Below are 55763 nucleotides of genomic sequence, written 5' to 3'. Positions count from 1 at the left end.
CAGGAAGCGTGTCGAAGCCCATGACGTAAATATCCCCCTGCCTCTGCATCATTTCCACCACCTGGGCGATCCCGATGGCATCAAGAGCACTGGTTCCGTAGAAAGCGGTTACATTCGGATGCTCTTTTAAGATTTGATACGCCTTTTCTGCCGCCTTTACTCTGCTGATCTCGGATTCTTCCACATCAATGATGCGGATGTTCTTTTCGCTTCCGACTGCAGCCTTAAAGCCGTTTACCCGCTGGATCTGGTGGTTTGCATAGAAATTGCCGGTGATGATGGCGACTTCAGCCTTTCCGTTCAGATCTTTCACAAGCGCCCTTCCGGCCAGATAGCCGGCATAATAATTATCAGTGCCGATATAGGCAACGCGCTCACTGTTGGCTGCATCTGTATCAATGGTGATAACAGGGGTTTTCCCGACCACTTTATTGATGAGGGGCGTGAACTGCTCATCACTCAGACCCTGTGTGATGATGCCATCAACCTTAGAAGCAGCTGCCTTTTCAATGGTTTCCAGATGTTCGTCAATGCTGGCCTGATTCGGACCGGCATATTCAAGAACAACACCTGCTTCCTCCGCAGCCTTCCTGGCCCCTTTTTCAACAAGCCTCCAGTACTCATTATCCAATTCCTCCGGCACAAGCACAAAGTGATAGCGGTAATCCTCAAGCTTGCCGGGTTCCTGGGGAACATGATGGGCAATTACTTTATATCCATAGAAAACTGCCATCGTACAGCTGATGACAAAAAAGAAGCTTAGAGATGTATAGGCAAACACTGACCATTTGCTCATGGCAGACAACCCTCTTTTTTAAATGGTAGATTGATAGGAACAATGACCGAAGCCAAAGCCATGCTTTAGCGAATAGGAATATTATAACGCCTCTTTTCAAAAGGTGGTATAATTTTCAGAATTCAAGACAGGATTTCTATGAATAAAAGATCTTCTGGAGGAAGTCTGCGCTATAATAGAATTATTCAAATTCTGGGAAAAACGTACAGGTGAGAAGAATGAATAAGCATCCTGCATCAAATTATGTGCTCCAAGCCAGGAGCAATGAATTTTACTGGGAAGGAGGCGGCCAGCTGTCGGTCAAAACCTTTCGGAACGGCCGTGCCCGGTATAAAAAAGGTCCCGGAACTTATGCTGTGGAGGAAGGACGCTATCTGCTTTTGAATGAAGGGGATTATGCCCTTTCGATTGAGGAGGCACACCCGGTCGAGTCATTTTGTGTATTTTTCCGGGACGGGTTCGCAGGGGAGGTGCTGCAGTCGCTCACAGCAGATCCTGACAGGCTTCTCAGCGACCCCTTCCGCCCTGCCTGTGATGAGGGATTCTTTGAGAGGACATACCAGCCCGGAGCGGGTTTGAGCGGCCGGCTAGCGGGATTGCAGGAGGCACATCTGCTTTCGGAAGATCCGGCTGCCTATGAAGAGCTGTTTTACCCGCTTATGCAGGAGATTCTCCTTGAACAGTCATATGCAAGAAGGGAAGCCTCAGCTATCGGAGCCGAGAAGCGTTCAACACGAGAGGAACTCAATAAGCGCCTGATGACAGCCAATGAATATATAAGGGCCTGCTATGCAAGCCCGGTTACATTAGATGAGCTTTCAAGAATCGCCTGCCTTTCGCCTAATCATCTGCTCAGGTCTTATACAGGATTCTTCGGCAGGACGCCTCATCAGCATCTGGCAGAGTTCCGCATCAGAAAGGCGAAGGATATGCTGGAAAAAGAGGAGTGGAATATGACGGATATCAGCTTTCCAGTGGGCTTTCAGACCCCCTCCTCTTTCAGCAAAATGTTCAGGAAGCATACAGGGTTATCCCCCCTCCAGCACCGGAAAAAGGTGAGATTGGACAAGAATGAGACTGGTTTTTCGACTATGCTGGAGAAGAAGAAAAGTTAAGGAGTGATAGACATGCAGGAAATCCAGAAAATCAGCCAGATCGGCATCCCGGTCAAAAATATGGAAAGAGCAGTCCCATTTTACCGGGATGTACTGGGGCTTCCCCTCTTATTCAGCATGGAGACAATGGCATTCTTTGAATGCGGCGGACAGCGCCTGATGCTGAGCCTGCCGGAAAAGGAAGAGTTTGCCCATCCAAGCTCAGTCCTTTATTTCCAGGTGGAGGATATCCGCAAAGCCTGCAGGGAGCTTGCTGAAAAAGGAGCAGGCTTCACAGGCGATCCGCACATGGTCGCCAAAATGGGGGATACCGAGACATGGATGGCGTTTTTCCAGGATACTGAAGGAAATACACATGCCTTGATGAGCGACATTCCGGCCCAGCAATAAACCCGCCTTTTATGGCGGGCTTTTCTTTTTTTAGCGGATCCGGGATTTTCTGAAGGCGTGGTACACCTCTATCGCACCAAAGACAATGATAGAGACAATGCCGCCCCAGAGAACCCAATGTTCAAGGCGGAGCGAAGCATGGAAGAGTTCATCCATATAACCAGTAAAGTCCTTGTTCCAAACAGCGGAATTGCTGAAGATGAGGATAAAAGCTGCTAAGGATATGGCCTGTGAGGCAGCTGTCAAGATCGCCAGCCCCTTCGTCCACTGTCCCTTCATCCATTTAAACAAAATCAATACGAGCTTCAGAAAGACGGCAGCCATTACAATTGGCCAATAGGAATTCAGGATGTCCTGCTGGAATACCGGTATCCTGAATTCCAATCCGGCGCCGCCTTGTTCATACAGTCCGATGATCCTATCGGCATTGAAATACAGGGCGGCGAAAATAATGGTCATGATCAGGCCAGCGATTGGCTCATGCTTCGGAATCCTTTTTTCCCTGCTGATCTGCGGGACATTTTTCAGGTCGTCCGGGGTCCATTTTTGCAGGCTGTCTGTTACAGGCTCCTGATTGTTTCCTTTGTCAGTCCGTTCGATGACGGCAAACACCAGTGTCAGCCAGAATAGCGTTTGGATGCCGGCGCCGAGCATCCCCCAAATGCCCGTTCCAAAAACGGCGAGAATAATATCAAGCGCAGATTCCCCGGTGTTCCGGGCCATGATTTCGACAGCTGCATTTGCTAGGAATGCGATAACTGCCGCGATGGGCAGAATCAGCTTGATGAGATGCACGTATACATCGAAATACCGCGGGCCGATCAGGTGCATTGGCCGGTCCATGTAATTTGCCGCCAGCCGTGCAGGGCTGCCAAGCTTTGCGAGCACCTCCTTTACATCTTTTTCTCCATAATCATCCGGAAGCATATCCTCGATTGTCGAACGAAGCTCCAGTCCGATATCCTCCCGCTTCCCTTCTGGAAGGCGGCGAGCAACCTCTTGAATGTAAAGCTCAATCAGGTTCATCCTTTCCATCTCCTTTCAGCAGGCCGCGAAGGTCCTGTGTGCTCCGCTCCCACTCTTTTTTCAGCTCTTTGTAAACCTCTGTCCCGTAATCGCTCAGCACATAGTAGCGCCGCGGCCTGCTTTCGCTCGTATCCCAGCTGCTTGTGACAAGCTCCTGCTTTTCCAGTCTTCTCAGGAGCGGGTACAGAGTGCTCTGCTCGATCGCAATGCCGCCCTCCTCCAGCCTCTGCACCAGCGAATAGCCGTATTGAGGCGTATCCAGCTGGCTGAGCACCGCAAGCGTCAATGTCCCCCTCCGCAATTCCGTCATTAAACTGTTCAGCAATGAATCCATCAGCTTCACCTCATTGATCTCATGTATTTCTGGGTTGTTTGCTATATGTCATACAGTATACTACATACTATGCGATATACACTATTGTTGATCACATAATATTTGTTTTTTTTAAACTGAAGCACCTGCCCATACCTTTTTTAGCGGAATTGCTATAATCAGGGAGACAGCGGCAAATCATATAACCAGTATAAAGGTATTGAAATGCTGGAAATGGTCCGCGGCACTAAGCGGTTTTCCAATGGCCTTTTGACCTTATCGGAGAGAGTCAAGCCGATTTTTCCAATACAGTCTTCGCTATTTCCCATATAGGGAATATAAAAGATGCAGAGTATTTAAGATCCAGGATTGAGAGCCGGTACCATCGTCAACTATATGTGGGCGCGGTGAAGGGCACCTATGCCGGCAAGGGCGGGATCACCAATTCATTTGTATAAAAATTTTTGGAACGGAGTGAGCATATGAAAATTGGCATCATCGGCCTTGGAGACATTGCTAAAAAGGCATATCTGCCTGTATTGTCGGAACAGGAAAAGATTGAACTTGTGCTTTGTACAAGAAATGCGGAGACGCTCAATCAGCTTGCAGACAAGTACAGAATCAGGGAAACGGCAGGCACTGTTGAGGAGCTGATTGCTGCAGGGGCTGAGGCAGCCATTGTCAGCACCGCGACCGAGGCACATTTTGAAATTGCCCAAAAACTGCTTTTGCATGACATCCATGTATACATAGACAAACCGGTTTCCATGAACTTGGAAGAAACCGAAAGGATTGTCAGTCTGGCAAAAGAAAAAGGCAAAATTGCCATGACAGGCTTTAACCGCCGCTTCATTCCAAGGGTAAGGGAGCTGAAGGAGCATGGCCGGGCAAACCTTATTCTGATGCAGAAGAACCGCTTTTCCTCCCCTGACGCTGTAAGGCGATTCGTGGTGGAAGACTTCATCCATGTTGTTGACACACTGCGCTTCCTCATGGATGAGCCGATCAAGGATGTTACTGTCCAGTCAAAAGGATCAGGCGGCAAACTGGACCACCTCATCGTTCAGCTGATCGGGGAAAGCAGCACGGCGGTCGGCATCATGAACCGCAATGGCGGGGTTACTGAGGAAATCATCGAGTACAGCACCGGCCAGGATAAGTTTGTGGTCAATGCCCTTGTCGAAACGGTCCACTATCATGACAAAAGCATTCAGGTGACCAAATTCGGCGACTGGGAGCCCACCCTCTACAAACGCGGCTTCTACCAGCTGATCGGCCATTTCCTCGACTCGGTCCGGCAGAATAAAACTCCGGATCCCTCCATCGAAGACTCGCTCATCACCCATCAGATCTGCGAGGAGATTGTCAGGCAGATTGATCCGGAGGCTTGAGCAGGATGAAGGGACAGGTTTCTTGTCCCCATATTTGAATGACAATGAATAAAAGGAAAGCCGGAGACATCAGTTTCCGGCTTTTTGTGCCGGCCACGATATAAGCCGCCTGGAGAATTTCTGGTTTGTTCCGGGTGCAGCAAGGGAACGAGCAGTATAGAAACTATAGAGAAAGAGGGGTTTGCAATGAAGCATTACGCAAGATTTGGCCTGATGATCGCCGTTTCAACGATCATTATGTTCGGACTTATGTATTTGAATGTTTTTCAGCTCGATCATATTTTTTACAGCGAGACACGGGTGTATATGGCGCTGATCATGGGATCGGCCATGGCCATTGTCATGCTGCTGTTCATGTGGAAAATGTACAAAAATAAGCAGCTGAATTATATGATTTTAGCGGGAAGCGCCCTCGTATTCGCGGTTTCCCTCTGGCTCGTCCGCAGCCAGGCTACCATCGATGACACCGCATGGATGAAAGCGATGATCCCCCACCACTCCATCGCCATCCTGACGAGTGAACGCGCCGGCATTTCCGATCCGAGGGTCAAGAAGCTCTCTGAGGATATCATTGAAGCGCAGCGCAGGGAAATTGAGGAGATGAAGAAGCTGATTGAGGATTTGGAGGAGAAGGAATAAATGGCAGGCAATTTGCCGCCCGGCCATTGAAACTCTCCCCGGTACAAAAAACTGGCTCCTTCCGCCATGGAAGGAGCCTTTCTGTGTGCTTATGCCAGTACGCCTTCTTTATATTTCTTTTCAAGGGTTGGCCAGTATTCTTTATTAGCTTCAATAAGGTCATCCAGCACTTTTTTCGCCACGAAAGCGGATGGGATGGTTTTATTCAGAGTGAAGGCCTGCAATGCTTTTTCATATGAGCCTTCTGTGATGGCTTCTACCAGGATCTTCTCGGAAGCAAGCTGCTGCTCGATCATCGCTTTGTGGAAGTATGGGATCTCTCCCACATATTCAGCGACCGGTCCTTTATTGGTGATCAGTGCAGGCACTTCGATCATGGCGTCTGCCGGAAGATTTGGGATGGTGCCGTTGTTTTCCACCATAACCAGATAGCGATTAGCGAGGTTTTTCGCGATTGAAACGGTAACGTCGACGATAAAGATGCCATGTACGCCAACGTGGAAGGCATCTTCAAGCACACCGGTTTCCTCAAACTTGCGCACTGTTTCGAACAGTGATTTTTCCCGGCCTTCCATGACCTCATTGGCACGTGTATGCTCCTTGTTGGAGTTCTCAACGATATAGTCAGGCAGCAGATAGTACTGCAGATAAGGATTTGGCAGGTAATCAGGGAACATATCCATGATTGGCTTGATATTCTTGAACGTCTTGATCCATGATGAATCAGCATGTCGGTAGTCAATCTTGGAGATGTCCTCAGTCAGCAGTCCGTACTTGCTGACATGCTCGCGAAGCTCCGGCAGACGGTCAACACCGTCAACTTCTACCTTCGTGAACCACCCGAAATGATTGAGCCCAAAATAATCCACATTCAAGTCTTCCCTGCCGACTCCAAGGATCCCTGCCATATTGCGCATGGTTGCAACAGGCATATCGCAAATATTGACGACCTTTGCATTCGGGCGCAGCTTGCGCACTCCCTCAGCAACGATGGAAGCAGGGTTGGAGTAGTTGACAATCCAGCATGAATCTTTTGCGTATTTTTCAACATAATCAATGAGTTCGACCATCGGGAAAATTGTCCTTAAGCCATATGCCAGTCCGCCTGGCCCGCATGTTTCCTGGCCAACAACGTTATGGGATAATGGAATTTTTTCGTCCAGCTCCCTCATTGCATATTTGCCGACCCTCATTTGGGCAAAAACAAAGTCTGCATCTTCAAAGGCTGTTTCCGGATCGGTTGTATCAATCACCTTAATTTGATCTGTATATTCAGCAATAACCGCTTTGGCTGCCACAACAACCTTTGATTGCCTCTCTCCATCAATATCATAGAAGCGAATTTCCGACAATGGCAGATCTTCCAAACGATCCATCAGGCTTCTGACAATTCCCGGTGTATACGTGCTTCCTCCGCCTGCAATAGCCATTTTATAAGTAGTCATGGTTAAATTCCCCCTAAGTTTTGATCAACAGATTCTCGGACCGTTTTTACATTTAATCCGTACACAACCTGAACGTTATTCCCTGACTTTATGACACCTTTTGAACCTGTTTCCTTCAGCAGGCCTTCATCCACCTTGCCGGGGTCCTTCAGGACAAGTCTTAGACGTGTATAGCAGTTATCAACATTTTCAATATTTTCTGTGCCGCCCAAAGCCGCGATGATCGTTTCACCCATCGCAGATGCATTTCCAGCTGCTGCTTCTCTTTTAGCGTGCACAGGCTGTCCTTCTGCTGCAGTGTCTTCCTCGCGTCCCGGTGTCTTCAGATCCAGCTTTACAATCAGGAAGCGGAAGATGACAAAGTAAGCAGCGAACATGATCAGTCCGACCAGGATAAACATCGGCCAGTTCGATTTTTCTGTGCCAAGAGGCAGGTTGTAAAGCAGGAAGTCAATAACGCCATTGGCACCGATTGCATGGACATCAAATATATGCAAGAGCATGATCCCTACTCCAGCCAGGACGGCATGGATGGCAAACAGGATCGGAGCCGTAAATAAGAATGCAAATTCAATCGGTTCGGTAACACCCAAAAGGAAGGAAGTGAATGCAGCCGGCACAAGGATTGCCTTCGCAACCGCTCTCTTCTTCTTGTCGGCAGCCATGTACATGGCCAGGGCAGCCCCCATCAGGCCGAACATTTTGCTCAAGCCGCGGGCATCCCAGTTAACGGTATCGCTAAGCACCTTTACAGATGAATCAGCCATTTCAGCAAAGTAGATATTCCTTGCACCATGGACAATTTCCCCGGCAATTGACTGTGTGCCGCCAAGCTCTGTATACAGGAATGGAGTGTAGACGAGGTGGTGGAGTCCAGTCGGGATTAGAATCCTTTCCAGGAAGCCGTAGATCAGGAAGCCGAATGCCCCCATGCTCTTGATGCCGTTGGCCAAATTGGTGATTCCATTCTGGACAATCGGCCAGAATTCTGCTGCAAAGGCACCAAGGAGCATCGCAGTCGGGATGGCCAGTATGGCCACAAAGCGGTGTCCGGAATAGATGGACATCACACCCTTGAATTCTGTGCTGGAATATTTATTATGCAGGACACCTACCAGGGCTCCGATGAGGATTCCTGAGAATACCCCCATCTCCAGCACCTGAACGTTCAGCACCATCCCTTGTCCGGCCATTTGCATTTCCTCAGCCGGCACCAGGCGGTCAGATAGCTTCAGCACCTGATTCATAGCGTTGATGAATATAACGAAAGTGACAAGACCGGTTAAGGCCGCATAGCCTTTATCCTTTTTTGCCAGCCCGATTGGAATCCCGACCGCAAAAATCAGCGCCAGGTTCTGCAGGATCGAAACAGCGGAAGAAGAAATGAACTTTCCGATGTTCTGGATCACCGGGTGGTCGAGGAACGGAATATATTGTGCGAGATTTCCGTTTCCAAACACGTTCCCGAACGCAATATATAGGCCAATGATTGGCAGTATTAAAATAGGAGCAAACATGGATTTACCAAAAAGCTGAAGACCATTTACAACCTTTTTCATATGCAACTTCCTTTCCATCGATCAAAAGCTGTCGTTTACAATTCAAAGTATAAGCATGGGCCAAATTTATGAAAAGGCTTTCTCGGGATTCTGTACTATGTGAACAAAAAACGTAACATGTTACATGTTGCGTTCAGGGGATGTTCGGGGTGAAGGCCTGGTCTTGTAAGGGGAAATAGGGAAGTCCGTTTCTTATCAGGCGCGGTCTTTACGATACTTGAAATTGGCATATTATCTCGTATTCCAATGTGGACTTCCCTGTAAAAGAATCTATCAGCATTTGCAGTTCATTCGGTGCCCCCTGCTTCGCTTTTCCTCAATACTCCTTGATGATTCCCTTTTTAATCGCCAGAATGAGGATAATATCAATCATCATGAACATATTGGATTCATAGGAGGTTACCTGAAACTCCTGCTGGGATTCGATCGTCGGGTCAAGGACGGAAAAGACGATATCTGCAAGATTGGCAGTTGTGCTGCGGCTGTTGCCTGTAAAAAGGACGGTCCTGATTCCTTTATCCTTGGCAATCTTCATTTTTTCTATGACCTTGCCAGTCTCGCCTGAACGGGAAAAGACAATCATGACGTCATACTTTTGGATATTGTTGAAAAAGATGGCCCGGCTGTCGCTTGTGGAGGCATTGGATACATAATAGCCAAACAGCTCCAGCTTTTTTGAAAGATAATTGGAAAACAGGGTAGAAAAGCCCGCCCCATAAAAATAAATCTTGCTGCTTTTCTCTATTTCAGCCAGGAATGCCTGGATGCTTTTCTCATCAAGAGCTTCAAAGCTGGAATTAAAATTGCGGACGAATTCCTGCCTTGATTCCTCCAGGGGCGAATGGATCTCAACAACCGACCCGTGGTCGGAATCATGCGCATTCTTGATCTTTAGCCCTAAATTAAAAATAAACTCGCTATAGCCGCTGAAGCCAAGCTTCTTGCAGAGCCTCATGATGGAGGTGGTTGAAACATACAGTTCATCAGCCGCGTTTCGGATGCTCAAAGGCTTGTCCTCAAATTTCCTTTTTATCAGAAAGGAAAGGATGTCCATCTCCGACTGGCTCAAATCACGGTCACTGGCATAATCGAAAAAGATCTTCTCTGATTTCTCCATTCTCACTCTTCCCTCTTGTTGGTTTTCGCACTGTATCTTTGCTTTTATTATCTCACAAAAACAGTTCAGTTATGGCAGTCAGGGTCTGTATTGCTGATATCTGAGTCATCGGCCTTGATAATTACTTTTCAGAAAATTTATAATTAATTATCTTTTACTCTTGTTTCCGGAAGGCTTAGATTATATCCTAGTCTGTATAGCATTTTGCCATGGCTGGTTTTTGTCCTTTTTTTCCCTATACATATTGCAGGGCCGGATTCAGGGGAAGTGCTTGAAGTGAAATCCATTTAGAAGGAGAGATGCCCGTGGATAAGAAAGTGGCGAATAAGGTATTGATTGCAAGTTTGATAGGCAGTTCGATTGAGTGGTTTGATTATTTCCTGTACGGGACGGTGGCGGCGCTTGTTTTTAATCAGGTGATCTTCCACAGTGAAGATCCGGCGGTCGGCCTGCTGCTGGCGTATGCTTCATTTGCGCTGGCATTCTTCATTCGTCCGCTGGGCGGTGTGATTTTTGCCCATATCGGCGACAGGATCGGCAGGAAGAAAACGCTTGTCCTGACATTGTCGCTGATGGGGGGATCAACCGTTTTAATGGGGCTTTTGCCTACTTATGCTTCCATCGGGGTGGCAGCGCCAATCCTTTTGATTATCCTTCGCCTGATCCAGGGCATCGGGCTTGGCGGCGAGTGGGGCGGAGCGCTCCTGCTTGCAGTGGAGTATGCGCCTAAAGAGAAGCGCGGCCTGTTCGGCAGCGTCCCGCAGATGGGCGTGACGATCGGAATGCTGCTCGGCACACTGGCATTATCCATCATGTCGCTGCTCCCGGAAGCGGCCTTCATGTCATGGGGCTGGCGCGTCCCTTTCATCCTTAGCGCCCTGCTCGTTATTTTCGGGCTGTGGATCCGCAAAGGGATCGATGAGACACCTTCTTTTAAGAAAGCCCAGGAAAAGGGTGAAATCGCAAAGGTTCCGTTCGTCGAAACACTGCGCACCCATTGGAAGGAAGTGCTGATTGCGGTTGGCGCCAAGGTAGTCGAAACCGCACCCTTTTATATTTTTTCAACCTTCATTGTTTCCTATGCGACCACCCAGCTCGGCTTTTCCAGGACAGTGACGCTCAACGCGGTCACCATTGCCACGATTGTCACAACCATCCTGATTCCGATCATGGGCGGCCTTTCTGATAAGATTGGCCGAAAGAAGCTGTATGTCGGAGGCACAATCTTAATGATGCTCTATGCTTTCCCTTATTTCTGGATGCTTCAGCAGGGATCTTCCCTGATGCTGATCGTTGCGACAGTCCTCGGCCTCGGTATCATTTGGGCCCCTATAACGGCTGTGCTCGGGACTATGTTCTCTGAGATTTTTAAATCGAATGTCCGCTATACCGGCATTTCCCTGGGCTACCAGATCGGGGCTGCCCTTGCCGGGGGAACCGCGCCGCTGATTGCGACCGCCCTGCTCCAGGCATATGACAACTCCTATGTCCCGGTTGCCCTTTATATTATGCTGACTGCTGCCATCTCTCTGGTTGCCGTGGCAAGCATCAAGGACCGGAACAACCAGGACTTGGACACCAGCACAGTGATCTCAGAAACCCCAAAGACAAACGCTACGCTTTAAAAAATGAAAAAGGAATTGCTGCGGCAGTTCCTTTTTTTCAGAAAGAGAGGAATTATGAATGCTTATTTTATCCGAAAAAGACATACGATCCTTTTATTCTATGAAAAATGCCCTCCAGGATATGAGGGAAGGCCTGATCCGGCAAACAGAAGCTGAAATCCTCAATCCGCACCGGACAGTCCTCGATATCCCCGAGCATGAAGCATCTGCCCTTTATATGCCGTGCGCCATGCCATCGGCTGGAAAATCCGTTGTCAAAGCTGTTACCATTTTCCCGCACAACCCTTCCATCGGCAAGAAAACGACCCAGGGGGTGATTTTATTAAGTGATGCCAGGAATGGCGATCACCTTGCCCTTTTGAACGCCTCCTATCTGACAAGCCTGCGGACCGGGGCGATCAGCGGGGTGGCAACTGCGCATCTGGCGCGGGAGGATGCCCGGACTGTTGCTGTCATCGGCTGCGGGGCAATGGCAGAGGAACAGCTGCAGGCCGTCCTTGAAGTCAGGGAGATTTCCAGTGTTATCCTTTATAACCGCACGACAGATAAGGCCCATCGGTTTGCCGGGAAAATTAAAGATCTCTGCCCGGACTTTGACGGGACAATCACAATCTCCGGCGATGCTGACAGTGCCGCTGCCGAAGCGGATATCATTATCTGCGCCACCCGCTCTTCCACTCCTGTTTTTTCAGAGGAAGCGCTCAAACCCGGCACCCATATCAACGGTGTCGGCTCTTATCAGCCTCATATGCAGGAAGTCGGAGAGGAGACGCTGCTGAAATGCTCTAAAATTGTGGCTGATACGATTGAGGGCGTAAAAGAAGAGGCTGGCGATTTGATCATTCCGGCAAATTCGGGGACCTGGAGCTTTGATCAGCTGCACGGTGAACTCGGGGAGCTCGCAGCAGGGCAGATTTCCGGCAGGGAAAATGACCAGGAAATCACCTTTTTCAAATCGGTTGGCACAGCCTATTTCGACCTGGCCATTGCCAGTGCTGTCTATCAGAAAGCACTCGAACTCGGAGCAGGTACCGAGGTGGAAATATAGCAAAGAGAGGGACAGGCTTACTGTCCCTCTTTCGGCTGAGCCACGGGGTCTGTCCCCTTGGCTCCCTGCCGCAGCACCGAGTGGATGGCCTGCTGGATTTCTTTGTATCCGGTGCATCTGCAGATATTGGATTGGAGCCATTCTGTTATGGTTTCTTCGTCTGCATGCGGGTCTGTCCGGGCGAGGGCGTGGGCATTCATGATGAAGCCTGATGTGCAATAGCCGCATTGGAATGCGAAGTGTTCGACGAATGCTTTCTGGATCGGGGCATTCTTCATCCCCTCAATTGTCTGGATTCTTTTACCCTCTCCTTCAACCGCCAGCATCAGGCAGGATTTGATCGGGATATCATCAGCCAGTATGGTGCATGCCCCGCAGTCGCCGTTCAGGCAGCCCGGCTTTGAACCAGTCAGGCCCAGGCGCACCCGCAGCACATATAATAGAGTGTCTGCAGGCCTCGCGGTCAGCTCCATTTCCTCTCCGTTCACAATAAGCATCAGCCGCTTAGAGCTGGTCATTGCCTCTCACCCTCTAACTGTTGAATGCAATCGGTTATGGTGTTCCTTAATACAAATAATCTGTACTCTTTCGACCCCTCTACATCATCCAGGACGGGCTGCGGCAGATAGGCGAGAGCTCTTTCAGCCCGTTCGGCGGCTGTCAGCGCCCTGTCATTCAGTATCATTTCCACTTCCCGGGAACGGAACGGGAAAGGACAGACACCGCTGAAGGCCATCCGGATTTCTCCTTCCTTCAGAAGTGCGGCTGCCGTTACGAGCGGGTAGCCTGTGTCCCACTGTTTTCTCCTTTTGATGCTCACGTACGGCAGATCCCTGTACTTTTTTTCAACCAGTATGGAAAAGAGGAATTCTCCTTCTTTAAGCCTGATTTCCTGGTCAAACACCTGATGGATTGGTTGGAAAGCAAACCCCTCACTCCCGGCGATCCCGAGCAGGCAGTCTGAGAGCAGCAGCGGCAGGACGGCTTCCCGGTAAAAAAACTGGCCGCAGATATTGCCGGCGAGTGTAATTTTATTGCGTGACGTCCTGTCGGCGATTTCGCCTGCCGTCTTTGCAAGCAGCGGGAATAAGCCCGATTCCGCAATGGCTGTCAGGGTTGCCCCTCCCCCAAAAATCAGATAATGCTCATCCTCTCCCAAGCCCTGATATCCTTCAATTCCTTTCAGATCAATGACGGCATTCGTATAAACAAGATTGAGCCTTCCCAATGTAATCAGCTCTGTAAGCCCGGAAAAATAAGAAGGCTTTTTCCCGCTGCTTCTATTTTCATAGTATTGCCTGACTGCCTCCTCAATGGACTGCGGCTTGCTGTATTGGAAGTCAAAAGGAATCATCGCTTTACCCCGCTGACTTTTCTCCACAATGTTTCAGGCAGGAGAGGAAGAGTATCAAGCTGGACACCGATGGCGAGGGATAGGGCATTCCCAAGCGCGGCAGGCATGCCGATGAGTCCGTGCTCGCCGGCTCCTCTGGCTCCATAAGGACCCGCAAGGTGAGGCGTTTCCACAAATTCAGTGATATATTCCGGCTCTTCTCCATAATGGAGCGGGCGGTAGGTTCGAAGCTGCGGATTCAAGATTCTTCCCTCCCGATCAAACACAAAAGATTCCCTGGCAGCAAAAGCGATTCCCATATTCATCGCCCCCATCACCTGGCCAAGGGCCCCTTTTTCATTTAAGACCTTTCCGATATCCATGACCGTATAGGCTTTCAGAATCCTGTATGTCAGGTCCCTTTTATCAAGCTCCACCTCAACCCCCTGGGCGGCCACCGTCCATTCCGGCCCAGGGTCCCCGGCACCTGTTTCAGGGTCAAGATAGGATACGAGAGGTGGTGTGTAATACCCGGCAGCAATGATCTGGCCCCCTATCGTATGGCCATTCGGATATGTGTAGCCATAGGCCAGCTCCCTTATGTCCAGCCCAATATGGGGACGGTCCGTTATGAATACTCTTCCGCCGGCAGTCTCAAGATCAACTGAAGGAACCTGCAATACGCAGGATGCCAGGTCCTTCAATTGCCTGATGGCATCATCCGCGGCTGCCAGGACTGCCTTGCCTGCCATATGGACTCCCTGGCTCCCGACCGTTTTCCAATGCTCAGGCACGGTCTGGGTATCAACAGCCATTTTTACATGAATCTGATCGACATTCATTTTCAGCCGGTCAGCCAGCATCTGGGCAAGCACGGTTTTCGTCCCGGTCCCGATCTCCACCACGCCTGACATCAGGTTGATGCTCCCATCCGGATTGAAAGTCAGGATCACTCCTGAAGTGGCATCCGTATCAAAGGTCGATGTTTTCCACACACAGCAGACGCCTTTTGCGCGGATGGTCCTGTCTCCCGTTTCAGACAGCTGCCCTTCATCCCATTTCATCAAGTACTTTAACCGTTCGATGCACAGAGGCAGATTCCCGATCCGGCTCGGGCTGAGGACTACCTGTGTCGGTGTGGCATCGCCTGCCTTGATGCTATTTTTCAAGCGCAGCTCCAGCGGGTCCATGGCCAGTTTTTCAGCCAGCACATCCATTGTCCGTTCAAAGGCGAAGTGGACCTCGCTGTGGCTGTAGCCCCTGTAAGCGCCAGGATACGGATGATTGGTATAGATGCAGTAGGAGTTGCAGTAGATGTGATTGATCTTGTACGGCCCGGTGCAGTCGACCACAGCTGCGCGTGTGATATCAACCGATTTATCGGAATAGGCGCCGCCGTCAAAGAAGAATTCGATTTCAGCCGCTTTGAGGATGCCGTCCCTTGTGGCCCCGATCCTTACGGTTGCTTCAAGCCCAATATGGACCGGAGAGGTGATCATATCCTCTTCTCTTGTATTGAGCAGTTTGACGGGCCTGCCGCCGACTGCAAGGGAAGCCAGATAGGCGATGACCTCCAGCTGCACCGAGGCTTTCCCCCCGTATGCCCCGCCTACAAGCGGTGTGTGGACGATCACTCTTCCGGCAGGGATGCCGAAATACCATTCCATCAGTTTTTTTATCGCAAAAGGAGCCTGGCTGGAGGCTGTGAAAATCACCTCGCCATCTCCACGGATTTCAGCTGTGGCACAGCGGGTCTCCATGGCCGCATGGTCAGAGGGCGGGAAGGAGATTGAAAACTCTGCCTCCACTTCGCTCTCCCTGAAGCCCTGCTCAATATTTCCTTTGCGGATTTTGTCCATGGTGGCGATATTGGTGCCTGGCACCGGATAGACCCGCTCCCTTTTCTCATAGCTTCCTAGGTTCTCATGGACGAGCGGGGCATCGCTTCTAAGGGCTTCCCTTGGTGAGTGGACGGCAGGAAGCGGCCTGTACTCAGCCTTGATCGCGTCCACCCCCTTTTTTGCGTTCAGCGGTGTATCTGCCACAACGACCGCTACAGGCTCCCCATGGTATCTCACCCTTTTATAGGCGATCGGCGGCCTGTCTTTGATTTCTTCCCCGGCAAGCGGAAAGGGTTCATCGCCTAATACTGCTTTTACACCAGGAATCTTCTTTGCTTCCGAGAAGTCGATGGAGACGATATCGGCATGGGCATGCGGACTGATGAGCATCTTGGCATGCAGCGTCCCTGTCTGCTGATAATCATTGGTATACTTCGCTTTGCCGGTCACTTTATCATAGGCTTCCTTGCGTATGACACTTTTTCCGATATAGTCCAACTCACTCCCCCCTCAGCTCTTTCAGTACTTCGTAATCCTCCGGTGTGTCGACATCATAGAAAAGCAGCGGCTTTTGGAAATCGATGATTTTCCCCTGCTGAAAAAGTTCCCCCCGGATGATGGACCGTGCCCCCTGATCTCCTTTTAGTGCTTGCAGAAGAGGAAAACAGGCGCTGGAAAAGAGGACGGGCGGCATCGGGACCTTCTGGCTTGCGGGGGCGACAAACAGGCACTCTTCTTCCTTATAGCAATCTATTAATCTGTTAATCTGTTCAGCTCCAACGAAAGGCTGGTCTGCGAGAAGAATGACTGCCGCATCTGCTTTGCTGCGTACCGCCTCCCGGATGCCGCATGAGATTGAATGGCCCTGGCCCCTGGCCGCTTCCCTGCAGACGGCGCGGCTCCATTTGTGTGAGTAGGGCAGTATTAAAAAAGAAGGCTGAAGCCATTTCAATGAATCTTCCTTTTCAGTGACAATCACAATCTGATCCAGCCTGGAAACCAGTGCTTCCCCTAGGGCGGCTGAACCGAGCGGCATACCATGGTAAGAGAGGAAACGCTTATCCTTCCCCATCCGCCTGCTTCTGCCGGCAGCCAGATAGATGCCGATGATCATGGACGGCTCCTCAATTTCCGGATCATTTCGCCTACAATGCTGACAGCGATCTCCTCGGGGCCCTTCGCTCCGATCGGGAGGCCGGCAGGAGAATGGACTGCCTCCGGGGCAGTTCGGCCGCCCAGGAGGCGTTCTGTCCTTCTGGCGGGACCCAGCACACCTATGTAGGACAGGGGGGCATCCTTCATGCGCGCCAGAATCATCCGGTCCTTCTCGAATTGGTGGGTCATAATGACAGCAAAGTCCCTTTTTGAAAAAATGATTTTATCCAGCACTTCTTCTGCTTTTCCAACAATCCATCCGGCAGCTTCAGGGAAATGTTCAGGAGAGCATAGAGCAGGCCGCCAATCTACTATTAAAACCTTGAATCCGGTTCTTGCTGCCAGGGAAACGAGAGGCCTCGCATCCTCCCCTGCCCCGAAGACATACAGGCGCGGCACTGGAAAGATGGGATGGACGAAAAATAAATCAGGACCTCCCTCCGTTTCATTTAGAAGAATAGGATCCTTTCTATCCACTTCCAGTGTAAATGGAAAATTGCTGCTTCCAAATTTCGTCCCATCTTCCGCTATATACACTTCTCCCTTCAGGTCGAACGAGTCTGTCAGCCGGATGATTCGTACAACAGCCTTGCCTTTATCCAGGTTCTCTTTTAAAAGGAGCAGATGCTGCCTCAATTCCTTTGTAATCGGCTCTAGCAGGATGGTAATCACACCGTTGCATCCTGCCCCCTGCCCCCAGGACAGATCGTCCTCGCTGCTCAGGTCATATTGGACTGCCGAGGATTTCCCTTCTGCATGGACGGCTTTGGCCCTAATCGCCAGATCCTCCTCCAGGCAGCCCGCTGTCAAAGTCCCTATCCCCTCCCCGTTTGCCATCAGAAGCATGGCAGCTCCCTCTTTCTTATAAGATGACCCTTCGACATGTATGATCACAGCAAGCGCTATTGGAAGTTCCCCGGCAGCCGCGGCGGCTTCCAAGATTCGATGCATATCCTCCATGTACTTCCCTCACTTTTTATAGCCTCTTCTATCCATATTCCTGAGGGCCTATCCTTATTTTGAAAGTGCGGTGATTTTCTTCTCATTGGATTGGCGGCTAACTAAATGCATTTCGTTGCTCGGAGTTATAGATATCAAAAGCAAGCGGCCTTTCATGGAATTTAATATCCGGGCTGAGGCACCTCCGGCCCACTCACGAGCCACGGGGTCTGTCCCCCTGGCCTACTTGAGCCAAGGGGACAGGCACCCTGGCCCACTTGCCCATTTTCCATTATTTCCTTACACTTGAGGTAATTGATTAGAAACGTGTGGTGATGGGTGTGTTTAAGATTTTGCTGGTTGAGGATGACCGGTCTCTTTTTCAGGAGATGGAGGAGCGGCTGGGACAGTGGTCGTATGAGGTGCATGGGATTAAGGATTTCAGCCTGGTGATGGAGGAGTTTGCGGAGATTAGGCCCGATTTGGTAGTCATTGATATTCAGCTGCCCCGCTTTGATGGCTTTCATTGGTGCCGGATGATCCGGTCGGGTTCGAATGTGCCGATCATCTTTTTGTCGTCTCGGGACCATCCGACAGATATGGTGATGTCGATGCAGCTGGGTGCAGATGATTTTGTGCAGAAGCCGTTTCATTTTGAGGTGCTCATTGCCAAGATCCAGGCGATCCTGCGCCGCGTTTACAGCTACAGCACGGATGAAGTGAAGCTGAAGACATGGTGCGGTGCTGCAATCGACTTTGAACGGGGAATCGTGGAAAATGAAACCGGGCGAGTGGAGCTGACCAAGAATGAAATGTTCATTCTAAAGCAGCTGGTTGAGCAGAAGAACAAGATTGTGACGCGTGACCAGCTGATTAGCAGCCTGTGGGATGATAAGCGCTTCATCAGCGACAATACCCTGACGGTTAACATCAATCGCCTGCGCAAAAGGCTTGAGGAAATCGGGCTGGGCAGCTTTATTGAAACAAAGGTTGGAATGGGCTATATGGCAGTGGAGGAGCAGAGCACATGATACGCCGTTTTCTGCGGGAGCGGCTTAGCTGGACTCTGTTCTTCCTGTTCGCCCACGCTTTGCTGCTGTTCATCTCATTCGTCGATTCTGCCATTCCCTTCGATAGCATTCTGTACTTTGCGGGACTGTCTTTCATTTCGTTTCTGATATTCCTGGCAGTCCGCTATCAGCGGGAGGCTCGCTTTTATAAAAACCTGGAGGAACGGTTAGGGGACCTGGATCCAGGCAGTCTCCCCGCCTCCTCCAGCCCGTTTGAAAAGGTTGTGGAAGAAGCCATGTATGAGCAGTCCGCCCTTTTGAAAAAAGAGGCCCAGGATCTCCACCTTGCCCTGGAGACAGAAAAGGACCAGATGCTTGCCTGGATCCATGAGGTTAAAACACCTCTGACCGCTTTGCACCTGATGATTGAAAGGATGGAAGACGGACCGCTCAAATCGAACCTTACCTATGAATGGCTCCGAATCCATCTGCTTCTCGACCAGCAGCTTCACCAGAAGCGGATCCCGTTTATTGAGAATGACCTGTACATACAGAAGATTGATCTGGAGGAAGTCATCCACCATGAGCTGCTGACGATGAAAGCCTGGTGCATCCAGAAAGGGATCGGCTTTGATATCAGCCTTGAGGAGACAGAGGTGCTGACAGACGGCAAATGGCTGGCTTTTATCATCAGGCAGATCCTGACGAACAGCATCAAATACAGCGATGCAGGAGACATTAAGATCAAGAGCTGGAAACAGCAGGGGCAGACAAAGCTTGAAATCCGCGATTTTGGACGGGGAATCGACCCAAGGGACCTGCCCCGTATTTTTGATAAAGGCTTTACCTCTACATTCAAGCATGAAGACCATGCTGCTACAGGGATGGGGCTGTATCTCACAAAAAAAGCGGCCGTTCCGCTTCTCATTGAAATAGAGGTGCAATCCGCTCTTAGAGAAGGCACGGCTTTTACCCTTTCCTTTCCAAAGAGAAATGATTTTTCCCAAGTGATCAGCATGTGACAAGATTGTCACATGCTTTTCCTTTTTGTTCGTCTGCTGCAAGGATTTCCATCAGGGTTCTTTTTATAATAAGACTATCAAGATTAGAGGAGGAAGCTTATATGGCGATTCTAGAAGCAATCAAGCTCCATAAAAGCTACGGCACGAAGCTGAACCGGCAGGAGGTGCTGAAGGGCATTGACCTGGCGATTCACGAAGGCGAGTTCGTCGGCATCATGGGGGCCTCCGGCTCGGGAAAAACAACCTTGCTGAATGTATTATCATCGATCGATAAAGCAACCGGCGGAACGATCCGGATTGAAGATAAGGAAATGACAGTCATGAAGGAAAAAAAACTGGCCGAGTTCAGGAAAAACCACCTTGGCTTTATTTTTCAGGATTATAACCTTCTGGACACACTGACGGTAAAGGAAAATATTCTCCTTCCGCTGTCCATTTCGAAGGTAGCAAAAAAGGAGGCGGACCAGCGCTTCCACACCATCGCAGAAGAGCTTGGCATCATGGACCTGAAAGATAAATACCCGAATGAAATCTCCGGCGGACAGAAGCAGCGGACATCGGCAGCACGGGCTTTTATTCATGAGCCCAGCATTATTTTCGCCGACGAGCCGACGGGGGCGCTCGATTCAAAGGCCGCCGCAGATCTTCTGAACAAGCTTGGCGGATTGAATGAAAGCCGCAGGGCGACAATCGTCATGGTTACCCATGATCCCGCCGCGGCGAGCTACTGCAGCCGCGTGATTTTCATCAAAGACGGGCAGATCTACACGCAGCTGAATAAAGGAGAGCAGACAAGGCAGGCTTTCTTCAAGGATATTATGAAGACGCAGGCTGTGCTGGGCGGTGTGCAGGATGAGCGTTAACCAGCTGATTTGGAAGAACCTGAAGAAGAATGTGAAGAATTATTATCTGTATATCTTCGCGCTTATCTTCAGCGCAGCCTTGTATTTTGCGTTTGTCACCCTGCAGTATGACCCGGCGATGGATGAGATTGAGGGCTCCATCAAGGGCGGGGCCGGGATGAAAGCGGCCTCTGTACTTCTTGTGGCCATTGTGGCAGTCTTTCTTGTTTATGCAAACAGCCTGTTTACGAAAAGGCGCAGCCGGGAGATAGGCTTATTCCAGCTGATCGGCATGACAAAAAGCCGGATTTTCCGTATCCTGACCGCAGAGAATTTCATGCTCTACTACGGCTCACTCCTCATCGGCATGATGGCCGGTTTCCTGGTTTCCAAGCTGATGATGATGATTCTGTTCAAAATCACTGGTGTTGATGAGGTGGCTGAGCTCTATTTTTCCAATAAGGCTCTCGTGCAGACCCTTATCATCTTTACGGCCATCTACCTGCTCATTATGCTGGTAAACTATCTGTTCATTAAAGGACAGAGCATCCTGTCGCTCTTCAGGGTCCAGTCATCCGCTGAAGAAAAGATCCGGAAAATGTCTTTTTTTAATATCATCATCGGCATTCTCGGCATCATCCTGATTGCGGCCGGCTATTATGTGTCAGGCATACTGTTCGAAGGAGATTTCACATCGATGCCGGAACTGTTCGGGGCGATGATCTTCATTTTAGGAGCTGTCATTCTCGGGACCTATTTCTTCTATAAAGGCTCAGTCAGCTTCATCATCTATCTGATTCGCAAGAAAAAGGACGGATATTTGAATGTAAAAGAAGTGCTCTCCCTTTCGTCCATCATGTTCCGGATGAAATCGAATGCGCTGCTGCTTACAATCATCACTACGGTTTCCGCCCTGGCGATCGGATTGCTTTCACTCAGCTATATCTCCTATTATTCGGCTGAAAAGATGGCGCGGGATAATGTGCCAAATGATTTTTCCTTCACGGTCGAAGATAGCGCGGTGCGGTTCAGGCAGGTGCTGGATTCAAAAAACATCGATTACAGGGAAAAACGGATTGAAGTAGTTACAGCCTCTATTGATGTCAAAGACATTCAAGGGAAAAAGCTGGAGGAAATGAATTTCGATACCGATAAGATGGACTTGCCGGTCATCAGTGAAAGCTCGGCCGGGAGAAAAGACCTTGATGAAAATGAGGCCATTTTTACAGGCTACAGCGACGTTCTTCAAAGGTTCATGCCCTTGAAGGATTCCGGAAAGGTTAAGCTTCATACCAAGGAAAAAGAAATTCCGCTCAATTACATTGGCCTGGAAAAGGATTATTTGATTCCGCTTTACTATACAAGAGGCGGCCTCCAGACTGCCATTGTAGATGACGCTGTTTTTGAGCAGCTGAAGGCGGAGAAGGATCCCGGACTGCAGGCTGAAAATAATGTATATATCGGCATTGATATAAAAGATCCGGAACGCCTAAATGACGCCAATGAAGCCTTCCATGCGCTCCAGCTAGGCGAAAGCGGAGAGAACGATTCACAGCTTGATGTCATGATCAGCCAAAAGAGCAATATGGGGCTCATCATGTTTATTGTGGGCTTCCTTGGGCTTTCCTTCCTCGTCACATCCGGCTGTATCCTCTATTTCAAGCAGATGGGCGAAAGCGAGGACGAAAAGCCGAACTTCACGATTCTCCGCAAGCTGGGCTTCACAACAGGAGATCTCATGAAGGGCCTTCAGGCCAAGCAGCTGTTCAGCTTCGGGATCCCGCTTGCGATCGGCCTTGTACACAGCTACTTCGCCGTCCAATCCGGCTGGTTCATGTTCGGAGCCGAAGTATGGACACCCATGATCAGCGTCATGATCCTATACACCATCCTCTACTCCATCTTTGGCATACTATCTGTCCTGTACTCCAAAAAAGTCGTGAAGGATGCGCTATAAGCGAGCCAGGGGGTCTGTCCCCTTGGCTTAAAAGAGAGCCAGGGGGACAGACCCCCTGGCTCAAATCAATTGCCCGACCATGTAGATTGCCATGGCCCAGATGATGAGGGCCGAGATTTTGTTCATCAAGCCAAGGACTTTGCCGTTTTTGTCGATTTGGCCGAGCTTCCTGCCTCCGAAAGCCAGGCCCAGGAACCAGATCCAGGAGACGCCGATGCATCCGGCGGAGAACAGCACTTTCTCATAGCCTTCATATGCCAGGGAGCTTGTACCAATCACACCAATCGTGTCCATAATGGCATGAGGATTCAGCAAGGAGACAGAAGCGGCGAAGGCAATCTGGCGCTTTGCCGTGAAGCTGCCCTGCCCTTCTCCTGCTGCGGGCTCCGGCCTGCTTTTCCACATCTGCCAGCCCATATAAGCAAGAAAGACGGCTCCTGCTGCAAACAGCAGCATCCGCAGCCAGTCAAAGCTTAAAACAACAATAGACACCCCCGCAACCGCGAGCGAAATCAAAATGGTATCGCATATCCCCGCCGTCACCACTGCCGGCAGCGCACCGGTAAACCTTTTATGCAGAGCACCCTGATTAAAGATAAACACATTCTGAACGCCAAGCGGCAGAATCAGGCCGAAGGCGAGTATGATTCCGTGAAGCAATACTTCCACTTCCCATTACCCCCTATCCTTTAATAGAATAGCGGAGGAAAGCGATTCTGTCTTCAGAAAATTGTCCGGTCTGCCCTTTAAGAATCAGCTGCCTCGCTTCCGTGCCAAGGGACCTGACCCCCCGGCCCAAATTATCAACTTTAATAAGGTAAATATGATTAATTGAAAATCGCCTGCTGTCCGGGACAAAAGAAATTAAATTAGTCCCAATCAGGATCCCACTAGGGAGGAAGCTATTTTAAAACAGATTTGCTTGTGCCTATCCCTTGACAAACCACACCCTAATATATAATAATTTATATCTGATTATAATAATTATAGATAAGTAATAGTGACGTCCTGTGGGCATGCTATTATTTTCTAAAAAAAATACTTAGGAGGAATTCAAATGTCTTTAATTGGAAAAGAAGTACTGCCATTCTCAGCAAAAGCTTACTTTAACGGTGATTTCATCGATGTAACAGAAGAAAACTTCAAAGGAAAGTGGAGCGTAGTCTGCTTCTACCCTGCAGATTTCACTTTCGTATGCCCAACTGAGCTTGAAGACCTTCAGAACGAATATGCAACTTTGAAAGATCTTGGAGTTGAAGTGTACTCTGTTTCAACAGACACTCACTTTACACATAAAGCTTGGCATGACCACTCAGAAGCAATCAGCAAGATCGAGTACGTTATGATCGGTGACCCATCACAAAAGATTACTCGCAACTTCGATGTTCTTGACGAAGAGGAAGGCCTTGCAGACCGCGGTACTTTCATCATCGATCCAGACGGCATCATCCAGACAGTTGAAATCAATGCAGGCGGCATCGGCCGTGACGCAAGCACAATCGTCAACAAAATCAAAGCAGCCCAATATGTACGCAACAATCCAGGTGAAGTTTGCCCTGCTAAATGGCAGGAAGGCGGAGAAACACTTAAGCCAAGCCTTGACCTTGTAGGAAAAATCTAAGGAGAGAAATTCAAATGGTACTAGATGCAGATATAAAAGCACAGTTAGCTCAATATCTTCAATTAATGGAAGGCGAGGTCCTGCTCAAGGTCAGCGCAGGCTCTGACGACGTCTCCCGCGATATGCTGGCACTGGTAGACGAATTGGCCTCCATGTCATCCAGCATTAAGGTGGAAAAAGCAGAATTGCATAGGACACCAAGCTTTAGTGTGAATCGGATCGGTGAAGATACAGGAGTAACTTTTGCCGGTATCCCTCTAGGACATGAATTCACTTCACTGGTGCTTGCTTTGCTGCAGGTCAGCGGAAGGGCACCTAAAGCCGACCAGAAGGTTATTGACCAGATTAAAAACATCAAAGGCGAATATCGCTTTGAATCATATATCAGCCTGAGCTGCCATAACTGCCCTGATGTGGTACAGGCACTCAATCTGATGAGCGTTCTCAATCCAAACATCACGCATACGATGATTGACGGCGCCGCTTTCAAGGAAGAAGTCGAAAGCAGAGACATCATGGCTGTTCCGACAGTCTTCCTGAACGGCGAATCATTCGGCAGCGGCCGCATGAGCCTTGAAGAAATTCTTGGCAAAATGGGCAGCGGCCCGGATGCATCCGAGCTGTCTGATAAAGACCCTTACGATGTCCTTGTTGTCGGCGGCGGCCCTGCCGGCGCGAGTGCGGCAATCTATGCGGCACGTAAAGGCATCCGCACCGGCATTGTAGCCGAGCGTTTCGGCGGCCAGGTTATGGATACTCTTGGCATCGAGAACTTCATCAGTGTCAAGCATACGGAAGGCCCTAAGCTTGTTGCAAGCCTTGAGGAGCATGTGAAAGAGTACGGCATTGATGTTATGAACCTTCAGCGCGCGAAGAGCCTGGAAAAGAAAGACCTGATCGAACTTGAACTTGAAAATGGCGCTGTGCTGAAGAGCAAGAGCGTCATCCTTTCAACAGGTGCCCGCTGGCGCAATGTCAACGTCCCTGGTGAAGCTGAGTTCAAGAACAAAGGTGTGGCATACTGCCCTCACTGTGACGGCCCGCTCTTTGAAGGTAAGGATGTTGCCGTTATCGGCGGCGGAAACTCCGGAATTGAAGCGGCAATCGACCTGGCCGGCATTGTCAAGCACGTAACTGTCCTTGAATTCATGCCTGAGCTGAAGGCCGATGCTGTCCTCCAGGACCGCCTGTACAGCCTGCCTAACGTAACTGTCCTGAAGAACGTTCAGACAAAGGAAATCACAGGTACTGATAAAGTGAACGGCATTTCCTATATTGACCGTGAGACAGGAGAAGAGCATCATGTTGAGCTTCAGGGTGTCTTCGTTCAAATCGGTCTTGTGCCAAACACAGACTGGCTCGGCGATTCAATCGAGCGTACACGCTTCGGCGAAATCATCGTGGACAAGCACGGCGCGACCAATGTCCCTGGTGTATTTGCGGCCGGCGACTGCACAGACAGCGCCTATAAGCAAATCATCATTTCCATGGGATCCGGCGCGACCGCTTCCCTCGGTGCGTTTGATTACCTGATCCGCAACTAAAATGAAAGCCGCTCTGCTATTGCAGCAGAGCGGCTTTTTTATATATTTTCTACGGTTACCGCAGCAGCAAGAAAAAAACTGACTGGCATTAAACCAATCAGCTCCCTTTATCACCCGGCAGACAACTTCCCCGCCACTTTTTTCTTCCTTTTCCCTGGTTCCGCCCATAAGAATGAAAGGCCAATCGAAAGGACAATCATAACGGCTGCAAAATAAAAGGGATAGTCAAAATCCACATCAAAAAGCATCCCGCCGATGATCGGTCCCAAAACATTGCCTATGCTTGTAAACATTGAGTTCATGCCTCCGACAAACCCCTGCTCATTCCCTGCTATCTTCGAAAGATAAGTGGTGGCGGCAGGCCTTATCAAATCAAAGCCGACGAAAACCGTCATTGTAACCATCAGAATCGCTGCATAAGAGTTCACCGTCGTCATCAAAAATACCAGCACAGCCGAAAAGATCAGGCAATAGCGGATGAGCCGGATTTCCCCGAGCCAAATCGTGAGCTTGCTAAAGAAGACAATCTGGACGATGGCACCAAGAATGGCTCCCCCTGTAATCATAATAGCGATATCTTTCGGCGAAAATCCGAACTTGCGATCGGCAAATAATGAGAACAGCGACTCAAAGGACGCCAGGCCAAAGGCAGAGATCAGAATGATCACAAACGGGATGAAATAGATTGGTGCGAAGATCCTCTTTAAGCCGGCTTTCTGTGTCCCGGCTTCCTCCGCTTCCTCATTTTCCGGATTCCGCTCCGGCTCTTTCAGCGTCATCAGCGATAATACAGCCGCACCAAGGGCAAATGCCGCGGCAAAAAAGAACGGAAGCCTTGTGTCAACTTCAGCCAAAAATCCGCCGATGGCAGGCCCGATAATGAATCCTGTCGAGATGGCCGCGGACATATAGCCAAGCGCTTTTGGCCTGGATTTAATCGTTGTAATGTCAGCAATAAACGCCGTAACAGCAGGCATGATGAACGCCGCACTCACGCCTCCAAGGATGCGGGAGACAAATAGAGGCATAACAGACTGCCCCAGGCCGAACAAGAGCTCAGAGGCGCTGAAAATGAACAGGCCAATCACAATCATCCTCTTCCTGCCGAACTGGTCTGCCCATCTTCCCGCTATAGGCGACACAATCAGCTGGGCGCCCGCGAAGGCAGCAATCATATAGCCGACAACCGTACCCGATATATTCAATTCATTCATAATGGCAGGTGTAACAGGAATCACTAGGCCGATTCCTAAAAAGGCAATCAGCAGATTCATAAGCAGAATGGCCAAAGCAATATTATTTCTTTTCATACCTTTTCCTCCTGTAAGTATCATGTCCTGCTGCGCTTACTGGATACCCCTCTCCAATAGACACGCCAGGAAAAATCAAGCTTCTCCTGGACCCTTGATGCATCTCCTGTCAACAGCTCGAAAAACAAACCATCCAGCACACCCGTATACGCCACTGCGGCCGGCCTCGCCCCCACCTCGCTGTCAATCCGTCCGTCCTCTTCTCCCTTACTGGCAGCGAGGATAAGCATTTCTTCGAGATGATCGACATATTTCCGGCCGAATTCCTCCGCCTCTTTTGAAAGATGGGCAGGCTGAAAAAAGAGCATCCTTAATAAAAACTTCGTAAAGTCATCGTTTCCATAGCGGTCACGGTATTGTAAAAGAAAATCATAAAGGAAGTCCTCAAGCTGGCTCTCCTTATGGGTTTCTGCATAGTCATCCAAAAACCTCAGTTCTTCCTCCAGCACATCATCCAGCACTTCCAGCAGCAGCTCATCTTTTCCTTTGAAGTGTGTATAAATAGACTGCTTCCTGATACCGACTTCTTCTGCAATATTCGCCATCGAGGCCCCTTCATAGCCGAACTGGGCAAAATGCTTCAGAGCAGTCATTTTGATTCTTTCACTGGTCAGCTCAACAGCCACAGTTAAATCCCCTTCCTAACGTTCGTTAGTCATATTAAACACCGAAACCGCTGGAAAGTCAACCGAATGATTTGAGTTTCTCACCCTCCTGAAAAAAGAAAAGCCGCCAGAGACTGGCAGCTGATTTTCCCCTGTTCAATATTAAGAGCCGGAGATACCCTTTCCTCCCCTGGCTTCCATGGTGCTGATCCGCTCCATCCCGGTAATGATAGGCTTGGCGCGCTTGATTAAGGTCTGGGTTGATTCAAGGGACAAAGAGTTTTGATGGGCAGCCTCATCGCTCCACAACTCGTAAACATAGACAGCATCCGGCTCAGCTTCTGTTGTATGGACAAGATAGATTTCGCATTCATTCAGTTCCTTCATGGATTCCGCTGCTTCAAGAAGGATACTGACCATATGATCACGTTCCCCTTCTTTTACTGTAAACCTGCCGAACAGACTGAATTTATTCATGTAGTGTCCTCCTATTATTTAGACTGCTATAAGAATGCCCAGATCCTTTAATTTGCAAGCACAGCAGCAGGCAGAATTTCTTTCCTTATCCAGCCGGTCATCCCGTCCTTTTTGATCAGTGCAAAGCCTGAGCAGCTGTCATCCAGAACAGACACAGCATCCCCTTTACTCACGGCTATAAGAGAGCAGGAAACATCAGATTTCACCTTGTACCTGCCATTCTCTTCTTGCAAGATGTATTCATTTTTCACATAAAGCAGCTCGTCCTTACCCGGCTGCCTGCATAAGGTAAAATGCTCATCTTCTTCAAAAGGAACGATATCATAATCAGGGTAAAGTATGGCCCCCTTCATATCAAAGGTTTCAGAGAAATCCTTAACGGCCCGGCAAGCAGGGATTCCGTCCACATAGGCATGGGAGAACATATCCTCACCAGCATTCCTCTGGATGATGAAGGCGTTCAATTGCCCTTTATCCTTCACCCTGTTCCCGCCATCGATGCTGATTATTTTTTTCTCCCGATCAATGATTGGATTATCACTCGGAATATCTTTAGAATAATTCACAACAGGCCAATGGCCGACGACTACAAACTTCTCTGCCTGATGGGATTTTTCCAGAAAAGAAGGAATCGAAATAGCCTTATCCCTGTCTGTCTCCCTCCAATTTCCCAAATTCTCCAGCCCTGCGTGGACGAAGATATAATCTTCTGTTTCGATAGCTGTCGGCAGGCTGGACAGCCACTCGATTTCCTCTGAAAAATGCTCTATCAAGACTTCTTTTACCTCACTGATGCTTGTCTGTTCATTCAGCGGGAACCCCGCGTCTGCCAGCCATTCATTGAAAAGGCAATAGCGCCTTGTCAGTAAATAACTGATAAGCAATGGATTTTCTGCAAGCAGCTCCCCAACCAGAGCCTCGCAATTTCCTTCAATCACCTGCACCCGGGGATTGAGCGATGCAAGCTCCATTATGTATTTCACAGTCTCCTTGCTGTTCCTGCCCTTTTCACAAATATCGCCGTTGATAATGAGGTAATCCTCACTGTTAAAATCAACCTTTTCCAAAAGCTCCTTGAAAAGGCCAATTTCTCCGTGGATATCCGAAGTGACGATTATCCTGGCATCCTTTGGTATGTGCAGTTCTTTTATTTTATCCACTAGCGTTCTCCTTCTGTCTCCTTATTTTTACGATAATAACAGGATTCGTTTCTGAAAAAGGAAACCCTTCATATTAGGCATCATCAGAGTCTTCCAATGGCGGCTGCTCTGGCACCCTCTGGTTGCATTTTTGTGATTCAGGGGGTTTTAGTTTCTCTGACTAGCACCCTCTGGTTGCACTTTTGCGATTCAGAGGATCTTAGTTCCTCTGACTAGCACCCTCTGTTTGCACTTTTGTGATTCAGAGGGTCTTAGTTTCTCTGACTAACACCCTCTGGTTTGGTTTTTGCAATTCAGAGGGTCTTAGTTCCTCTGACTAGAACCCTCTGATTGCATTTTTGTGATTCAGAGGGTCTTAGTTTATCTGACTAACACCCTCTGGTTGCAATTTTGCGATTCAGAGGGTCTTAGTTCCTCTGACTAGAACCCTCTGATTGCATTTTTGTGACTCAGAGGGTCTTAGTTTCTCTGATTAACACCCTCTGATTTGGTTTTTATGATTCAGAGGGTCTTAGTTTCTCTGACTAGCACCCTCTGGTTTGATTTCTGTGGTGCAGAGGGTTTTAGTTTCCCTGCCTGGCATCCTTTGGGCCTATTCCTTTCCCCTTTGCTCCAAGGCCTGCTTTTCATTTCCTCTCTTGAAATTGCCAGTTGCCTTCGCCATGATTAATTGTGTTTCCTTTTCGTTTAAAGCTGAATCCATTCTTTTTAAAAACCTCTCAGCCTCTTTTCCTTTGAGAATCTTCACTTGCTTTCCGAAATACTCCAGAGAAACTGTATTCTCTTTATTGATACGATAACTGAAGGGGGTCTCTTCCAGCCGGTTTCTTTTATCGGTATTCATCTTTTCCCTCTATTCATGAAGCGCTGAAATAGCTCTTACGGATAGATTCTCCATTGCTGGGCTTCATCCCTCTTCTGTCATTTAAGATTCTTCCACAATAAAATACTTGCAAGAAGTTTCCCTTCGTCATATTATACGTTTAAACACTTAAACACTTAAACTTTTAAACATTTATATAAAAGATGGAGGTTTTAATGATGAAAAAATCTGTTTTAATTACAGGCGCAACCAGTGGCTTAGGATATGACTTTGTAAAATTGTTTGCTGCAGACGGTTATGACTTGGTATTGGTGGCCAGGAATAAAGCAAAGCTGGAGGAAATTAAAAAAGAGTTCCAAGATCTTTCGGTTTTAACCATCAGTAAGGATTTGAGTATAGCAGGCGCGGCAAAAGAGGTTTATGAGGAAGTCTCAGCGGCTGGAATATCCATTGATGTGTTAGTGAATAATGCAGGCTTCGGGCTTATGGGGCCATTCCATGAGCTGGATATTCGGAAGCAGGCAGAAATGATCCAATTGAATGTCACCGCCCTTACTGAGCTGACCTATCATTTTCTGCCTGGCCTTAAGAGTCAAAAGGATAAGGCCAGAATCCTGAATGTTGCCAGTACTGCTGCCTTCCAGCCTGGCCCTTTAATGGCTGTTTATTATGCGACGAAAGCTTATGTATTATCATTGTCAGAAGCCCTGGCCGAAGAACTGGCAGATACAAATGTCACCGTCACCACCTTATGTCCGGGTGCCACTAAGACCAATTTTGCCTCTGTTGCAAAGGTGGAAAAAACCAAAATGTTCAGCGGAGCCATGGATTCAAGTGAGGTTGCACAGCAGGGATACCGGGCCCTGATGGCTGGAAAGCGTGTGGTCATTACGGGCACCTCGAATAAGCTTGGGGCCTATGCCGCAAAATTTCTTCCAAGAAGCGCGACGGCCAAGATCGCTAAATATGTTGCAAAAGACGCTTAAATAAGCTTTAATTATGGGAGAAAAAGGCTAAAGGAGTTTGTTCGATGGGACAGCAGGCAATTGAAGTATTCCGTTCATGCATACCGCTTTTCACGGCATTAAGCGATCCCGCAAGACAGGATATCATTTTACTCTTGGCCGATCATGAAAGCTTAAGTGTAAATGAAATAGCGGATCAGTCTGCCTTATCCAGGCCGGCTATTTCCCATCATTTAAAAATCCTTCGGGACCAGAAGCTTGTTGCAATGGAACAGCGGGGTACGCAGCGTTATTATTCCCTTACACTGGACCAATCAGTTGAGATGCTGAAGGCCCTGATCCATATCGTTGAGTCGGAGTGTTTGTAATCATTGGCAGGACAGTTTAAAGCCAGCAAATAAAATATACTAATATATCCTTTATAAGATTCTCCTGCAGCCCAGGGGGATCTTATTTTTTTCATCATACTGCTTGTAATCTTTGTAAGCCCCAGCACTTTACAAGTTAATTCAGAAACGATTTCCTTCTGCCTAAGATCAGCTTATACTACTAATAAATTCATGTTCTCAGGGAGAGGGATTTTAGTATGAAAGAGAGATATGAGCGTCTCAGCGGCGGTTTCCACAATGAAGTATTCTACGATAAAAACGATAATAGAATCATAAGGATTTCTGCTAACGGCAAGTCAGCAGAAGAAGTACGGCAGGAGCTTCAGTGGATGGATTTCTTACACAGAAACGGAATTCCTTTATCAAAACCTGCCCAGGAAATTGAATTGGATGGCGGACTGGTAAAGGCTTACTTCGAATATGTCAAAGGGAACCCTGTTGACGTGACCAATCCCACCCATTGGAACGAAAGGAATTTTGAACAGTTCGGCCGGATATTGGGGAGGATGCACGCTTTATCAAAAGAATATAGGATTGAGGGTAATAGGCGGCCTGTTTGGACGAAAGAGAATCCGGATGTGTTTGGCATCAAAGATGATCTTGCTGGCTGGCTAGAGAAGGAATATGACCGTCTGATGGAAGACCTGCAGCCATATAAACTGTCTCTGGACACTTTTGGGCTCATCCACAATGACTTTCATCAAGGGAATTTTATCGTTCGGGAACATGGGGAAATCGTGGTAATCGACTTTGACGAATGCGCCTGTAATTGGTTTGCGCAGGATCTGGCCGTGCTGTTTTACCACGCCTACTGGCAGCAGGACTCGTTCATCGGGGAGGCAGAAGCTTTCTCACGCCGGTTTATGCATCATGTTTTTAGCGGATATCAGTCCGAAACAGAGCTCCATCCCGACACAATTGCCCAGATACCGATTTTTTTAAAATTAAGGGAGATTTTCTTATATCAGTTATTCCGCCGAAAATGGGATAAAGCTCATTTAGAAGATTGGCAGGAATATACACTCGAGGATTTGAAGCGGAAGATTAAGAATCGTGAACCTTATGCGGGAGTAGAGGACTTCTCTGCTTATCTATGAATAGTTGCCCGGAGAGAACCGGAGGCTTTGCTTCAGCAGCCCGAGGGATAGACTGCCAACGTTTAGTCCTGCAAAATGCTAAGCCAGCTGCTCGATTTGAGCCGCCGGCTTTTTTTTTGCGCTGGGGCTTCAAAATCCGCGATTGACCACAAGAAAACCAGCAGCCCATTCAAAAACAGGGCTTTTCCCCCTGGAACGAACAGCCAAGCCGGACAATACAGTGATAATAGCTTAAAGGCACGTTCTGTTGGCCAAATATGTAAAGGGGATTGGGACAATGGGAATTCGGAATGGGAAGGAATTCATTGAACGATTGGATCTGATGGAAAATGAGGTCTGGCTGGACGGGGAAAGGGTCGCGGGGAAAATTTCGGAGCATCCTGCTTTTAAAGGAATTGTGACGGCAAAGGCCTCTCTCTATGATAAGCAATGCGATCCGCCATTGCAGGAAGAGCTGACATTTCGCATACCTGGCACCGCAGAGCTGGCAGGCCTGTCATACCTGAGGCCTCAAACAAAAGAGGATTTGCTGAAGAGAAGAAAAATGACTGAGCATTGGGCAATGAGCACCCACGGCATGATGGGCAGAAGCCCGGATTATATGAATACGGCGGTCATGAGCCTTGCTGCCTCTGCCTCTGTCCTCGCGGGCAGGGAAAACTGTTTTCCCGGGCATGTGCAGGCACTTTATGAACGTGCCATCCATGAGGATCTCTCGTTCACGCACACGCTCATCACCCCCCAGGTCAACCGTTCTGCCTTCTACTTGGGCTCTGACACCCCGATCTCGGCGAAGGTAGTGGAGAAGAACCATAATGGCCTGGTCATCAAGGGCGCCCGCCTTTTGGCGACCCAGGGAGGATTGACCGATGAACTGCTGGTGCTCAGCTCACCCGGCAGGTTTGATACGGAGGAGGCATTTGCTTTTTCCATCCCCTCCAACACGGATGGGCTGCGATTCATCTGCAGGGAATCCTTTGCAGGCGATGGCTCTGCCTTTGATTACCCCCTCAGCTCCCATTACGATGAAATGGATGCTATCGTCGTGTTTGATGATGTCCTGGTCCCTTGGGAAAGGGTATTTCTCTATGACAATGTCGAGGCTGCGCTGGCGTTCAAAAATAAGAGCAGCTTCCATTCCTTTGCCTATCACCAGGCATTGATCAGGCAGATCGTTAAAACGGAATTCATCCTCGGCATTGCCGAATCTATTGTAAAGTGCCTCAATGTCAGTGAATATCAGCATATACAAGCCAAGATGGCCGAAATCATCATAGGCCTTGAATCGATGAAAGCGCTGCTCGAGAAGTCAGAAAACGATGCAATTCCCGATGAGTTTGGATGCATGCGCCCGAGCATTGTCCCTCTCCAGATTGCCAGTAATCTTTTCCCTGAACTATATCCCCGTTTTTGCGAGATTATCCAGGTTATCGGCGCAAGCGGCCTGACTTCACTGCCGACTGAAAAAGATTTTGAATCAGGCATCCGGGCTGACCTTGATCAATATCTTCAAGCGGAAGGCTTGAATGCAAAGGAACGGGTCCAGCTCTTCCGTTTGGCCTGGGATTTGACGATGAGCCCCTTTGGCACAAGGCAGACCCATTACGAAAGATATTTCTCCGGCGATCCGGTCCGGCTTGCGAGCACTTTATATCATACTTATCCAAAGGAAGACTTTGTCCGCAACATCAGTGAATTCCTGCAGCAGCGAAAATCAGATTAGTATTAAACAAAGCCGCATCCCCCTGCAACAAGGATACGGCTTTTTGAAATTAATGGGACTTCCCCTTGACCAGCTTCAGTGTCGCAACAATCAGGAAGCTGACAATCACCAGCAGCAGCCAGGAGCTTACCTTGCCAAGGTGGACAAGGCTCCAGGCATCCTGCTGGTTCGGATATTCCCACGCCCCGAAAAAGGTGGCGATATTTTCTGCTATCCAGATAAAAAATCCGATCAGTACGAATGATAGGGAAATCGGCATACGGTGCTTGATTCCTCCAACCTCATAAATGACCCAGGAACGCCAAAAGACTATGATTACAAGCCCCGAGAGCCACCAGCGGATGTCAATCCAATAATGATGTGTGAAAAAGTTCAGGTAGATGGCAGCAGCCAGCGGGACAACCAGCCAAAACGGCGGCCACTCTACCAGTTCAACCTTCAGCCTCCGCCACGCCTGGCAAAGATAGCTGGCAACGCTCGCATACATGAATCCGCTGTATAACGGTACGCCTCCAACCTTGAAGAAGCCTTCTTCCGGATAAGACCAGGAGCCCATATGGACCTTGAACAGCTCAAGCGCAAGCCCGATCAGGTGAAAAAGTGTGATAACCTTTAATTCATCGCGCGTTTCAAGTCCTGAGCGCAGCATCACCCATTGCATCACAAGGCAGATGAGGAGCAGCCAGTCATACCGCGGCAGGAACGGAAGCGGGATGATCTTCGTCAGGGCCAAGGAAGCAAAGATAACGACAGGGAAAAGGCAGGACAACGCCTGCTCCCAGCCAAAACGGCAGAGCTGCTGTGCTCCTCCAATCACCTGCATCCTTACTTTTCTTTTCTTAACATCATTCTGGATGGCTATGCTCATATGAAACCTCCCCTTATCCGGACAGAATTTGAACTAATTCACCGTTCCGGCTCTTCATCGTCCTTTTGGTATTCCAGGATATCCCCCGGCTGGCAGTCCAGCGCTTTGCAGATGGCTTCCAGAGTCGTCAGCCGGATTGCTTTTGCTTTTCCATTTTTCAATATGGAAAGATTGGCCATGGTGATGCCGACCCTTTCTGACAGCTCTGTCACGCTCATTTTGCGTTTCGCCAGCATCACGTCGATACGAATGATAATTGCCATGTTTTCACCTCAGACCGTCAGATCATTTTCTGACTTGATATCGATCGCATTCTTCAATAATTTTTGGAGGACAGCGGCAAATACAGCAATCACAACGGAACCGAAAATGATGATCAATCCGATCAGGATGATGCCGGGGGCATCGTCGATCTCTGCCGCAAAATAAAAGAGCGGCATAGCTGCTGTATACAGCAGCATAATCGCAGCGGCACAATTTCTTATCGTCCTCAAAGCCCTCACAGCCATTTCTGAGAATGCGTTGTTATGGTCGATATAATTTAAAAGCTTGAATGCCTGAAACAAAGCAGCGAAAAACGGAACGGCCGATATATACATAACAGCCAAAATGCCATACAGCAGATTCCGCCATTCCAAACCGCTTTGGCTTGCATTGATTGCAAGAGAAGGCAGTCCGAATAAACATAATGCCAGTATCGGAGCCCCGATAAGGAAGATGGCTATTTTCAAAAAGAGTGTTTCCCTTTTCATTTCATACACCTCACAGGTTAAGTTATATTGATTTTAAATTATTTTTTATTGATTTTCAATAAACTTTTAATGATTTTTATCATTTTTTTGTTGCGATAAGGATTTCCCCCCTTAGAAACAAGCTTGCATAAAGAGAGCCCGGCTCATGAGAGATCAGCATTCAAAATCCTGTTTTAAAACCAACCTCAAGGGTAAGAAAACTATATGGCTTATAAGTGATATACATCACAAAGCAACTATATGGTGAGAAAGGATTGACTAATCAATGGATAAAGACATGCCAAAACAGATTCCCGGACAAATGCAGGAACGCCAGCCAGGCTTTGAAAATGAAATGGAGCCCCGCCCCGACTTCACGCAGAATCTTGCAGGAAAAGGTGAAAGGCTGTCAGGCAAAACCGCGTTGATCACAGGCGGAGACAGCGGGATCGGCCGTGCTGTCGCTGTTGCTTTTGCGAAGGAAGGCGCTGATGTAGCCATTTCCTATCTCGATGAGCATGACGATGCGGAGGAAACAAAAAAGTATGTGGAACAGGAAGGCCGCCGCTGCCTGCTGATTGCCGGCGATATCGGTGAAGAATCTTTTTGCCAGGAAGCCGTGGAAAAAGTGGTTTCTGAATTCGGCAAGCTCGATATCCTCGTCAACAATGCCGGGGAGCAGCATACCCAGCCATCCATTAAAGACATCACGGCAGAGCAGCTTGAGCGCACATTCCGCACCAATATCTTCAGCATGTTCCATCTGACAAAAGCTGCACTTGACCATATGAAGCCTGGCAGCTCTATCGTCAACACCACGTCCATCACAGCCTTCCAGGGCGCGCCGAAGCTGATTGACTATTCTTCAACGAAAGGTGCCATCCTTGCCTTTACACGTTCCCTTTCAGGATCTCTGGTCGAACAGGGAATCCGGGTAAATGCCGTGGCGCCAGGCCCGATCTGGACACCGCTCATCCCCGCTTCTTTTTCTAAAGACGAGGTAGACGGTTTTGGCAGCGAAGGAGAATTCAAGACGCCAATGGGACGCCCGGGACAGCCGAGCGAACTTGCGCCAGGCTATGTATACTTTGCATCTGATGAATCTTCTTATGTAACTGGGCAGGTGCTGCATATTAACGGGGGTACTCCGTACTAAGAGTGCTGCAGAGCATATACAACGTAAAAAATAAGACCCGTACTCTTGTTGATTCAGGAGCCGCGGGTCTTTTTCTGCTTTTATTCACCTTTATTCCACACAATGCTATAAGAAATGTTCAGCTTGTCCCAAATCCAAGCATGAAGAATGTCCTCCAGAATCTTCCGCTCTGCTTCCTCATCCAGGTTTTCGGCAACTCCCAGCTCCTCAAAGGTAAAAGTTTCACATGTGCGTGAATCGATGTATTTTGTATCAAAAGAAAAAGTGACGTTTTTGGCCATTGTGTCCCCCTGTGCAGAATTTATATGTATAATACCATAATTAACCATAATTTTATCAAAAAGAAAGCTGCCCCGCCCGGCAGCCCTCTTTAATCTTATAGCCTAATACCCCCACCCATAAGGATACCCTCCATAATTGGAGCGATAACCGCGGTTTTGTTCTGCAGCCTCAGCAGCCGCTTTAGTTTGATGGACGGTGCCAAATGGATGATTGGGAGGCGCATAGATCGAGTACAGCTTCAGCGGTTTGTTCCCGGTGTTCGTAAGATTATGCCATGTGCCTGCAGGAATGAATATGGCCGAATCATCGTACACATTTCTCCTGAAATCCAGATTATTTTTCTTCTTCCCCATCTGGACGACACCCTGGCCTTTTTCTATACGGAGGAATTGGTCGAGGTTATTATGCCTCTCGAGTCCAATGTCCTCGCCGGGCTTCAGGCTCATCAGCGTCAGCTGCAGGTGCTTGCCTGTCCAGAGAGCTGTACGAAAGTTTTTGTTCTGTTTCGTCGCTTCATTGATATTCACGACAAACGGGTTGGGGCCATAATCCTTTAGCGGCACCCGAAAGTCCCCATGGGGCAAGGAATAAAAGCTGCTTCCATACCCTGCCTCCAGCGGATAGTGCCCGAACAAAGGCTGACTCCTGACTCCGGCAAGCCGCTCCACTGGATAAGGACACATATGATATCCATACATAATTTCTCAGTCCCTTCACTTCTATTCGGGATATCTTATGCATGGAAATAGGTGAATGACATACTTTTAAAATCAGAGAGATCTTTTCTTCCCCTAGTCCTATAGCACTTAATCTAAATCCTTGGCTTCAGGAGGCATCAATTTGTTCAAAACTATGTTACGCTTATTGGAATATGTCAAAAATTTAATGGGGTGCAAATTTGAAAAGTACTCGTGTAAACGAAGTGAATGAGCTTCAAAGCCTTGCCAAAGGACATGTACTATATTTTTTCAGGAACCAGGAGCTTTACCTCTCGCATGTAGAAGAGTATATCATCACCGGAATTAAACTGAATGAATATTCCGTTATTATAGAAAATGACCGATTGACTTCAATGATTAAACATAGACTTTCCAAAAAATTAGATGACCATCGCCTGCAGAAAGTCGTTTTCATAAACAACTATGACTTTTATTATGCAAAAGGCGATTTCCGGGTGAATTCAATCTTTGATTATCTTCCAAAGGTACTGGACGATTATTCAGAAGAGAATGCTGTAGTACGAAGCTGGGCTCATGTAGAATGGCGGGACGAAGAAGAAATAAGCAGCAAATTACTGGCATCTGAAGAAGAAGCGGATGCCATCGTGTCCGATAGCAGAATCCTATCGGTTTGCGCCTATGACTCAGAGCTGGCAAGCGATGATTTTAAGGCAGGTCTTCTCGCCTGCCACAACTATCTGCTGTGTGATAAATAGAGTTAAATGGCTTCCGGGTAACCGGGAGCTTTCTTAATTTTCGCTTGCCTTTACGGTTTTCAAAAAAAAATGCTCACCCGCCATTTGAAAGCAACGCTGGATCTACTTGAAGAAAATCTCCACTTATATATGGAAAAGGCTGGTACTACGACTGCAATACAGAACCTAACAAACGAATCTCAATCTCCAATCATGGAGAATGCTTTGATGTTGCTTACTCTGTAAAAGAGATGGACTGCTTATATGCAGTCCATCTCTACTTTGGTCAAAACGGGAGACACTCTGAATAGACTCACTCTCTTGAGTGACTCACAGCATCCTCCCCCCATATCCAGATCCTTCTCCAACAAAAAAAGCCGCCCGGCCCACCAGTCATCCTGATGTCCCGGGCAGCCCTTCGGCTTATAGCGTATTAATATGGATCAGCTTCGTGGCCTTTGTCCACGGCTTCTCTCGTTGCCTCGTTGGCAGACAATGAGCCTTGGCCGTATTTGGATTGTCCTGCTTCACGGCCGGGAACATTGTCTTCCATAGACATTTCGTTCAGCTCTTTCGTTCTTTTTTCAATGCCTTCCTTCACGCGGCGGCCGTAATCTTCATCCGCCTGTGTGAAGTGCTCGACCATAGCGTCCTGGATGCGCTTATTGCACGCAGCAAGCGCTTCGGACAGGTTCTTGATCAGCTCATCGCGCTCCCAATCCTCCAGGCTGCGATAGGTATGCCCTGCCTGTCCATAGTTGTTCGGGCGGTCGATCGGCGCGCTCATGGCTGCTGCATTATAAGTCGGCTGATGCGGTGCCGGGCTCGCTTCTCCCACTTCCTCAAAACCGCCGAGCATGGATGGCTCATAGTTGATATGCGGATTGTCCCCGGATTCCTTCGGATCGCGGACATCCATCTGGCCACGCTGCTGATTTGTGCGGACAGGCGCTTTTGGTGCATTGACCGGCACTTTCAGGTAGTTGGCGCCGACGCGGTAGCGCTGGGTATCAGAATATGAGAAAGTGCGTCCCTGGAGCATTTTATCGTCGGAGAAGTCCATTCCATCGACCAGGACACCTGTTCCAAAGGCAGCCTGTTCAATCTCGGCATGGAAGTCAACCGGATTGCGGTCAAGGACCATGCGGCCAACCGGCAGCCATGGGAATTTGTCTTCCGACCAAAGCTTCGTATCATCTAGAGGATCGAAGTCCAGCTCAGGATGGTAGTCATCCTCCATGATCTGCACATACAGCTCCCATTCCGGATAGTCGCCGCGTTCAATCGCTTCATACAGATCCTGTGTAGCATGCCCCACGTTCTTCGCCTGGATCATATTCGCTTCTTCCTGTGTCAGGTTGCGGATGCCCTGCTTTGGCTCCCAATGGTACTTAACAAGCACCGCTTCACCTTTGTCATTGACCCATTTGTACGTATTAACGCCAGAGCCCTGCATATGGCGGTAAGTCGCAGGGATGCCCCATGGCGAGAACAGGAATGTGATCATATGCGTGGCTTCAGGCGTGCGGGAAACGAAATCAAACATCCGCTCAGGGTTAGGCACATTTGAAGCAGGATCAGCTTTGAAAGCATGAATCATATCAGGGAACTTCATCGCGTCGCGGATAAAGAAAATCTTAAGGTTGTTCCCGACCAGATCCCAGTTTCCATCCTCAGTGTACATTTTTACTGCAAAACCGCGCGGATCACGCGCTGTTTCAGGAGAGTCCTTCGCCCCTGCCACTGTGGAGAAGCGGACCATCAGCGGGGTCTTCTTCCCTGCACCTGAAAATACTTTCGCGCGGGTATATTTTTCGACTGGCTCATCGCCAACTTTTCCGTATGTCTCAAAATAGCCGAATGCCCCTGACCCGCGTGCATGGACGACGCGCTCAGGCACTTCCTCACGGTCAAAGTGGGAGATTTTTTCAATAAAGTGGTAATTCTCAAGTGTAGCGGGACCGCGGTTGCCGATCGTCCGTATATTCTGGTTATCTCTTACAGGATGGCCTTGGCGGGTCGTCAGCTTCTCGCGCTTCACATCATCGCCCTTTTGCATATTCTTATCCTTATTCTGATCCAAACTGCATAACCTCCTCAAATTAATCACCTTTATCTTTTCTAGTTAAGGAAATTTTATACAACAATAAAGGATGATTTTGTAAAATGATTTTCTTGCTATGTAGGTCTTAAGATGATATTGACCGGGGAACTTAAAGGTAAAAACAGCTGTTACAACTAAATTTTTACCCGGCGGATACCCCATTTAAACTGTCTATTATAAAAAAATAATTATAATTAGAGAAATACTTTTCACTTTCAAAACTGCTGCAAAATGAGTATGATAATATAAAACCTCAAATCCCTATACGAAAGGTCGTATTAATAAATGGCAGAAACAGTACGTTCAATTCCCCGTCTCCTCGTCAGGACCAACCAATGGTTCATTGTCATCAGTGTTGTTGCCAGCTGGCTGACCGGGCAGGAGTGGATTTTAGCGATCCCGCTTATTGCCGGTCTGATGGGCCTCCTGTTCGGATTCAACCCCATCATGCGGGCCGCCAGAACATTCCTGAAGAAAGAACCGTCTGCCTATATCCCTGAGGAATGGGACCAGCAGCAGTTCAACCAGGTTATTGCAGTTGTGTGCCTTGCCGGAGGACTGGTGTCCTATTCATTAGGATTCACAGTCCTGGGCCATATCTTCACCATCATGGTCGCTCTCGCTGCATTCGTTGCCATCCTCGGCTTCTGCATCGGGTGCTTCATAAGATTCCAGCTGATCAGATTGCGTGCCAAGCGAAGAATGAGCCAGAATTAATAAAGCGAGGGAACCTCAGATCAGAGGTTCCCTCATCTATTTTTCTTTAAAAAACAGAAATGATCATTTTCCCTATTATACAAGCCCTCTCCATATCAATCAGTATTCATAGAATATAGAGGAAAGGGGGTTTAATAATGGCACAAAAGACATTTAATAATCGCAGCGCAGCCACCCTGCAAATTGCTCTCCTCGTCCGGCAAGGCGAAAACCCGGCCAACTTTGATGGAGATGTTTATTTTACACTGGCGCCTGGACAAACAAGAACGATTACCTATGGAAATGCACAGAACGTGTTCCTCAACGGAATTGTGCTGAGTACAAACTTTAATGGCGATATTTATAATAAAACGCAGATAGTCACCGAAAGGGGAAGCCAGCTCGATAATCTATTAAATACAAATAGCATTATTGATATTCTCCCCATCTCAACTGACTATGTCATTTTCGGCCGCAATGCTTAGTTAAGCAAACCGTTTAAGGTGAACCGCCCAGTTTTGAGAGGGCCGTTCACCTTAACTTTTGATAATCTACAATGATTATTGAAGCCTCTTCCTTCGAAGATCCCGGCAGGATCAGCACGCAAAGAAAGTGATGATAAGGGCTCTCTCCAAGATCAGCCTGGATATGGTACAATATTACTTTCCAAAAGAAAAAGCCGCCTGAACAGCAGCCTGAATTCTTCCTCCTCTATTCACTTCACCTTCGCCACTCCAAGTGCATAATGGCCAAACAGTATATTTTCAACCAGCTCACCTTCAGCGTCCTCGCATTCTACAATGAGGATGACCTCAGAATGGACTCCTTTCAGCTGCCTTCTTTTCTTTTTTACGATTGCTTCTGTAAAAAGGCGGATACCAACACCAATTAAGAAACCGGCAGCTGCGGTAATCAGCCCCCAGTAGATCGGACCCCATGCTAACTTAAATCCGATGCTAGCCCCGACAACAGAGAAGGCAGTCGCGAGCGCCGCCCCGATGTCAATAAGGGAAGTTCCATCAGAACGGTTCAGGCCATCGAACAGCTTATGCTTCTCCTGGCGATTATCCAAAGGGACGATATAGATTTTTTCACGCTTAATTCCCTTCTTCTCCAGAGTAGAAACCGCCATTTCGAGTGAACTGCTATGTTCAAATGTTGAAAACAGCTGCATTAGTCATTTCACCTTCTGACCTTTTAGAATCCGAAAAGAGGATGATTGGTAGTTTTTCCTGAAATATGCCCGCTGTTCTTTGTTAAATAACTTATTGTTCTCTACGGTGTTGATATAAGAGTCATATAATGAAAAGCCGTATAAGGACGGGAAAAATAACAGCCACTCCGCATGTATGACAGCCGTCGATTTCTCAATATCCCCCATAAATAAGTACGAAAGAGCTTCAAGGCCATGGGAGTAGTAAAAAAAGACGACCACCCAGATGATAGTGAAAAAAGCAGATACAATCCGATGTATGTATAACTGGCCCAAGCCCGGCACAAAAAACGACCACATTATCGCCATAACGGGATTGCGCTTATCTAGATAGTTTATCTCCATAGCTCCCATGCTGAAGGAGTTGAACTGATGCTCCTCCCTTTCTGCGAGTACATGGATCTGATTTAAATCGACCGTCGTCCGGTAGCTGTCCCAGATGGCAAAGATATAGACCGGGATATAAATCAGCAGCCACCTTACTTCCAAAATTTCTTTTGCCCTTTCAATTTCTCCTTGAAAAGAATATACCATTGCTAAATTGAGCTTCGATTTAATATTTACGACTACTTCCCAAATGAATAGCACAAATCCCCGAAGATATTTTGATAAAAGAAGATGGCCAAAACCCGGAAAGGCAGCGCTCCACCAGGCAATGATATAGGGGTTCCGCAGATGGATCTGTGTAGTTCCCAAAATGCTCACATGCGCTCTGTACCTTCGGGCTGTATTGTCATTCGTATAGTTATTCATAGCCTTCCACCTTATCTGCATCCTGATTGTATTATCCTTCCTCCCATTCCTTCTTTTATCCAGCCCGCTCTGTAAAAATAAAAAGGGCACCGATCCTTCAGATCAGCGCCCATGCCAAATTTTGCTATTTCCCCTATCCGCCCTCACGAAACGAGAATCAATGCCCGGTTGTTAGGTGTTATCTGTAAATGGTTCTGAGGTTACAATACTGGGTATGAGCTGTGAATGAGGAGTTGAACCTCAGGGCCACCCCGAACCCCGACCATTAAGTGCAGCTTGACCCTGCTGCAGGGTTTGGCATTCGCCTTCCCGTACGCTACCAACTTCCATAGCAATAATCAGCGTTCCATCAATTCTGTTTTCCAGTTCAATTCCTGAATCTTTACATCCAGGGTCCTGTATCTCTGGGATAATTCATCCACAAACTTTTGGGTTTCTTTCACATCAATCATTGAAACATATTTGATTTCCGACCGTGAATAGCGGTCATGCCGGATGGTTGCATGCCCCAGCAGGTCGCTGTAAATCGTTCGTTCCTGCCCGATCAGATCCCTGCTTGTGAGTGCGTCAGCGAGCGACTGCGACTGATCATAAGGGGTATGGATATTGGTGCGGTTAATGTTTTGAATCAGGCTTTTTAGTTTTACCAGGATCTCTGTCAATTCTTCCATTAACACCTGAGGCTCCTCATTCGGAAGATCCCCCTCCTGGACTCTCGCATTCTGGCTCAGCCGGTTCCTTAATTGCTCGACCCTCTTCTGGTAATCCGAACGTAAAATCAAGGCCTCTGCTAATTTCATAAATGACCCTCCCATTGTTTATACTATTATAGTTTCGATTCTTTCCGGCAAATTCCTGCCGGGTAAAACAGTTTGCTGGCTTGTACTGCTTCCAGAGCCTTATGATGATGCTGCAGAAAGCCGGATGAACCTTTCTTCGAAGGGGTATACAGTAATTGTGGATATCATTCTTATTAGCAAAGGTTTTCAATCATCTTATTGTGGATATGGCTCGATTATGGGCAAATCCCGGAAATCCTGCTGTGGATATCTTGATTATCAACAATCATAGGGGGGATATCGACAGTTTTATGTGGATAGGGGAAATCATCAATTGAAAGAGAAGAGGTGCCAGAATGAAACTTTCAGGAAATACAATACTTATTACAGGCGGTGCTGCAGGAATCGGGCTGGCTTTTACTGAGAGATTTATTAATGCCGGCAATACTGTCATTGTCTGCGGCCGGCGGGAAAGTGTCCTGCAGGAAGCTAAGGAGAAATTCCCTGGACTGATTATAAGAGTTTGTAATTTGGCTGTGGAATCAGAGCGATCGGCCTTGTTTGACTGGGTGGAGGAAAATCATCCTGAGGTAAATGTACTGGTGAACAATGCCGGGATTCAGCAGCGCTTTAATGTGCTGAAAGCAGATGCGAAGAAGGACTGGGGCTATTTTAACAAAGAAATCACTACAAATATTGAGGCGCCTTTCCACCTTTCAATGCTGTTCGCTCCATTCCTGGCAAAGAAAACGGAAGCGGCCATCATCAACGTGACTTCCGGGCTGGCGTTTACGCCGCTCGTCATTGCACCAATCTATTCCGCTACGAAAGCAGCGTTCCATTCCTTTACCGTCAGCCTGCGCCACCAGCTTTCCGGAACACCAGTGGAAGTGATTGAAATCGCTCCTCCTGCAGTCAACACGGACTTAGGCGGTGCCGGACTCCATACCCAGGGCGAACCTTTGAATGAATTCGCAGATGGAATTTTTAAAGGACTGGCGGAGGGCAAAGAAGAAATCGGCTATGGCTCTTCTGTCGAACGTCTGCGTATGTCCCGGGATGAACTGGATGCACATACTGCGAAGATGTACCAGGCTATGAAACACACTATCGAATAGGTCTTTTCCCGCTTAATATCTCAATGGAGGGCTCAGTGCCGGGCCCTCTTCACTTTTCTTGCATCAATGGCAGGAAAAACTGCATAAAAAAACTGCTATTTTCTAGCAGTAATTGTTAACGCCCTGCGGAGTAAAAGTATGTCCTGGTGAATGCTTTTCCTTACTTGGTCATCGCTGCATAGCATAAGTTCATCTCTTAAACGTCCAAGCTCTCTGCTGATTAGTAAGTGTTCCGCCTTACTAAGCATAGTGAATCGCTCCTTTTTACATAGGAAGGACACTATGTCTGTACAAGGTTAACACTATTTGTTTCCCTTTACAATAACAGGGATACCCCATAAAATTACAGTCTATTGATTTATAGCTGAAAAGCTTCAAGCAGCTCTTCCAGCTCTTTTTCTGAAACTACTCTTATGCCATTCCTTTTCAGCAGGGCAGATGTCACCCCTTCCCCTGCCACTTTCCCTCCTGTAAATTCTCCGTTGTAAATGACACTGCTGCCGCATGAGGGGCTGAATTCTTTTAACACGACTGTACTTACCTGCAGCTCTTCCGCTTTTTTAAGGGCCGCATAGGCGCCATTTATGTATAATTCAGTTACATCCCTGCCTGATTTTTCGATGACCCTTGCCGTGCCGTCCAGGACATCGCCTCCATCGCCGCCTGTAATTTCTGCAGGCTCCCGTGGCACGGGAAATCCCCCAAGCAGTTCGGGGCAGATGGATACGGCTTTATTCTGATCAATCAATTGCCGGATCTTCTCATGCAGGCAATGAGTGCCGTTGTATCTTACTTCCAGCTCCGCCAGGCACGAACTGACTAATAACAAAACAACCAACTCCATTATTTATTTTTAAAAAAGTATGAATGAAGGATTAAAGCCACAATGGCTTCTGGGCTGCTGCCTTCATGGGGAGCAATCACAAAGACGCTGCTTAAAAGATGATGCCGCTTCAAAGTTCCGCATTGTTCTCCTTCCCGCGTCAGCGAGATTGCGGACGATATCGTTGCTGCAGAGGAAAGATAGGTGTCATCATTGATCGTATACTGGATGGCTTCTTTTAAGGATGCCGTATTTTTCATATTAATGAGTGTACGGGCTTCGCCAATCCTTTCCCCATTTTTAAAGATGCTCCAATGTTCCTGGCTGGTCAGCCATTTCTTGCGGTGCCACCGCACATCATAGAGATCCTGGCCAATCTGGATCTCGAGGCATAGATACCAGTTAAATCCAATAATATCGCCAAAGGCATATTGCCATTTGTGCGGAAAATAGCGCCTCACATAACCCCGAAGCTCATCTCCTTTAAAAAGCGGCTTCCGGATGAGGAGCGTTTTTTGGATATTATAGTAGGACCACCCGTGAATATTTTTAGGCTGATAAGTCCATTCTTTCTCCGCCAGCTTCCTGCTGATGATATAAACAGCAAGAGCTGCTGCAGGAAGCAGAAAAATGAGTGTAAACTGCATCGGTTCAAAGGCGCCGTAAACCAGCCAGCGGGCAAGCACTGCAAGCAGCATTAATACAAAAAGCAGGAGCATTTCTATCATCTGATCACCTCAATACTAGTACGGACAGCCCTTATAAAGGTTCCTATTTATCTGCTGGGTTTATAAGTCCATAACACACCAGGCTCTCATACCGGCCTTCCTTCTGTACATGGTCAGCGAGGATTCCTTCTTCCTTCATGCCGAGCTTCTCCATGACCCGCCCTGAAGCCGGGTTGGACTGAAAATAGCGGGCGAACACTTTGTGGTACTTCTTTTCTTCAAATGCAAATCTGATGACTGCCTCTGCTGCCTCGGTGGCATAGCCTTTTCCCCAATATTCCTCACCTATCCAGTAAGCCAGCTCGCCATGGCGGAAATTTTGGTTGTTGGATAGGGCAATCGCACCGTACAGCTCACCGGTTTCCCTACCCGTCACTGCCAGTTCATAGGATCGGTCACTGCTGAAATTATTTAGATGATTCTCCATCCAGGAAAGGGCGTCATTTACTACATAGGGATAGGGCAGGTACAAAGTACTTTTATAAAGATTATAGTTGTCGCAGAGCCTGGCGACTGTTTCTGCATCGGAAACCTGGAACAATCTAAGCAGCAGCCGGTCTGTGGATATGGTTTTATTGACATGGTCATAAATCATCTGCAAACCTCCGTATTTTTTGTAATAATATACTATATTTGTAAATATTAATATACACTGAATAAAGGCAAGTAATCTATTGAAATATTGATATAGAACCGGCTGTGAGATACATAGCCGCACTGAACATATCTTGGGGGGAACTATATGGTACTGCCGGGGCAGGAGAAAAGCAGACATTATGATTTAGATTGGATTAAGGTATTAGCGATGCTGGTTGTATTTCTCTACCATTGTTCGATGTTCTTTAACTCATTTGAATGGCATGTAAAGAACGACGAAATCAATAGAACCTGCATAGAACTGTTTTCCTTGGCTGTCGGCAATTGGATCATGCCTGTCTTTTTTGCCATTTCCGGAATCAGCACCTATCACGCTTTGAAAAAGCGCCACTCCGGAGCATTTTTGAAGGAAAGGGCGGCCCGCCTTGGCATTCCGCTGCTTTTGGGCATTTTTATCCTCTCACCTCCTCAAGTTTATATAGAGAGGCTGACCGGCAAACAGTTTGAAGGCTCTTTCTTTCAATTCTTCCCCCATTATTTTGATGGTCTGTATTTGGAAATCGGCGGAAGTGGAAACTTTGCCTTTTTCGGCCATCATCTGTGGTACCTATTGATGCTCCTGATTTTTTCAGCCCTAACTCTGCCTTTCTTCCTAAATGAGAGGCAGAGACAGCATATTCAAAATGGTTCCTTTGCCATTTCCCATTACTTGTTTTTGCCCCTGCCTTTAACAGTGGCAGCTCTATGGGCGAATGATATCTTAAATTTGGCTAGCTGGGGGATTTTGTTTTACTTGCTGCTGTACGCTTATGGCTATTATTTTTTTGCCCGGGAGTCATTCAGAAGTTTTGCACGAAATAGCGGCAAGCTTACAGGTACAATCAGTGCAGTCAGCTTAGCAGCCTATATTTTATGGGTATTCATGTCAGGCTTTCCCGCTTATGGGACTGCTGCCTTTTATATCTTCACTGTTATTCGCGTTCTTTTAGTATGGAATGTCCTGCTGTTCATTTTTTTCCTGGGGGATAGGCATTTGAATACTTCCACTCCAGCACTATCTTATGCGAGTGAAGCGGCCATGCCTTTTTACATTCTTCATCAGCCTGTCATAATCGTTTCAGGCTTCTGGATTGCTCATTTAGATTGGAGTATTCCTTTTAAGTTTGTTTTTCTTGCAACGGCTGCATTTGCAGTAATTATGATTTTTCATCATGCAGCAATACGCAGGTACAATGGACTGAGAGTTGTATTTGGCTTAAGAAGACAGCATAAACTGGCAGTGCCTCAAGAAACGAATGTGGATAGAGTTGTATAGCAAGATTAGAAAACAGCCGAGCTTAGCTGCGGCTGTTTTCTAGTGCCTCCCGTATAGAAGCTGACTGATTTAACTATTTGGAAGCCAGGTTCTGCCTCTCCGCTGCTTCGGGGGGTTTTTCCATCCAGCCATTCTCCATCATAATATCCGATGCTTCAGTGACAAATTGAGTGATATTCATTAGGGATTTTGAATATAAGAGTCCGATATCATGCCTGCCATTTACAGCCAGTGAATTGCCGAATGCCCTGATCTTCATGGAAAACATGTCCATCTTATGGAAAAGCATGAGTTTATCAGAAAATGGCGCAAAGGTAGAGTCTGTGACCAGGTCGTCCAGGAAGGTTGGCGAAGGCAAGTTTTCATCATGCAGCTTTTGCATATACCGCACCAGGTTGCTATGCGTCATGCTGGCCCCTTTTTGAAAAAGCTGCCGGATCTTCTCGTTTTTCGCTGTCTGGGCAAAGGCCATAATAAAGGCTTTGCTTGTGACATTGTTTTCAATATTGTCGTATAAATGGGCAATTTCCAGGGCGTGAAGCGGCCTGACCCGCCCAAGGAAGCCGTTTAGGAAATCCTTTTGGGCATAGTCCACCTTATGGGGCACCGGGATATATGGAGGCTTCATGATCAATCCTTTTTTCATCAGAATCTCTTTGATCTGATCCATTAAATCCAATGTTGCTTGCGTGCAATACCTGAAAAATTCTACAATATCCTCCCGGAATACAATCGGATAGCCTACACTGTATATACTTATCCCGGCTTTTGCTGCATATTTTAAGTAATGGACATAAAAGTCGTCGTGAAACAGACGGGGAGCTTCTAAATTGACATCATTATCATTGAAACCATCTGGTATAGGAAAATTAGCTTCTTTTAAAAGTCCCTCTGTGATATTCAGGAATTCCGCACATAATTTAGAGGCATTCTCCAGTAAGGCTTTAATATCCGGATCATCCACATGCCGCAGATAGTACGCCAGGATACATTTTGACATGCTGTTTCCCATATAGGTAGCCCAGAGCTTTCCCATCTCTGCTGATGTTAAAGGCTCCTTCGGGCTGGTCTTATTTGTTCCCACTTTAATCGGCTTGATCGTATTCATGATCAATCTCCTTCATCCGTCTTTATTGTATTAGTATCATCCTCCCGGCTGAAAGGTATTCTCTGTATATATGCATAGAAAAAGCCTGCTTCGAGTGTATCGAAGCAGGCTCATGTAATTGATCTTACATTTCCAGATCAGTAAAAGCGTAAGGCAATAGCTCTTTCAGAGGCAGTTCCACTATATCTTTCTTTTCGTTTGTTAAGTAAACAGGCATGTCCGGTGAGCAGAATTCTGCCAGCACCTGCCTGCAGATGCTGCATGGCGGCAGGAAGTCAGCCGTATTTCCGGAAACCGCGATTGCCTGAAAGTCCCCTTTTTTATAGCCATTTGCAATAGCAGTAAAAATAGCCGTCCTCTCGGCGCAATTGGTTGCCCCAAGGGAAACATTTTCAACATTCACTCCGTTGATAACGGTTCCATCTTTCAGCAGTAAAGCTGCTCCTACTGGAAAATTGGAGTACGGTGCATACGCAGCCTGTTTTACAGCGCGTGCGCTTTCCATTAATTTTTCTTTATCCATCACAATCCATCCCCTCACATAAGAATGAACCTTTCACAGTCCCCTAACGCCAATTTTTAGTTGGCAGGACTTCTTATATTATATTTCCGGGAAAAGTTTGTCAATACAGAATAATAAATTTAAATTAGATTCCCATTCTCTTTTCAGCAGAGAGAAGCAATAATCACCACAAGTACCTTCACAGTGACCTGGATGCCAATGTATTTATTCTAAAAGGGGGCCACCCCCTTCCCAGAGGCTGCCTTGTTCAAAACAAACCAGGATGAATACATCCCCCTCTTCCTTGGGATAGTAACATTAATAATTACACAGCCGGGAAGGATACAGCATGGATAAATTTGAGAAAAACACATTGAAATTTCTTCTTGTCTTTGGATTGATATCTTTTATCAATTTGATGAGAAAGCCTCCGGTAAAAGACTGGATGCTGATCTTTCTCTTTAAGGGATACCTGTCCTCCATCATCGACAAGCTGCTTGTCAGAAAAGGCTTTATAACCTATCCGGTTAAGCTGGTGAAGTCATTTGACGTCAGCTTCATTTTCGATTATTTGCTTTACCCGATCACCTGCGTCTATTTTAACCAGGCAACTAAAACATCGGGCGTAATGGGCATTCTGATGAAAGCACTTTGCTTTAGCATCCCAATGGCTTTAGTCGAACATTTTTTTGAAAAAAGAACTAGCTTGATTAAATTTAAAAAAGGTTGGAACTCTCTTATCAGTTTCTTTTCTCTAACCATTACTTTTTTAATTTCCAGAATTTTTATAGCCATCATACGAAAAGCAAATAATACACCAGTTCCCGATAATAAGTAGGAGCTGGTGCTGCTGTTTTAAGGACCGCCGCAAGTATAATGGGCTAATGATACAAAGATGGTATGGATTGTGCCTGTTCATTTTTCAGGGAGATATGCAGTTCTTTTTCAGGGCTGATAGAAGCAAAGAATATTTCCTGCAGCCGGGAGATGCCCAGCCGGGACAGCTCCGAATCAAGCCAGTCCTGATCTACGTCAAACCGTTCCAAAACCTCCCGGTATACCGTTCCTTCAACGATGAGAGGAAAGGCAATTTGTGAAGAGCCTCCGGACATATTCAGGTCTCCCTTAGTGGCAGGCAACTGTGCAGGCTTGAGCTGGACACTCAGCATTCCGTTTCCCTCCAGTATCCCTAATTCCACATATTGAACGTCAAAGACCTGCTTATCCCTCAGCATTTGCAGGATGTTATCAATACTGTAATGGTACTTTTTTAAATTGGCACTAAGGAATTTGCCTTTATGTATCACAATGACCGGCTCAAAAGTGATGAGTTTTCCGAATTTCCGCTTTGAAATCTTCAATCTCCCAATCAGCCGCTGGAGAAGGCCAATGGCAATAATGGCAAAGCCTGTTTCCAGATGCCTGATGGAGGGATCAGCTATATCCGCCCCGGCCACCGCCCCCAGTGTAATGATAACCAGATAATCAAAAACAGGAAGCTCGCCAATCGAGCGCCTCCCCATAAAAAGAGTAATAAAGAGCAATAAAGGCAGAATGGTGATGATCCTTCCGAAAATCAGAAGACAGTTATGCAGCAGATCTTCCATAATCTTTCCTCCTGGCAGATGATGACTTTAGTTTATCGGAGGATAGCTGGAATTATACGGAAAAATCAAAAGGGCGCCTGGCCACAGTTAGTTTTCTGCTCCTTGCAGCTGAAGATTGGGCTTCCAGTGAATTAAGAGGAGATTTTACTGTTAAATACAAATCAGCTTTGTTTTTTGGAAAATTAAGAGGAGTTTTTCCCTCTATGCAAAGAAAAATTATCTTTTTTTATGGTTTCGAGTCATATAAGGGGAATTTCTCCCTTTATTTAAGCTGTTTTCAGCACTATTTTTAAAATAAAGGGAATTTTTCCGTCTATAAATTTTCATTAGCAGATAATCTAGTTTCCTTGTTTAAAAATGTTAAAGTTAAAGGAGAATCGCCTATTCAACTGTTCAGCCATTGAGTGCGTTTAATAAATACCCAACATCCAAAGGTAAAAAGCCTGGGATATCCCAAGCTTTTTTGGTTAGTTAAGTACTGTACTACATATTCCACTAAAACGTATGCTGTTTAGTCTGTGATTTTTCCCACTATATCTGAACAGCTTATGGCTAAAGGCAGCCCTTCTTTATTTTATAGTCCAAACAGTCCCGGCAGCACCATGCTGACCTGCGGGATATAAGTAACAAGGAGCAGCACAACGATGATGGCAGCGTAGAATGGAAGCAATGGCTTCACAAGCTGCTCGATCTTCACCTTGCCGACGCTGGATCCGACGAACAAGGCGCTTCCTACCGGCGGTGTGATGCTTCCGATGCAAAGGTTGAGGCACATCATGATGCCAAAGTGCACCGGATCCATCCCGATATTCGTGGCAATCGGCAGGAATATCGGCGTGAATATCAGGACTGCAGGCGTGATATCCATGAAAGTCCCAATAATCAGCAGGATGACGTTCATCAGCAGCAGGATCAGGATCGGATTATCGGTCAGGCTGAGGATGCCGCTGCTGATGGCCTCAGGAATGCCGGTAAATGCCATGACAAGGGAAAGAATGGTCGATGCAGCAATCAGAAGCATGATGATGGCTGTCATCTCCACTGTTTCCATCAGCATCTTCGGAACATCCTTTATTTTAAATGTCCGATAAAACATCGAGAGAATGAGAGAATAGGCAACCGCAATGGCAGCGCCTTCTGTTGCCGTGAACACCCCGGCAATGATTCCGCCGATTACTATGAACACGAGCAGCAGGCTCGGAATCGCATCGAGGAATACTTTCATCACCTGGCTGAACGTAATTTTCGGTGCAATCGGATAATTCTTTTTCTTCGCAATCACATATGCTACAACCATGGTAGCAAGTCCCCAAAGGATGCCGGGAATATAACCGGCGATGAAGAGCGCGGCAATCGACGTCCCGCCGCTGACAAGGGAATAGACGATCAGCAGGCCGCTTGGCGGAATCAGCAGCCCTGTCGGTGCCGATGCGATATTAACCGCAGCAGAATACGCCGGGTTATAGCCTTCCTTCTTCTGAAGCGGAGACATGACTCCGCCGATTGCTGCTGCAGCGGCAACGGAGGAACCGGAAATTGAACCGAACAGCATATTCCCGACTACATTCGTATGGGCGAGCGATCCGGGCATCCTCCCGGAAAGGACCTTCGCAAAATTGATCAGGCGGATCGCGATTCCGCCATTATTCATGATAACCCCTGACAGGATGAAGAACGGGATGGCGAGCAGGGAAAAGCTGTCGAGCCCCGCCACCATCTTCTGCGCTGCTGTGAATACGGCAATCTCAAAAGGAAACAAAACCAGCATGGTGACAAGAGAGGCACCGGCTATGCTGATGGCAATGGGAACGCCCAGAAATAAGAGCAGAAAGAATACAAAAAGCAATAGAAGTCCTGCTGTGATTGTCATCCCAGCCCCTCCTTTCTATCCTTATTAATATGTATGGGCTCTGGAGTCTCTACTTCTTCTGAATATAAGTCCGCTTTTCTATTTGCGGAGATTTCCCTGATGGAGATGATCGTATAAGCGGCAATCAAGACGCCGCTGACTGGCAGGGACAGATAAATATAGGCCATCGGGAGGCCAAGTGCGGCAGAATACTGCTCCATAGAGATCCCAACTGTTTTAGACCCGCCGACAATCATGACAAATACAGCAAATGCCAGGACAATCAGCTCAATCAGGATAGCTGCGGCAAGCCTCTTCCTGTTTTCCAGCTTTTGTACGATGAACTCGATTGCGATATGCTTCTTGTTTCCGAAGGCATAGGCTCCGCCGAGCATGGAAACCCATATCAGCGAATACCGGAGAAACTCCTCTGAAATCGTACTTGGCGAATCCAGCGCATATCTTGTGAACACTTGCCAGATGGCCATCAGGACCATCACACCCAAGAGGGTGCAGGTCACAAAGGCAATGCTCAGATCGATCCATTTTTTCATAGTCTGCATGATAGCTCCCCCTTTTAATTGCCTTCAGCCATGTCCCGGATTTCTTTATAGTATTTTCCGGTCGATTTCTTTTCTGCAAACTCCTTATGCAGCGGCTGTACAGCATCCATGAAAGGCTCTTTATCCGGCCTGCTGAATGTGACATTCATATCCTTGGCGTCTTTTATCGCCTTCTCTGTCGCTTTCCGCCAAACCTCTTTATGGTAAAAAGAAGACTCTTCTGCCGCTTCTGTTATAGCTTTCTTCTGTTCAGCAGTAAATTGCTTCCATTTGCTTTCATTGATAATCAGGATATCCGGGATGATGGCATGTTCGCTGTAGCTGTACTGCTTTGCCACTTCTCCGTGATTATTATCCGTCAGTGCTGTTTCATTATTTTCCGAGCCGTCGATGACACCCTGCTGCATAGCCGTATAGACTTCACCGAAGGACATCGGCGTCGGCGACCCGCCCATCAGCTCAAGCATCTTGAGGTTTGTCGGGCTCGGCTGGACACGTATTTTCAGCCCCTTCAGATCATCAGGATGCATAATCGGCTTGTTTTTTGTATAAAAGTTCCTTGTGCCTGACTCATAGAACGTCAGTCCCCTCAGACCGATATCAGTCGTAGTCTGGTAAACCTCTTTTGCGGTGCTGCTGTTCATCGCTTTATAAAAATGGTCTTTATCGTCGAATAAATAAGGAAGGCTGAACAATGAATAGACTTCTGAAAAGTTCTCAAGCGAGCCTGCGCTCACCTTGGCAAAGTCAATCGCACCGGTCTGAGTCAGCTCAAGTGCCTCTCGTTCCCCGCCAAGCTGTCCGCTCGGGTAAATTTTGACCTTCATACTGCCATCTGTCTTTTCCTCTACCAATCTTGCAAACTCTGTCAGCGAAGTATGTATCGGATGTGTTGTGCCCTGATTATGGGCAAGCCTCAATGTGACTGTCCCTTCCTCCTCGGCAGCCTGCGCTGTACAGCCGGCCAGGATTCCTGCCATGAGCAGAAGGATAATGCCAAACACCTTAAAATTCTTCATAAATCCCCCTCCAGGTTATGTAAGCATTGTTGTATGATTTCCTGAAGGTATTCCCTAAAATATGACTATTGAAACAGAAGAGGTTATAAAAGAACATAAAAAAATGCCGGGCAATGGCCGGCATTTGATAGTTTTATTCAATGGAGAGCTCTTCTCGCAAAGTCGGTGAAACGGAATTTGTCCGGACGGTGCCTGGACTCTGTGAACTGGAATAGGCTGGCATCGTTCAAGTATACATGGCTCCTGATGACCACTACATTC

Annotated in this window: 59 protein-coding genes (2 of these 59 only partly in view); 23 read left to right on the top strand and 36 right to left on the bottom strand. The window is 47.7% G+C overall.

Translation table 11 applies throughout. From position 1 onward, the window contains the following. On the bottom strand, window positions 1-796 hold the 5' portion of the coding sequence (locus ABU165_RS05275) for a sugar-binding protein (protein ID WP_148949917.1). It extends 203 nt beyond the left edge of the window; 796 of the gene's 999 nt are visible here — the first part of the coding sequence; it begins with the start codon at window positions 794-796; its stop codon lies off the left edge, out of view. A 218-nt stretch (window positions 797-1014) separates the two neighbouring features. Here ABU165_RS05275 and ABU165_RS05270 point away from each other — a divergent pair, with 218 nt between their 5' ends. Both ABU165_RS05270 and ABU165_RS05265 read left to right on the top strand, forming a co-directional pair. Further along, on the top strand, window positions 1015-1911 hold the full coding sequence (locus ABU165_RS05270; protein WP_318059715.1) for an AraC family transcriptional regulator: 897 nt from the start codon (window positions 1015-1017) through the stop codon (window positions 1909-1911). Between the two features lie 12 nt (window positions 1912-1923). Beyond that, entirely contained in the window at window positions 1924-2301 is a 378-nt protein-coding gene (locus tag ABU165_RS05265) for a VOC family protein (protein ID WP_009794406.1), read from the top strand. A 30-nt stretch (window positions 2302-2331) separates the two neighbouring features. Here the strand turns inward: ABU165_RS05265 and ABU165_RS05260 are convergent, their stop codons facing one another. After that, window positions 2332-3327, bottom strand: coding sequence for an HAAS signaling domain-containing protein (locus ABU165_RS05260; RefSeq protein WP_318059714.1), 996 nt, complete (start codon window positions 3325-3327; stop codon window positions 2332-2334). Further along, the gene (locus ABU165_RS05255; protein WP_022544538.1) at window positions 3314-3661 is read right to left on the bottom strand and encodes a PadR family transcriptional regulator; all 348 of its coding nucleotides are present in this window, start codon (window positions 3659-3661) and stop codon (window positions 3314-3316) included. Before ABU165_RS05255 ends, ABU165_RS05260 begins: the two co-directional genes overlap by 14 nt. 461 nt (window positions 3662-4122) lie before the next feature. On the opposite strand from ABU165_RS05255, the gene ABU165_RS05250 reads away from it, so the two are divergent. Beyond that, window positions 4123-5031: a Gfo/Idh/MocA family protein gene (locus ABU165_RS05250; protein ID WP_129613204.1), complete on the top strand. Its 909-nt coding sequence runs from the start codon at window positions 4123-4125 to the stop codon at window positions 5029-5031. A gap of 186 nt (window positions 5032-5217) precedes the next feature. Continuing rightward, window positions 5218-5670, top strand: a complete 453-nt coding sequence (locus ABU165_RS05245) for a DUF305 domain-containing protein (protein ID WP_009794410.1) — start codon at window positions 5218-5220, stop codon at window positions 5668-5670. 89 nt (window positions 5671-5759) lie between these two features. Here ABU165_RS05245 and ABU165_RS05240 read toward each other — a convergent pair whose 3' ends face one another. From ABU165_RS05240 to ABU165_RS05230, 3 genes are all read right to left on the bottom strand, one after another. After that, window positions 5760-7115 (bottom strand): 6-phospho-alpha-glucosidase, encoded by a 1356-nt coding sequence (locus ABU165_RS05240; protein WP_129613203.1) that lies wholly within the window; start codon window positions 7113-7115, stop codon window positions 5760-5762. 2 nt (window positions 7116-7117) lie between these two features. Further along, window positions 7118-8674, bottom strand: a complete 1557-nt coding sequence (locus tag ABU165_RS05235; RefSeq protein ID WP_129613202.1) for a PTS transporter subunit EIIC — start codon at window positions 8672-8674, stop codon at window positions 7118-7120. A 316-nt stretch (window positions 8675-8990) separates the two neighbouring features. Beyond that, window positions 8991-9791 (bottom strand): MurR/RpiR family transcriptional regulator, encoded by an 801-nt coding sequence (locus ABU165_RS05230; protein WP_094767969.1) that lies wholly within the window; start codon window positions 9789-9791, stop codon window positions 8991-8993. 299 nt (window positions 9792-10090) lie between these two features. Here ABU165_RS05230 and ABU165_RS05225 point away from each other — a divergent pair, with 299 nt between their 5' ends. Together ABU165_RS05225 and ABU165_RS05220 are read left to right on the top strand one after the other, a co-directional pair. After that, window positions 10091-11416: an MFS transporter gene (locus ABU165_RS05225; RefSeq protein WP_396349957.1), complete on the top strand. Its 1326-nt coding sequence runs from the start codon at window positions 10091-10093 to the stop codon at window positions 11414-11416. 58 nt (window positions 11417-11474) lie between these two features. Next, window positions 11475-12464 (top strand): ornithine cyclodeaminase family protein, encoded by a 990-nt coding sequence (locus tag ABU165_RS05220; RefSeq protein WP_148949922.1) that lies wholly within the window; start codon window positions 11475-11477, stop codon window positions 12462-12464. A gap of 17 nt (window positions 12465-12481) precedes the next feature. Here ABU165_RS05220 and ABU165_RS05215 read toward each other — a convergent pair whose 3' ends face one another. The 5 genes from ABU165_RS05215 to ABU165_RS05195 are packed head-to-tail and all read right to left on the bottom strand — an operon-like array spanning window position 12482 to window position 17753. Continuing rightward, on the bottom strand, window positions 12482-12982 hold the full coding sequence (locus ABU165_RS05215) for a (2Fe-2S)-binding protein (RefSeq protein ID WP_318059712.1): 501 nt from the start codon (window positions 12980-12982) through the stop codon (window positions 12482-12484). After that, window positions 12979-13818: an FAD binding domain-containing protein gene (locus ABU165_RS05210; RefSeq protein WP_318059711.1), complete on the bottom strand. Its 840-nt coding sequence runs from the start codon at window positions 13816-13818 to the stop codon at window positions 12979-12981. Before ABU165_RS05210 ends, ABU165_RS05215 begins: the two co-directional genes overlap by 4 nt. Further along, window positions 13815-16136, bottom strand: a complete 2322-nt coding sequence (locus ABU165_RS05205) for a xanthine dehydrogenase family protein molybdopterin-binding subunit (RefSeq protein ID WP_318059710.1) — start codon at window positions 16134-16136, stop codon at window positions 13815-13817. The genes ABU165_RS05210 and ABU165_RS05205 overlap by 4 nt, the downstream gene beginning before the upstream one ends. A gap of 1 nt (window position 16137) precedes the next feature. Then, window positions 16138-16752, bottom strand: coding sequence for an NTP transferase domain-containing protein (locus ABU165_RS05200; RefSeq protein ID WP_318059709.1), 615 nt, complete (start codon window positions 16750-16752; stop codon window positions 16138-16140). Further along, window positions 16749-17753 (bottom strand): XdhC family protein, encoded by a 1005-nt coding sequence (locus ABU165_RS05195; protein ID WP_318059708.1) that lies wholly within the window; start codon window positions 17751-17753, stop codon window positions 16749-16751. The genes ABU165_RS05200 and ABU165_RS05195 overlap by 4 nt, the downstream gene beginning before the upstream one ends. 320 nt (window positions 17754-18073) lie before the next feature. On the opposite strand from ABU165_RS05195, the gene ABU165_RS05190 reads away from it, so the two are divergent. The 4 genes from ABU165_RS05190 to ABU165_RS05175 all read left to right on the top strand — a co-directional run bounded on the left by ABU165_RS05190 (window position 18074) and on the right by ABU165_RS05175 (window position 22563). Then, a complete protein-coding gene (locus ABU165_RS05190; protein WP_094767962.1) occupies window positions 18074-18763 on the top strand; it encodes a response regulator transcription factor in 690 nt (229 codons plus the stop codon). Next, window positions 18760-19764 carry a sensor histidine kinase gene (locus ABU165_RS05185; protein WP_318059707.1) on the top strand — a complete coding sequence of 335 codons (1005 nt, stop codon included), beginning with the start codon at window positions 18760-18762 and terminating at the stop codon, window positions 19762-19764. Before ABU165_RS05190 ends, ABU165_RS05185 begins: the two co-directional genes overlap by 4 nt. Window positions 19765-19865: 101 nt before the next feature. Further along, complete coding sequence (locus ABU165_RS05180; protein WP_318059706.1) at window positions 19866-20627, top strand: ABC transporter ATP-binding protein; 762 nt, start codon at window positions 19866-19868, stop codon at window positions 20625-20627. Further along, a complete protein-coding gene (locus ABU165_RS05175; RefSeq protein ID WP_318059705.1) occupies window positions 20617-22563 on the top strand; it encodes an ABC transporter permease in 1947 nt (648 codons plus the stop codon). Before ABU165_RS05180 ends, ABU165_RS05175 begins: the two co-directional genes overlap by 11 nt. Before the next feature lie 60 nt (window positions 22564-22623). Here ABU165_RS05175 and ABU165_RS05170 read toward each other — a convergent pair whose 3' ends face one another. After that, window positions 22624-23232 (bottom strand): LysE/ArgO family amino acid transporter, encoded by a 609-nt coding sequence (locus ABU165_RS05170; RefSeq protein ID WP_148949926.1) that lies wholly within the window; start codon window positions 23230-23232, stop codon window positions 22624-22626. A gap of 388 nt (window positions 23233-23620) precedes the next feature. Between ABU165_RS05170 and ahpC the strand changes: the two genes are divergently transcribed. Both ahpC and ahpF read left to right on the top strand, forming a co-directional pair. After that, window positions 23621-24184, top strand: a complete 564-nt coding sequence (gene ahpC / locus ABU165_RS05165) for an alkyl hydroperoxide reductase subunit C (RefSeq protein ID WP_009794427.1) — start codon at window positions 23621-23623, stop codon at window positions 24182-24184. A 14-nt stretch (window positions 24185-24198) separates the two neighbouring features. Beyond that, a complete protein-coding gene (ahpF, locus tag ABU165_RS05160) occupies window positions 24199-25728 on the top strand; it encodes an alkyl hydroperoxide reductase subunit F (RefSeq protein WP_101548780.1) in 1530 nt (509 codons plus the stop codon). 110 nt (window positions 25729-25838) lie between these two features. On the opposite strand, the gene ABU165_RS05155 is transcribed toward ahpF, so the two are convergent. From ABU165_RS05155 to ABU165_RS05135, 5 genes are all read right to left on the bottom strand, one after another. Next, window positions 25839-27038, bottom strand: a complete 1200-nt coding sequence (locus ABU165_RS05155; protein WP_318059704.1) for an MFS transporter — start codon at window positions 27036-27038, stop codon at window positions 25839-25841. A 20-nt stretch (window positions 27039-27058) separates the two neighbouring features. Further along, window positions 27059-27664, bottom strand: coding sequence for a TetR/AcrR family transcriptional regulator (locus ABU165_RS05150; RefSeq protein ID WP_318059703.1), 606 nt, complete (start codon window positions 27662-27664; stop codon window positions 27059-27061). A gap of 141 nt (window positions 27665-27805) precedes the next feature. Beyond that, window positions 27806-28120: a putative quinol monooxygenase gene (locus tag ABU165_RS05145; protein ID WP_318059702.1), complete on the bottom strand. Its 315-nt coding sequence runs from the start codon at window positions 28118-28120 to the stop codon at window positions 27806-27808. A 47-nt stretch (window positions 28121-28167) separates the two neighbouring features. Then, window positions 28168-29280, bottom strand: coding sequence for a metallophosphoesterase (locus ABU165_RS05140; RefSeq protein WP_318059701.1), 1113 nt, complete (start codon window positions 29278-29280; stop codon window positions 28168-28170). Window positions 29281-29872: 592 nt separating this feature from the next. Further along, on the bottom strand, window positions 29873-30124 hold the full coding sequence (locus tag ABU165_RS05135; protein WP_318059700.1) for a hypothetical protein: 252 nt from the start codon (window positions 30122-30124) through the stop codon (window positions 29873-29875). 197 nt (window positions 30125-30321) lie between these two features. On the opposite strand from ABU165_RS05135, the gene ABU165_RS05130 reads away from it, so the two are divergent. The 4 genes from ABU165_RS05130 to hpaB all read left to right on the top strand — a co-directional run bounded on the left by ABU165_RS05130 (window position 30322) and on the right by hpaB (window position 34277). Beyond that, window positions 30322-31089, top strand: a complete 768-nt coding sequence (locus tag ABU165_RS05130; RefSeq protein ID WP_353762578.1) for an SDR family NAD(P)-dependent oxidoreductase — start codon at window positions 30322-30324, stop codon at window positions 31087-31089. A gap of 44 nt (window positions 31090-31133) precedes the next feature. After that, complete coding sequence (locus ABU165_RS05125) at window positions 31134-31436, top strand: ArsR/SmtB family transcription factor (RefSeq protein WP_094767952.1); 303 nt, start codon at window positions 31134-31136, stop codon at window positions 31434-31436. Between the two features lie 218 nt (window positions 31437-31654). Beyond that, window positions 31655-32554, top strand: coding sequence for a phosphotransferase enzyme family protein (locus ABU165_RS05120; protein WP_318059698.1), 900 nt, complete (start codon window positions 31655-31657; stop codon window positions 32552-32554). A gap of 277 nt (window positions 32555-32831) precedes the next feature. Next, the gene (gene hpaB / locus ABU165_RS05115) at window positions 32832-34277 is read left to right on the top strand and encodes a 4-hydroxyphenylacetate 3-monooxygenase, oxygenase component (protein ID WP_224948737.1); all 1446 of its coding nucleotides are present in this window, start codon (window positions 32832-32834) and stop codon (window positions 34275-34277) included. Window positions 34278-34326: 49 nt separating this feature from the next. Here hpaB and ABU165_RS05110 read toward each other — a convergent pair whose 3' ends face one another. From ABU165_RS05110 to ABU165_RS05100, 3 genes are all read right to left on the bottom strand, one after another. Continuing rightward, window positions 34327-35100, bottom strand: coding sequence for a DUF817 domain-containing protein (locus ABU165_RS05110; RefSeq protein WP_101549646.1), 774 nt, complete (start codon window positions 35098-35100; stop codon window positions 34327-34329). An 83-nt stretch (window positions 35101-35183) separates the two neighbouring features. Continuing rightward, a complete protein-coding gene (locus ABU165_RS05105) occupies window positions 35184-35408 on the bottom strand; it encodes a helix-turn-helix domain-containing protein (protein WP_009794440.1) in 225 nt (74 codons plus the stop codon). A 9-nt stretch (window positions 35409-35417) separates the two neighbouring features. Continuing rightward, window positions 35418-35897 (bottom strand): DUF2975 domain-containing protein, encoded by a 480-nt coding sequence (locus tag ABU165_RS05100; RefSeq protein ID WP_148949930.1) that lies wholly within the window; start codon window positions 35895-35897, stop codon window positions 35418-35420. 265 nt (window positions 35898-36162) lie between these two features. Between ABU165_RS05100 and ABU165_RS05095 the strand changes: the two genes are divergently transcribed. Further along, the gene (locus tag ABU165_RS05095) at window positions 36163-37032 is read left to right on the top strand and encodes an SDR family oxidoreductase (protein ID WP_009794442.1); all 870 of its coding nucleotides are present in this window, start codon (window positions 36163-36165) and stop codon (window positions 37030-37032) included. A gap of 80 nt (window positions 37033-37112) precedes the next feature. Here ABU165_RS05095 and ABU165_RS05090 read toward each other — a convergent pair whose 3' ends face one another. Together ABU165_RS05090 and ABU165_RS05085 are read right to left on the bottom strand one after the other, a co-directional pair. Further along, window positions 37113-37313, bottom strand: a complete 201-nt coding sequence (locus ABU165_RS05090; protein WP_318059697.1) for a hypothetical protein — start codon at window positions 37311-37313, stop codon at window positions 37113-37115. Between the two features lie 102 nt (window positions 37314-37415). Further along, window positions 37416-38012: a cupin domain-containing protein gene (locus tag ABU165_RS05085; RefSeq protein ID WP_009794444.1), complete on the bottom strand. Its 597-nt coding sequence runs from the start codon at window positions 38010-38012 to the stop codon at window positions 37416-37418. 200 nt (window positions 38013-38212) lie between these two features. Between ABU165_RS05085 and ABU165_RS05080 the strand changes: the two genes are divergently transcribed. After that, on the top strand, window positions 38213-38749 hold the full coding sequence (locus ABU165_RS05080) for an MEDS domain-containing protein (protein ID WP_094767947.1): 537 nt from the start codon (window positions 38213-38215) through the stop codon (window positions 38747-38749). A gap of 412 nt (window positions 38750-39161) precedes the next feature. On the opposite strand, the gene ABU165_RS05075 is transcribed toward ABU165_RS05080, so the two are convergent. Continuing rightward, window positions 39162-40787 carry a catalase gene (locus ABU165_RS05075; protein ID WP_318059979.1) on the bottom strand — a complete coding sequence of 542 codons (1626 nt, stop codon included), beginning with the start codon at window positions 40785-40787 and terminating at the stop codon, window positions 39162-39164. Between the two features lie 330 nt (window positions 40788-41117). Between ABU165_RS05075 and ABU165_RS05070 the strand changes: the two genes are divergently transcribed. Together ABU165_RS05070 and ABU165_RS05065 are read left to right on the top strand one after the other, a co-directional pair. Next, window positions 41118-41549 carry a DUF4395 domain-containing protein gene (locus ABU165_RS05070; protein WP_318059696.1) on the top strand — a complete coding sequence of 144 codons (432 nt, stop codon included), beginning with the start codon at window positions 41118-41120 and terminating at the stop codon, window positions 41547-41549. Window positions 41550-41686: 137 nt separating this feature from the next. After that, complete coding sequence (locus ABU165_RS05065; protein ID WP_009794454.1) at window positions 41687-42013, top strand: hypothetical protein; 327 nt, start codon at window positions 41687-41689, stop codon at window positions 42011-42013. A 230-nt stretch (window positions 42014-42243) separates the two neighbouring features. Here ABU165_RS05065 and ABU165_RS05060 read toward each other — a convergent pair whose 3' ends face one another. The 3 genes from ABU165_RS05060 to ABU165_RS05050 all read right to left on the bottom strand — a co-directional run bounded on the left by ABU165_RS05060 (window position 42244) and on the right by ABU165_RS05050 (window position 44294). Next, window positions 42244-42702, bottom strand: a complete 459-nt coding sequence (locus tag ABU165_RS05060) for a hypothetical protein (RefSeq protein WP_009794455.1) — start codon at window positions 42700-42702, stop codon at window positions 42244-42246. 3 nt (window positions 42703-42705) lie between these two features. After that, entirely contained in the window at window positions 42706-43494 is a 789-nt protein-coding gene (locus ABU165_RS05055) for a hypothetical protein (RefSeq protein WP_318059695.1), read from the bottom strand. A 338-nt stretch (window positions 43495-43832) separates the two neighbouring features. Further along, entirely contained in the window at window positions 43833-44294 is a 462-nt protein-coding gene (locus tag ABU165_RS05050) for a DIP1984 family protein (RefSeq protein WP_318059694.1), read from the bottom strand. Between the two features lie 335 nt (window positions 44295-44629). Here ABU165_RS05050 and ABU165_RS05045 point away from each other — a divergent pair, with 335 nt between their 5' ends. Beyond that, window positions 44630-45391, top strand: a complete 762-nt coding sequence (locus ABU165_RS05045; RefSeq protein WP_318059693.1) for an SDR family oxidoreductase — start codon at window positions 44630-44632, stop codon at window positions 45389-45391. Window positions 45392-45749: 358 nt separating this feature from the next. On the opposite strand, the gene ABU165_RS05040 is transcribed toward ABU165_RS05045, so the two are convergent. Genes ABU165_RS05040 through ABU165_RS05030 form a run of 3 tightly spaced genes read right to left on the bottom strand, consistent with a single transcriptional unit; the run spans window position 45750 to window position 47537 of the window. Then, window positions 45750-46220 (bottom strand): 2-thiouracil desulfurase family protein, encoded by a 471-nt coding sequence (locus tag ABU165_RS05040; RefSeq protein ID WP_318059692.1) that lies wholly within the window; start codon window positions 46218-46220, stop codon window positions 45750-45752. A gap of 14 nt (window positions 46221-46234) precedes the next feature. Next, window positions 46235-46942 (bottom strand): hypothetical protein, encoded by a 708-nt coding sequence (locus ABU165_RS05035; RefSeq protein WP_318059691.1) that lies wholly within the window; start codon window positions 46940-46942, stop codon window positions 46235-46237. Between the two features lie 43 nt (window positions 46943-46985). Beyond that, window positions 46986-47537, bottom strand: coding sequence for a GNAT family N-acetyltransferase (locus tag ABU165_RS05030; protein WP_318059690.1), 552 nt, complete (start codon window positions 47535-47537; stop codon window positions 46986-46988). Between the two features lie 147 nt (window positions 47538-47684). On the opposite strand from ABU165_RS05030, the gene ABU165_RS05025 reads away from it, so the two are divergent. Next, window positions 47685-48854, top strand: a complete 1170-nt coding sequence (locus tag ABU165_RS05025) for an acyltransferase family protein (protein ID WP_253618846.1) — start codon at window positions 47685-47687, stop codon at window positions 48852-48854. A gap of 73 nt (window positions 48855-48927) precedes the next feature. Here the strand turns inward: ABU165_RS05025 and ABU165_RS05020 are convergent, their stop codons facing one another. Both ABU165_RS05020 and ABU165_RS05015 read right to left on the bottom strand, forming a co-directional pair. Then, on the bottom strand, window positions 48928-49962 hold the full coding sequence (locus tag ABU165_RS05020) for a DUF3231 family protein (RefSeq protein WP_129613170.1): 1035 nt from the start codon (window positions 49960-49962) through the stop codon (window positions 48928-48930). Between the two features lie 124 nt (window positions 49963-50086). Further along, window positions 50087-50485, bottom strand: a complete 399-nt coding sequence (locus ABU165_RS05015; protein WP_318059689.1) for a cytidine deaminase — start codon at window positions 50483-50485, stop codon at window positions 50087-50089. A gap of 328 nt (window positions 50486-50813) precedes the next feature. Here ABU165_RS05015 and ABU165_RS05010 point away from each other — a divergent pair, with 328 nt between their 5' ends. Beyond that, window positions 50814-51302: a CBO0543 family protein gene (locus ABU165_RS05010; RefSeq protein ID WP_318059688.1), complete on the top strand. Its 489-nt coding sequence runs from the start codon at window positions 50814-50816 to the stop codon at window positions 51300-51302. 43 nt (window positions 51303-51345) lie between these two features. Here the strand turns inward: ABU165_RS05010 and ABU165_RS05005 are convergent, their stop codons facing one another. From ABU165_RS05005 to treR, 5 genes are all read right to left on the bottom strand, one after another. After that, on the bottom strand, window positions 51346-52071 hold the full coding sequence (locus ABU165_RS05005) for a DUF421 domain-containing protein (RefSeq protein ID WP_129613167.1): 726 nt from the start codon (window positions 52069-52071) through the stop codon (window positions 51346-51348). 574 nt (window positions 52072-52645) lie between these two features. Beyond that, on the bottom strand, window positions 52646-53941 hold the full coding sequence (locus tag ABU165_RS05000; RefSeq protein ID WP_318059687.1) for a TRAP transporter large permease: 1296 nt from the start codon (window positions 53939-53941) through the stop codon (window positions 52646-52648). Next, window positions 53938-54483 carry a TRAP transporter small permease gene (locus ABU165_RS04995; protein WP_318059686.1) on the bottom strand — a complete coding sequence of 182 codons (546 nt, stop codon included), beginning with the start codon at window positions 54481-54483 and terminating at the stop codon, window positions 53938-53940. The genes ABU165_RS05000 and ABU165_RS04995 overlap by 4 nt, the downstream gene beginning before the upstream one ends. A 14-nt stretch (window positions 54484-54497) precedes the next feature. After that, on the bottom strand, window positions 54498-55502 hold the full coding sequence (locus ABU165_RS04990) for a TRAP transporter substrate-binding protein (protein ID WP_129613165.1): 1005 nt from the start codon (window positions 55500-55502) through the stop codon (window positions 54498-54500). 137 nt (window positions 55503-55639) lie between these two features. Continuing rightward, window positions 55640-55763: the final stretch of a trehalose operon repressor gene (gene treR / locus ABU165_RS04985; RefSeq protein ID WP_318059685.1), read on the bottom strand. It continues 593 nt past the right edge of the window; the window shows 124 of its 717 coding nt (coding positions 594-717); its start codon lies beyond the right edge, outside the window; the stop codon is at window positions 55640-55642.

Source organism: Cytobacillus sp. T106, from assembly GCF_040492155.1.
Taxonomy (GTDB): domain Bacteria; phylum Bacillota; class Bacilli; order Bacillales; family Cytobacillaceae; genus Bacillus_AB; species Bacillus_AB infantis.
The sequence above is the reverse complement of the archived record's forward strand: the minus strand, read 5'-3'. Positions and strand labels throughout refer to the sequence as shown.

Excerpts from the sequence above, each read along its gene's own strand:
- ABU165_RS04990 (WP_129613165.1), bottom strand. The coding sequence starts at position 55,502 with ATGAAGAATTTTAAGGTGTTTGGCATTATCCTTCTGCTCATGGCAGGA.
- ABU165_RS05015 (WP_318059689.1), bottom strand. The coding sequence starts at position 50,485 with ATGGATAAAGAAAAATTAATGGAAAGCGCACGCGCTGTAAAACAGGCT.
- ABU165_RS05085 (WP_009794444.1), bottom strand. The coding sequence starts at position 38,012 with ATGTATGGATATCATATGTGTCCTTATCCAGTGGAGCGGCTTGCCGGA.
- ABU165_RS05270 (WP_318059715.1), top strand. The coding sequence starts at position 1,015 with ATGAATAAGCATCCTGCATCAAATTATGTGCTCCAAGCCAGGAGCAAT.
- ABU165_RS05010 (WP_318059688.1), top strand. The coding sequence starts at position 50,814 with ATGGATAAATTTGAGAAAAACACATTGAAATTTCTTCTTGTCTTTGGA.
- hpaB (WP_224948737.1), top strand. The coding sequence starts at position 32,832 with ATGGGAATTCGGAATGGGAAGGAATTCATTGAACGATTGGATCTGATG.
- ABU165_RS05185 (WP_318059707.1), top strand. The coding sequence starts at position 18,760 with ATGATACGCCGTTTTCTGCGGGAGCGGCTTAGCTGGACTCTGTTCTTC.
- ABU165_RS05260 (WP_318059714.1), bottom strand. The coding sequence starts at position 3,327 with ATGAACCTGATTGAGCTTTACATTCAAGAGGTTGCTCGCCGCCTTCCA.
- ABU165_RS05200 (WP_318059709.1), bottom strand. The coding sequence starts at position 16,752 with ATGATCATCGGCATCTATCTGGCTGCCGGCAGAAGCAGGCGGATGGGG.
- ABU165_RS05215 (WP_318059712.1), bottom strand. The coding sequence starts at position 12,982 with ATGACCAGCTCTAAGCGGCTGATGCTTATTGTGAACGGAGAGGAAATG.
- ABU165_RS05020 (WP_129613170.1), bottom strand. The coding sequence starts at position 49,962 with ATGAATACGATCAAGCCGATTAAAGTGGGAACAAATAAGACCAGCCCG.
- ahpF (WP_101548780.1), top strand. The coding sequence starts at position 24,199 with ATGGTACTAGATGCAGATATAAAAGCACAGTTAGCTCAATATCTTCAA.
- ABU165_RS05220 (WP_148949922.1), top strand. The coding sequence starts at position 11,475 with ATGCTTATTTTATCCGAAAAAGACATACGATCCTTTTATTCTATGAAA.
- ABU165_RS05130 (WP_353762578.1), top strand. The coding sequence starts at position 30,322 with ATGAAAAAATCTGTTTTAATTACAGGCGCAACCAGTGGCTTAGGATAT.
- ABU165_RS05195 (WP_318059708.1), bottom strand. The coding sequence starts at position 17,753 with ATGGAGGATATGCATCGAATCTTGGAAGCCGCCGCGGCTGCCGGGGAA.
- ABU165_RS05060 (WP_009794455.1), bottom strand. The coding sequence starts at position 42,702 with ATGCAGCTGTTTTCAACATTTGAACATAGCAGTTCACTCGAAATGGCG.
- ABU165_RS05035 (WP_318059691.1), bottom strand. The coding sequence starts at position 46,942 with ATGATAGAAATGCTCCTGCTTTTTGTATTAATGCTGCTTGCAGTGCTT.
- ABU165_RS05030 (WP_318059690.1), bottom strand. The coding sequence starts at position 47,537 with ATGATTTATGACCATGTCAATAAAACCATATCCACAGACCGGCTGCTG.
- ABU165_RS05135 (WP_318059700.1), bottom strand. The coding sequence starts at position 30,124 with ATGAATACCGATAAAAGAAACCGGCTGGAAGAGACCCCCTTCAGTTAT.
- ABU165_RS05005 (WP_129613167.1), bottom strand. The coding sequence starts at position 52,071 with ATGGAAGATCTGCTGCATAACTGTCTTCTGATTTTCGGAAGGATCATC.
- ABU165_RS05235 (WP_129613202.1), bottom strand. The coding sequence starts at position 8,674 with ATGAAAAAGGTTGTAAATGGTCTTCAGCTTTTTGGTAAATCCATGTTT.
- ABU165_RS05095 (WP_009794442.1), top strand. The coding sequence starts at position 36,163 with ATGGATAAAGACATGCCAAAACAGATTCCCGGACAAATGCAGGAACGC.
- ABU165_RS05175 (WP_318059705.1), top strand. The coding sequence starts at position 20,617 with ATGAGCGTTAACCAGCTGATTTGGAAGAACCTGAAGAAGAATGTGAAG.
- ABU165_RS05100 (WP_148949930.1), bottom strand. The coding sequence starts at position 35,897 with ATGAAAAGGGAAACACTCTTTTTGAAAATAGCCATCTTCCTTATCGGG.
- ABU165_RS05245 (WP_009794410.1), top strand. The coding sequence starts at position 5,218 with ATGAAGCATTACGCAAGATTTGGCCTGATGATCGCCGTTTCAACGATC.
- ABU165_RS05105 (WP_009794440.1), bottom strand. The coding sequence starts at position 35,408 with ATGGCAATTATCATTCGTATCGACGTGATGCTGGCGAAACGCAAAATG.
- ABU165_RS05230 (WP_094767969.1), bottom strand. The coding sequence starts at position 9,791 with ATGGAGAAATCAGAGAAGATCTTTTTCGATTATGCCAGTGACCGTGAT.
- ABU165_RS05240 (WP_129613203.1), bottom strand. The coding sequence starts at position 7,115 with ATGACTACTTATAAAATGGCTATTGCAGGCGGAGGAAGCACGTATACA.
- ABU165_RS05075 (WP_318059979.1), bottom strand. The coding sequence starts at position 40,787 with ATGCAAAAGGGCGATGATGTGAAGCGCGAGAAGCTGACGACCCGCCAA.
- ABU165_RS04995 (WP_318059686.1), bottom strand. The coding sequence starts at position 54,483 with ATGCAGACTATGAAAAAATGGATCGATCTGAGCATTGCCTTTGTGACC.
- ABU165_RS05155 (WP_318059704.1), bottom strand. The coding sequence starts at position 27,038 with ATGAAAAGAAATAATATTGCTTTGGCCATTCTGCTTATGAATCTGCTG.
- ahpC (WP_009794427.1), top strand. The coding sequence starts at position 23,621 with ATGTCTTTAATTGGAAAAGAAGTACTGCCATTCTCAGCAAAAGCTTAC.
- ABU165_RS05055 (WP_318059695.1), bottom strand. The coding sequence starts at position 43,494 with ATGAATAACTATACGAATGACAATACAGCCCGAAGGTACAGAGCGCAT.
- ABU165_RS05045 (WP_318059693.1), top strand. The coding sequence starts at position 44,630 with ATGAAACTTTCAGGAAATACAATACTTATTACAGGCGGTGCTGCAGGA.
- ABU165_RS05125 (WP_094767952.1), top strand. The coding sequence starts at position 31,134 with ATGGGACAGCAGGCAATTGAAGTATTCCGTTCATGCATACCGCTTTTC.
- ABU165_RS05145 (WP_318059702.1), bottom strand. The coding sequence starts at position 28,120 with ATGAATAAATTCAGTCTGTTCGGCAGGTTTACAGTAAAAGAAGGGGAA.
- ABU165_RS05110 (WP_101549646.1), bottom strand. The coding sequence starts at position 35,100 with ATGCAGGTGATTGGAGGAGCACAGCAGCTCTGCCGTTTTGGCTGGGAG.
- ABU165_RS05070 (WP_318059696.1), top strand. The coding sequence starts at position 41,118 with ATGGCAGAAACAGTACGTTCAATTCCCCGTCTCCTCGTCAGGACCAAC.
- ABU165_RS05000 (WP_318059687.1), bottom strand. The coding sequence starts at position 53,941 with ATGACAATCACAGCAGGACTTCTATTGCTTTTTGTATTCTTTCTGCTC.
- ABU165_RS05265 (WP_009794406.1), top strand. The coding sequence starts at position 1,924 with ATGCAGGAAATCCAGAAAATCAGCCAGATCGGCATCCCGGTCAAAAAT.
- ABU165_RS05250 (WP_129613204.1), top strand. The coding sequence starts at position 4,123 with ATGAAAATTGGCATCATCGGCCTTGGAGACATTGCTAAAAAGGCATAT.
- ABU165_RS05255 (WP_022544538.1), bottom strand. The coding sequence starts at position 3,661 with ATGGATTCATTGCTGAACAGTTTAATGACGGAATTGCGGAGGGGGACA.
- ABU165_RS05065 (WP_009794454.1), top strand. The coding sequence starts at position 41,687 with ATGGCACAAAAGACATTTAATAATCGCAGCGCAGCCACCCTGCAAATT.
- ABU165_RS05225 (WP_396349957.1), top strand. The coding sequence starts at position 10,091 with ATGCCCGTGGATAAGAAAGTGGCGAATAAGGTATTGATTGCAAGTTTG.
- ABU165_RS05120 (WP_318059698.1), top strand. The coding sequence starts at position 31,655 with ATGAAAGAGAGATATGAGCGTCTCAGCGGCGGTTTCCACAATGAAGTA.
- ABU165_RS05090 (WP_318059697.1), bottom strand. The coding sequence starts at position 37,313 with ATGGCCAAAAACGTCACTTTTTCTTTTGATACAAAATACATCGATTCA.
- ABU165_RS05180 (WP_318059706.1), top strand. The coding sequence starts at position 19,866 with ATGGCGATTCTAGAAGCAATCAAGCTCCATAAAAGCTACGGCACGAAG.
- ABU165_RS05025 (WP_253618846.1), top strand. The coding sequence starts at position 47,685 with ATGGTACTGCCGGGGCAGGAGAAAAGCAGACATTATGATTTAGATTGG.
- ABU165_RS05050 (WP_318059694.1), bottom strand. The coding sequence starts at position 44,294 with ATGAAATTAGCAGAGGCCTTGATTTTACGTTCGGATTACCAGAAGAGG.
- ABU165_RS05210 (WP_318059711.1), bottom strand. The coding sequence starts at position 13,818 with ATGATTCCTTTTGACTTCCAATACAGCAAGCCGCAGTCCATTGAGGAG.